Raw genomic sequence first — 57671 nt, forward strand, 5'->3', positions numbered from 1 at the left:
CGCAATGTCGGTGCGTTCACGTGCGAAGGTCGCATAGCCGGGATCCTCGGCGCGCACGAATGCGATCTCGGCGTCGGCATCCAGCGAATCGACGACGTAGCTTTCGCCCTGGTGCAGGTAAACCGCCCCCGGGTGAACCGCGGCGGACGCCTGAGCGGCGCCGACATGGCCCAAAAGCCTGCCGGTGTCCGTTTCCACGATCGCGATCTGGCCGCCCGTCGGGCCACGGATGTCCACCGCGGTGTGCGGCTCCAGGCCGGGTGCGGCGAAATACTTCCCGGACCGGCGTCGCAGCAACCCCTCGTCGACCAGCGTTGCGGCCACCTCCTGGGCGCCGAGTGCTTTGACTTCAGTTTCGGTGAGTGGCATTTCGGTTGCAGCGCATAACAACTGGGGACGCAGAAGGTACGGGTTAGCCGGGTCGATCACGGCGCGCTCGATCGGCTTGTCCAGCAGCGCGGCCGGGTGATGGACGAGGTAGGTGTCCAGCGGATCGTCACGCGCGATCAGCACGATCAGTGCCCCCCGGCCATCCCGTCCCGACCGGCCGGCCTGCTGCCAAAACGAGGTGATCGTTCCCGGGAATCCGGCGAGCACGACCGCGTCCAGGCCGGCGATGTCGACCCCCAACTCGAGCGCGCTGGTGGTGGCGAGTCCGCACAGCAGCCCGTCGGCCAGCGCGTGTTCCAGCGCACTGCGCTCTTCAGCCAGATACCCCGCGCGGTAGGAGGCCACCTTCCCGGCGAGCTCAGGGGCGATGTTCTCCAAGTGTGACCGGGCCGCCAGCGCGGTCAGTTCCGCGCCGCGACGGGTCCGGACAAATGTCAGGGTCCGGGCTCCCGCGGCGATCAGGCCGGCCATCACTCGAGCGGCTTCGGCGCCGGCGGATCGCCGCACCGGTGCGCCGTTCTCCCCGGTCAGATCGGTTCGCAGCGCAGGCTCCCACAGGGCCACGGTGCGCGGTCCCTGCGGTGCGCCGTCCTCGGTGATCTGCTCGACCGGTTGTCCGATGAGTTCGGCGGCCGCCGCAGCCGGCGAGGCCGTGGTGGCGCTGGCGAAGATGACGGTCGGCGCCGCCGAGTACCGGGCGCACAACCGCAACAGCCGGCGCAGCACCAGCGCGACATTCGAGCCGAAAACACCGCGATAGTAATGACATTCATCGACCACCAGGAAGCGAAGGCCGCGCAGGAAAACTGCCCATCGGCTGTGGTTGCGCAACATCGACAGATGAACCATGTCGGGGTTGGAAAACAGCCAGCGGGAGCGTTCGCGCGCGAAGCGGCGCACCTCGGCGGGACTGTCGCCGTCGTAGGCAGTGGGCGCGACGTCACCGAGCCGCGGGACCGCGGCGGTCAGCGCGTGCGCGCTGCGCAGCTGGTCGCGCCCCAGTGCTTTGGTCGGCGACAGGTACAACGCCCGCGCCCGCGGGTCGGTGGCGAGCACGTTGAGAATCGGCAGCTGGTAGGCCAGCGACTTGCCCGAGGCGGTGCCGGTGCTCACCACCACATGATGTCCGGCGTAGGCCAGTTCGGCGGCATCGTACTGATGCGACCACGGCGCGGCGATGCCGCGCTCGGTCAACGCGCGCACCACATCGGGCTCGGCCCATGCCGGCCAACTGCGTGCGCGGGCCGGCCGGGCCGGCAGCTCTGCCACATGGCGAAGCGGGTGCTCGCCCGGTTGGGTGCCGGCGAGGGCCGCAACAAGCAGCTCGCTGCCGAAACTCGCCATCGCTCGCCCCTTCCCGGCTCGTCCGGCCTTGTCGACGGTGTCAGTTGTCCAGCGTTTCGTCAGCGCCATCCACGTCGTAGCCGGTCTGCAATCGAATTGTTGACCGAAATCGATCATCCGAGGCTGTTGCCGGAACCGCAGACATGGTTGACTGATGACGGCCGCGGCTTCTGTGTTCGTGTCAAACTTTCGCAGGATCGACGTTGCGGCCGCGGTTCCTGCGAGGTTGGGTTCGGGTGAAGTTCCGGAGACTCCGCGAGGTATGGCGGTCACAGCAGGCCCGGTGCATCGAAAGGCGGTGCATCGCACCCAGTAGAGAAGGAAAGATCGAGAAATGCCACAGGGAACTGTGAAGTGGTTCAACGCGGAGAAGGGGTTTGGCTTCATCGCCCCGGAGGATGGTTCCGCAGACGTGTTCGTCCACTACACGGAGATCCAGGGAACAGGTTTCCGCACCCTAGAAGAAAACCAGAGGGTCGAGTTCGAGATCGGCCATAGCCCCAAGGGTCCGCAAGCCACCGGCGTCCGGTCCATTTAGACCAGCGGATTCCGACGAAACCCCCGGGCGGCCCACCACAGCGGGCCAACCGGGGGTCTTCATTATCGGCGTGATCAAGGGTGCAGCGGTCACCGGAATGTTCCTCAACTGGCTTTTTGTCGACTCCGGGCTCGGCTCCGCGCGGGGCTCGCCGTGGGGTGCATCGTGTCGAGCAGGCCTACTGTCAGTGACGTGAGCCAGCTGTCGTTCTTCTCGGCGGAGTCGGTTCCGCCGGCTGTCACCGACCTCACCGGGGTGCTCGCGGCCACTGGTCAGGTCGTGCTGGTCGGTGAAGGTGCCCGGCTGTCCGTTGTCGTGGATCAGCTGTGGCGGGCGTCCGCGCTGGCCGAGATGATTGACCAGGCTGGTTTGGTGGCTGAGATCGCCTACACCGATGAAAACAGTCCGCTGGTGCGCACTGGCGTGGATCCTCGGCTGCATGCTATCGCCGCGCAGTGGACTCGGGGGGCGGTCAAGACCGTGCCCCCGCTGTGGTTACCGGGCCCGCGCGAGCTGCGGGCGTGGACCCTGGCCGCGGGCAGCCGGGAAGCCGACCGTTATGTGCTCGGCCTGGACCCGCACGCACCACAGACACATTCGCCGCTGGCAGCGGCGCTGATGAGGGTCGGAATTGCGCCTACCCTCATCGGTACGCGCGGTGCTCGCCCGGCATTGCGGATCAGCGGCCGGCGCAGACTGGGGCGCCTGGTAGAAAATGTCGGGGAACCCCCGGGTGTCGCCGAGGCGTTAGCCCACTGGCCTCGCGTTTAGCAGGTGGGCGTTGCGGTGAGAAGGCAGGCGTCGCGGGGAGTCGGTTTGCGTCGGCCCGCCCGGGGTGCGAAATTGTCAAGTGCCCACAGGCCCGAGAGACACCGGTGCGCGTCGCCTGGGATCGCTCAACCTGCGGGGCAGGACAGAAGTGGAGCGTAGGCACAGTTGGCACGCGGTGACCGCGGCAGCGGTAGAAACGGCAACGCGCGGCGGCTCGTCATTGTCGAGTCGCCAACTAAAGCGCGCAAACTCGCCGGCTATTTAGGGTCCGGCTACATCGTCGAGTCCTCCCGGGGGCATATTCGGGATCTTCCCCGCGCCGCCGCGGATATTCCGGCAAAGTACAAATCGGAGCCGTGGGCGCGGCTGGGGGTCAACGTTGACGCCGACTTCGAACCGCTCTACATCATCACTCCGGACAAAAAGCGCACGGTCAACGAGCTGAAAAGCCTGCTCAAAGACGCCGACGAGCTGTATCTGGCCACCGACGGCGACCGCGAAGGCGAGGCCATCGCCTGGCATCTGCTGGAAACGCTGAAGCCGCGTATCCCGGTCAAGCGGATGGTGTTCCACGAAATCACCGAGCCGGCGATCCGGGCGGCGGCCGAGCACCCCCGCGATCTGGACAACGACCTGGTGGACGCCCAAGAAACCCGCCGGATCCTCGATCGGCTGTACGGCTACGAGGTCAGCCCGGTGCTGTGGAAGAAGGTCGCCCCCAAGCTGTCGGCGGGCCGGGTGCAGTCGGTGGCCACCCGCATCATCGTGCAACGCGAACGCGAGCGGATGGCGTTTCGGAGTGCGTCCTACTGGGATGTGGTCGCCGAACTGGATGCCAGCGTCTCCGACCCGCAGGCGTCGCCGCCGACCTTCACGGCCCGCCTGACCAGTGTCGACGGCCTGCGGGTGGCGACCGGTCGTGACTTCGACGCCCAGGGCGCGGTGCGCAAACCTGATGAGATCGTGGTGCTCGACGAAGCCCGTGCCGGCAGCCTGGCGGAGGGACTGCGCGGCGCACAGCTCACCGTGACCTCGGTGGAGGAAAAACCCTACACCCGCAGGCCCTATCCGCCGTTTATGACGTCGACGCTGCAGCAGGAGGCTGGCCGTAAGCTGCGGTTCTCCGCCGAGCGCACGATGAGCGTGGCTCAGCGCCTCTACGAGAACGGCTACATCACCTATATGCGCACCGACTCCACGACGCTGTCGGATTCGGCGATCAATGCTGCTCGCACTCAGGCGCGTCAGCTCTACGGTGCGGAGTTCGTCTCGGCGTCGCCGCGCCAGTACACCCGCAAGGTGAAAAACGCTCAAGAAGCCCACGAGGCCATCCGGCCCGCCGGAGAGACGTTCGCCACGCCGGATGCGGTGCGTCGCGAACTCGACGGCGACGACTTTCGCCTGTATGAGCTGATCTGGCAGCGCACTATCGCCTCACAAATGGCTGACGCTCGCGGCACCACGCTGAGCCTGCGAGTGGCCGGGGTGTCGGGAAGCCAGCAGGTGGTGTTCGCCGCGAGCGGGCGCACCATCATCTTCCCCGGGTTTCTGAAGGCCTATGTGGAAACTGTCGATGAGCTGGCCGGCGGTGAGGCTGATGACGCCGAGCGGCGGTTGCCGCGCCTGACCGAAGGCCAACGGCTGCGCACCGTCGAAGTCACCCCCGATCAGCACGCCACCAACCCGCCGCCCCGCTACACGGAGGCGTCACTGGTCAAGGCGCTCGAGGAGTTGGGCATCGGCCGTCCATCGACGTACTCATCGATCATCAAAACCATCCAGGACCGCGGCTATGTGCACAAGAAAGGCAGCGCCCTGGTGCCGTCGTGGGTTGCGTTCGCAGTGACCGGTCTGCTGGAACAGCATTTCAGCCGGCTCGTCGACTATGGGTTCACCGCGGCAATGGAAGACGAACTCGATGCGATCGCCGCCGGCCAAGAGCACCGCACCAACTGGCTCAACAACTTCTATTTCGGCGGCGACCACGGCGTGCCCGATTCGATTGCCCGCTCCGGGGGTCTCAAAAAGCTCGTCGGCGTCAATCTGGAGGGCATCGACGCTCGAGAAGTCAACTCCATCAAACTGTTCGACGATGCGCAGGGCCGTCCTATCTATGTGCGGGTCGGAAAGAACGGTGCTTATTTGGAGCGCATGGTCACCGGCGAGGACGGCCAGCTCATCCCGCAGCGAGCCAACCTCAACGGCGCCCTTACCCCTGACGAGTTGACGCTGGAAGTGGCCGAGGAGCTGTTCGCCACGCCACAGGAGGGACGACTGCTGGGCATCGACCCGGAGACCGGTCACGAAATCGTTGTCAAAGACGGCCGTTACGGCCCTTATGTGACCGAGATCCTGCCCGAGGAACCCGATGGCGGCGAGGCTGCGGTGCCGAAGGCCAAGAAACCACGCGGCCCCAAACCGCGCACCGCGTCGCTGCTGCGCAGCATGGATGTGCAGACGGTCACCCTTGAAGACGCTCTCAAGCTGCTGTCCTTGCCCCGGGTTGTCGGCGTCGATCCCGAGACGGGCGAGGAGATCACCGCACAAAACGGACGTTACGGCCCATATCTCAAGCGCGGCAATGATTCTCGTTCACTAGCAACGGAAGACCAATTATTCACCATTACTCTCGACGAGGCGCTGAAGCTCTACGCTGAGCCGAAACGTCGTGGCCGGCAGAGCGCGTCGGCGCCGCCGTTGCGAGAGCTCGGGACCGATCCGGTGTCCGGCAAGAAGATGGTCGTCAAAGATGGCCGCTTCGGGCCTTATGTCACCGACGGTGAGACCAACGCCAGCCTGCGCAAGGGTGATGACGTGTTCTCGATCACCGACGAACGTGCCGCCGAACTGCTCGCCGAGCGGCGCGCACGGGGTCCGGCAAAGCGGGCCGCGAAACAGACCACCCGCAAAACACCGAAGAAAGCGGTCAAACACAGCTAGTTGGCGGCTTGTCGCCGACTTGCAGCCCACGCTTGCTGCGGTGTCGCGCAAGCCGAGACACCTAGGTAATCTCGCTCGAGACTTCTTCGGGCGCTGCCAGATTCACAGGCCGGGCCAGCTGTGTGGGCACGGTGCGTCCGCGTAATTCGACCACCTCGCCGACGTCCCAGCAGAGGGCTTCCGCGTCCAGCGCACCGCTCACCGCAATCGCCGACGCCAGCACGTGGCCTTCTTCCAGTTTGGCCAGTTCGGTGAGCCGTGCGGCCTCATTGACGGGGTCACCGATCACCGTGTACTCAAACCGCGCCTTCGCCCCGATGTGGCCGGCGATGGCCCGTCCGGCCGATACCCCGATTCCAAACTCCGCCGAACCGATCACCGGGAGCAGTTCGTCGTGCAGTTCACGCGCGGCCGCCAGAGCCGCGCCGGACGCGTCAGGATGTTCAATGGGTGCCCCGAAAATCGCCAAGGCCGCATCGCCCTGAAACTTGTTGACGAACCCGCCGTGGCGGCCGACGGTGTCCACTACTACCCGGAAGAACTCGTTGAGCAAGTTGACGACTTCTGCGGGTGGCCGCGTGGCGGCGAGTTTGGTGGAGCCCACCAGGTCCACGAACAGCACCGCGACATACCGTTCTTGCCCTCCCAGCTCGGTGCCGCGCTCAAGAGCCCGGCGGGCCACGTCTTCGCCGACGTAACGACCGAACAGGTCACGCAGCCGTTGCCGCTCGGCGAGGTCGCGAACCATGTCGTTGAAACCGGCCTGCAGCATGCCTAATTCGCTGGCGTCGTAGATCTGCATGTGCGCGTTGTAGTTACCGCGTTGCACCTCACCGAGCGCCCAGCGCAGCTGACGCAGCGGGTCGGCGATCGACATGGCCACCAAAAGCGTGCTGATCAACCCGACGGTCAACGCGGCCAACGCCAGCATCAAGATGGGGGTGAACAGTTTTTCTGGCGAGGCATGCAGCAGGGACGCCTTGTCGGCCACCACCGCCAGCACAATCGCCAGCAGCGGGACGCCGGTGGACAGCGCCCATGTCAGCATCTGCCGCAAGATGACACCGGGAGCCCGCACAGTCTCCGGGACGCCGGCGCGGAGCGCGGCGACGGCCACCGGCCGCAGCACGCGCTCGGATTGCAGGTAGCCGATGATCGCGGTCGCGGTGGCACCCAACGCGGTGGCGACGGCGACAACGGGCGCGGCGTGCCGGGCTACCGGCCAGCTCGCGATAATGAACACCACCCCGCCCACGCCCCAGTAGCCCAGGCTGATCAGTGTGCGGTAGAAGGGCATCCGCAGCGCGCGGATGCGCGCGAGCTCGGTGGCGGCCGGATCAGTGTCGGCTCGCGGGCCGTCGCGGCGCTGCCACCGAAAAACCGGTATGAGTAATCGCACGCTCAGCGAAAATCCCGTGCTGAACAGCACGACAAGCACCAGCGCGAAGACCACGACATTGGTTCGCGGCAGATCCTGCAGCTCGATGCGGTCCTCGGGCGGCAGTCCGTAGCGCAGGAAGCCGAGCACGAACAGGGCGCCGATGATGTCGGCTTGCAACATGCTCAGCGTGAACACCGGCCAGGGAGTGCGCACCACCCAGCGGACGAACCCATTGATCCGCCCGCCGAGTGCCACTGTGCTGCTCACCAGATCACCGTATCGGTCGGCATGGACTCGGCGGGGCTCAAAAGACGCGCTGTCGAGCTGCTCATCGTCGTTCTGTCGGCAAAACGGTTTACTGTTGCCGGTGGATGTCCGGAGTGTTCACGCGTTTGATTGGCCAGGAACCAGTTGTATCCGAACTGGTCGCTGCTGCGCAGGCTGCGCGTCGTGATTCGGCTCACACCGCGGCGGCGGCCGGCGCTATGGCGCACGCCTGGCTGATCACCGGCCCGCCCGGCTCGGGACGCTCGGTGGCGGCGCTGTGCTTTGCGGCTGCGCTGCAATGCAGCGCTGACGGAGTGCCCGGCTGCGGACAGTGCCGGGCGTGCACCACCACCATGGCGGGCACCCACGCCGACGTACGACGGGTGATCCCGGAGGGCCTGTCAATCGGCGTGGACGAGATGCGGGCCATCGTGCAGATCGCCTCGCGACGGCCGAGCACCGGCCGCTGGCTGGTGGTGGTGATCGAAGACGCCGACCGGCTCACCGAAGGTGCAGCCAACGCCCTGCTGAAGGTGGTCGAAGAACCGCCGCCGTCGACAGTGTTTGTGCTGTGTGCGCCGTCGATCGACCCGGACGACATCGCGGTTACCCTGCGCTCCCGGTGTCGGCATGTCGCGCTGGTGACCCCGTCAGCCGCGGCGATCGCGCAGGTGCTGGTCGAGGAGGACGGCCTGCCCGCCGACACGGCGAACTGGGCGGCATCAGTCAGCGGAGGCCACGTGGGACGGGCGCGCCGGTTGGCCACTGATCCTGAGGCCCGGCAGCGACGCGAGCGCGCGCTGGCGCTGGTGCGTGACGCGGTCACACCTTCCCGGGCGTATGCGGCGGCTGAGGAGTTGGTGGCCGCAGCCGAGGCCGAGGCGTGCACGCTGACTGCGCAGCGCGACGAGGCCGAGACCGCGGAGCTGCGCACAGCGCTGGGGGCCGGTGGTACCGGTAAGGGCACCTCGGCGGCGGTCCGCGGTATGACCGCTGCGATCCGGGATCTCGAGCGACGGCAGAAGTCCCGCCAGACCCGGGCATCGCGCGACGCCCTCGACCGTGCCCTGATGGACCTGGCGACCTATTTCCGCGATGCGCTGCGGGTCGCGGCTCATGCCGGGCGGGTGCAGGCCAACCACCCCGATATGGCCGACCGGGCGGCTGCGCTGGCCGCCCACGCCCCACCCGAGCGGCTGCTGCGCTGCATCGAGGCCGTGCTGGACTGCCGTGCGGCGCTGGCCGTCAATGTCAAACCCAGGGTGGCTGTCGATGCTATGGTCGCCACCATCGGGCAGGCGCTGCGCGACTAGCAGTTGGGCGGGTTAGCCGGTCTGCCGTAGACTCGTGCCGCCCGGCAGGGCAGGCCACCTTAGCTCAGTCGGTAGAGCGGCTCACTCGTAATGAGCAGGTCAACGGTTCGATTCCGTTAGGTGGCTCCGGTTTTTCGGCGCGAGCGTGCGGGTCTGTCCGGCGACACGCCGGCGTGGCCGGGTTTCTGCGCACGCTCGCGGCCAACCCGGCGCTTCGCGGTCAACGCGGCGCGAGGAATCCGACCGGTCCTGGCGCGATACACAGCGACAGCGCGGCGGTGTTGGCGCGAACGTCGATCGTGTTCCCCGCGCCCGCGAGCCGCACATATACCCGGTTGAGCCCTGGATGCACCGGAACCTTCACCGCGCGGCCATCGGACAGCGACATCGTCATCGAGCCGTCGCTGTTGGCCAGATAGTTGATCTCGGCGGTCCAGTCGGCGGGCAGCAGGGGGCCGTCGAGAGCCATCCGGGTGGGCATATCCGGCTGGACGAAGTATCCGCACTGCGCCGCCGGCCCCGGCACGATCGTGCGCACCCAGGTCACCTGCGCGTCAGCCAGCCGGCCCGAGCTATCCAGCATCCGCAGTCGCGTTGTGGCCGAAGCGAACTCCGGTCGATCCCGCAGCAGCGCAAACATGTGGCTGGCCAGGTTCTCCGGCCAGGCCACCCGCTGCAACACCAGCGGATCGACTTCCTGGTCGAGCAGCGCAGCGTTCGACTGGGCACGGGCGGTGGCCAAAGCCGTGCGGGCATTGCGCAGGTACGGCTGCGCGGGATTGTCCTGCCACGACCGCAGAAACGTCGCCGTCGAATACAGGCTGCTGGCCAGGAACAACACCGCTAAACCCGTCGCCACCAGCGGGCGCAGGACAGCCGGCACCAGTGGGTGCGTGACCCGTCTGGCGGACGGACGGTCGGGCGCAGACAACCCAACCGCGGCCAGTAACGCCAGCACGACGACAAGGTCGGGAAAATAGCGCAGAGTCTGAGCCAGCTCCAAGGCGGTGTACTTCGACGACCGCATTAAATAGATCGGCACTTGGCAGGCCACGGTGTAGCCGGCCGCGGTCAGCCACACCACACCGATGCGCTGTTTGCGCCTCAGCGACACAGCCAGTGCCGCGGCCAGCATCAGCCAACCGAGCAGCATCACCACCGGTGACGGGGTGGCCCATGGTGAGGCGGGCGCCCAGCGATCCCAATGCCACGGCCCGCCGGCCAGACCGGGGATGATGCCGTGTGTCAGCGAACGACGCAGCAGATTCGCGGTCATCGCCAGATCCGCGCTCCACCGCTGCTGATCAACCACCAGCAGGTAGAGCACTGCCCAGGCGCCGGTCAGCGCGAGCGATACCGTCCACAACCGGACACCGTTTCGCCACACTGTCGCCACCGCGGCCGAATCGCCCTGCACATACCGCAGCAGCGCTGTGACCGCGAAGGCGACGAAGGGAACCACTGCGGCCTTCTCGAAGAACAGCAGGCCGGCGGAATAGACCAGCGCACCGCTCACCGCGTATCGCCGCTGACCGGTGCGCACCAGCACAATCGCGTCCGCGCAGACCCAGGCCAGGGCCGCCAGCATGGGCAGTGAGTTCAACGCCGCCGCCCACCACGCGAACCCCGGCACCCCCAGCGGGGTGAACAGCGCGAAGATCAGCGGAATGAGCAGCGGCGGACGCCAGCCCAGGATCACGTACAGGGTGCGCAATAGAGCCAGCGAGGCCAACCCTTGCAGCGCCACCAAACTCATGGCCGGTCCGATCCAGTCCAGCGGCGCCAGCCGAGTGATGGCACCGGCGACCAGGTAGGCGCCCGGCATGAGGTGACCATCGTGGTCATCGAACAGATACGAGGGGGTCAGCAGCCCATGGGTGCCGGCGCGCCCGACAAGGATCAGATCGTCCCAGTAGAAATAGCCCCCGAACGCCAGGACGGCACGAATGGCCAGCTGCACCGCGATCAGCGCCGCGGCAGCCTGAGCGACCCAGGGTAATCGGCTGGTCGCCGCAGCGGCCACGGTAACCCCCGGGAGGCGAGCCGCCGCGACACGCATACGTCCTTTCTTACCGGGCTTTCTTACCGGCGCAGGCTTCCGGCGGGCCGCCGGTATGGTGGGCCAGTGCGCGCACTGGTCACGGGGGCAGCCGGATTCATCGGGTCGACGCTCGTGGACTGCTTGATAGCCAACGGGAACACCGTGGTGGGCCTGGACAATTTCGCGACAGGCCGGGCGGTCAACCTCGAGCACCTGGCCGGCAATCCGCGGTTTGTTTTCGTCGAAGCCGACATTCTCACCGCCGACCTGGAGGCGATTTTGGACCAGCACCGCCCGGAGGTGGTGTTCCATTTGGCTGCGCAGATCGACGTGCGCCGCTCGGTGGCCGACCCGCAGTTCGACGCCTCGGTCAACGTCATCGGCACGATCCGGCTCGCTGAAGCGGCTTGGCGCACGCGTGTCCGCAAGATCGTGAACACGTCGTCAGGCGGATCCATTTATGGCACGGCGCCGACATATCCCACCAGCGAAAAGATAACTCCCAACCCGGTGTCGCCGTACGCGGCGGGCAAAGTGGCCGCGGAGATTTATCTGAACGCTTTTCGGCACCTGCACGGCTTGGAGTGCTCGCATATCGCGCCAGCGAATGTCTATGGCCCGCGGCAGGATCCACACGGCGAGGCGGGTGTGGTGGCGATCTTCGCCCAGGCGCTGCTCGCGGGTCAGCCCACCAAAATATTCGGTGACGGCTGCAACACCCGTGACTATGTGTATGTCGACGACGTGGTTGACGCCTTCGTCAAAGCGTCGGGCCCGATAGGCGGGGGACAGCGTTTCAACATCGGAACGGGTGTGGAAACATCTGACCGGCAACTACATTCAGTCGTCGCGGCGGCCGTCGGGGTCCCCGACGACCCGGAATTTCGGCCGCCACGGCCGGGTGACCTGCGTCGTTCCTGCCTGGATATTGGTTTGGCCGGCCAGGTTCTGGGGTGGCGACCCCGGGTCGAGCTGAGCGAGGGCGTACGACGCACGGTGGAGTACTTCCGCCGCACCGACCTCGGTTAGCGTTGCCCGCTGTCAAGCGGGTTTTGCGGAAAGCCACGTGGTTTTCCGGGGTTCGGGTTCGCCGGTGGCTACCTCTCGTCGGGTGCCCGCGCCCCGGCAAGCGCGACCGCACGCGCCAGCCGCGCGTAGCGCAACTCCAAGTCCTTGAACCGCAGGTAAGTGCTCAGGGTGGTGAAACTGAACGCCATGATCAGCCCGTAGAGCATCAGGTCGGTGCCGCGGCGCACCCCGAACCAGTTGGCGACCACGGTGGTGTCATCGGGCCGCAGCACCGCGTACACACCGGCCATCACGAACCCGACGTAGCCGACTTTGACCCACGCCCGCGACTGCGCGCTGCGCCGGGACCGGAGCAGGTAGACCAGTAGCGCGATAATCGAAAAGATCAGCAGCACCTGGATCCAGTTCATCGTGGCATCCTTCCTCGCAGGAACCCGTCGAAGATGATGTTGACGCCGTTGAGCAGCGGCTGGCCTTTGGACTTCGAGTAGTCGGTGTAGAGCACTTCGACCGGTTCTTCTGCGACGCGCCAGCCGTTTTCGTCGATCAACATGATGAATTCACTGGCGTGGCTCATCCCGCTCATGGTGATGTTCAGCGCGTCGGCGACCGTCTTATTGAATACCCGCAGCCCATTGTTGGTGTCGGTCAACCCCAGCCGGCGGCCCCGCGGGCTGACCCTGGCCGCAGTCTGCAGCACAACGCGCTTGAGCCACGGGGGTCTGGTGCCGCCGGGGCGGCCGAACCGGGTACCGATCACCACGTCGACATCGCCGGCTCGCGCCCGCTCGACCATCGCGATCAGATCCGTGACCCGGTGCTGGCCGTCCCCGTCGAAGGTGGCGAAGAATTGCGCACCAGGCTGGCCCCGGGCATACTCGACGCCGGTCTGGATGGCAGCGCCCTGACCCAGATTCACCGGATGGCGCACCAGGTGCGCTCCGGCACGCAGCGCGATCTCACCGCTGCCGTCGGTGCTGCCGTCATCGACACAGACCACGTGATCGAAGATCGCACGCACATCGGCGATGACCTGGCCGATGACCGCGGCTTCGTTGAAGGCTGGAACAACCACCCAGACGTCGGGATATGGCATTTCGAACCCACAAGCTACACGCTGTTCAGCGGCGTCGACGCGCAAGTGCGGCCAGATGCACGGCGATTCCCACCAGCGGACCGCACAGCAGCGCGATCACCGTGCGCGAAGCCAGTGAGAGCGGCAGCAACAGCAACAGCGTCGAGGCCAGCGTCGCGCTGACCCAGCCCAGTGCGTAGGCCCGATGCAGAGTGGCCGCGACGGCGCCGGCGCCGGTGAGCGTCAGCAGGGCGATCGCGAGCGCGGCTGCGGTCAGCCAGGCCAGCAGTGCGCTGCTGGCCCGGTAATCGGGCCCAAACGCGGCCCGCAGCAGCCACGGGCCGACCAGCCCTGCGGCCACCACTCCCACCACTCCGATCACGCCGATAAGCAACGCCGGCCCGATCAGTGCCCGCAGCCGGTGGGTGCGCTCGTCAACGAAGTGAGCAATGAGGTTGCCCTGCATTGCCGTCAACGGCACCAGCAGCGGCGCACGGGTCAGCGTGACCGCCAAGATGACGACCCCACCTTGCGCTCCCAACTGCTGTGATGTCGCCTTCAAAAGCACCGGGAACCCCATCACCAGAACCGCGCTGGCGCCGGCAGCGATGATCGAATGGGCGGCGCCGCGCAGGAATGTGGTGGTGCTCCCCGGGGTCCGCAGCTGCGCTGCTGCCCGGGCGGTGGGCGAGACGATCAGCATGATCAACCAGCCCACCGCGCCCGCGACGGTCGCCCACAAAAACCCGACCAGCCCCCAGCCGCTCACGTAGGCTGCCGCAGCGACAACCACCCGGATGACGGCGTCGGTGACCATCAGCGCCCCGTAGTGGGTCCAGTGATTGGCGCCGGCGAGCATGCCGAGCAGGGTCGTGTGCAGGCAAAACGCTGCCAGCCCAGCGCTGAGCAACCCCACCGATAGCCAGCGTGCGTTGGCGAATACCAGCGGGCTCCACAGGGGTGCGGTGCCCGCGATCGCCGCCGCCGCGACCAGACCGACCATCCCGGCCACCCGTAGCGGGTGAGTCCGGCGGTCCGGCACGATATCGGTGTATCGGGCCGAACGGACCTCACGAGTGGTTTCTTGCAGCAGACCGTTCGCGGCACCTGTGACCAACCCAAAAGCGCCCCAGAACACCCCGAACACCGAGAAGGCGACGGGCGCCAGGTCGCGCGCGGCCAGGGAGATGACCGCGTACCCGCAGCCAGCGGTCAGAACTGTCGCTGTGCCCACCCGGGCCACGCTGCTGCGCGTGATCGGCCCGGCGGCGGTAGTGCCTGCTACCTCGGTCACCGGCACAGCACTTCAGTCGGCCCGCAACCGACGTGTGGGCGCACAGGGTGACACCGCGATGAAGCAAAAGTTTCCTGCGGTGTCACAGCTTGAAAATACTAAGAGCCGGCTTGCGCCCTGAAAGGCGCCGGCGACTGCAACCTGCCACACTGTCCGCAGAGGGGAGTATTCCCGCGCCGCGGCGTCGTCATCTCGTCGTCCATCACCGGACGACCGTGCCGCGGGCCGTCTCGACGGTGGGAGAGACCTCTGGTGTCTTGCTGCGACCGGAGGTCTGTGGTGTATGTGCCCGCCGTGGAATGGGTTGTTACGTTGGGTGCGACAATCGCCGTCTTGCTGTCCGATGTGCTCATCATCGCGCACCGGCCCCGTGAGCCGACGATGCGCGGATGCGCGGCCGCATTGTCGGGCTATGTCGGGCTGGCGCTGGTCTTTGGAATCTGGGTCGCCTGCGCGCACGGCCACGAGTTCGGGTTGGAGTTTGTCGCAGGCTGGCTGACCGAGTACAGCCTGTCGGTTGACAACTTGTTTATTTTTGTGATCATTCTGGCGCGCTGTGACGTGCCTGCGGCGTATCGGCAGCACGCGCTGCTCGCCGGGATCGTCATCGCGCTGGTGTTCCGCGGTGTTTTCATCGTGGCGGGGGCGGCGGCGATTCAGCGGTTTTCGTGGATCTTTTACGTGTTCGGCGGATTCCTGGTCGGCACCGCAGTCAAACTTGCGCGCCATCCTGAGCGCAAGACCGAGGTGACCAACCGGGCCGCGAGCTTCGCGGACCAACACCTCAACACCACCGACCGCCGCGATGGTCCCAAGTTTCCGAGGGGTGGGTCAAAGCGGCTGGTTACGCCGGTGTCTCTGGTCATCCTGGCGCTCGCCGGAACTGACCTGATCTTCGCGTTGGATTCCATTCCGGCAATCTACGGTCTTACCCGCGAACCCTACTTGGTGGTCGCCGCCAACGTCTTCGCCTTGATGGGCTTGCGCCAGTTGTACTTCCTGCTGGGCGGTTTGTTGAACCGGCTGGTCTACCTCTCTCGGGGCCTGGCGGTGATCTTGTTGTTCATCGGGTTGAAGCTGGTGTTGCACGCACTGCGTGAAAACGACGTGCCGTTCATCAACGGCGGTGAGCACGTCGATGTGCCCGGCATACCGACGTTACTTGCTCTCGCGGTGATCGCGGCGACGTTGGCGGTCACCGTGATGGCCAGCTTGCGCGCAGCCCGCGTCGTGGACGCCGCTTAGGACAGCGCGCGAAAACGTTACTCGCCGACCGCTTTCGGGCCAGCGCCGCGTGGACCAATACTCGCTGCTCAGTGTCCGCTGGTCTGGAATCGTTCCCGCGATCGCAGCACTTCGGCTTCGGCTTCTGCGCGGCCGACCCAGTCGGCAGCCTTGACGAATTTGCCTGGCTCCAGGTCTTTGTAGTGCACGAAGAAGTGCTTGATGGCGTCCAACTCGAAGGTCGAGACATCACCGATGTCTTTGATGTGATCCCATCGGGGGTCGCCGGCCGGGACACACAGCACCTTGTCGTCGCCACCGGCTTCGTCGCTCATCCGGAACATTCCCACTGGCCGCGCTTTGACCAGCACCCCGGGAAACAGAGGTTCGGGTAGCAGCAGCATGGCGTCGAGCGGGTCACCGTCTTCGCCGAGGGTCTCGTCGATAAACCCGTAGTCCGTCGGGTATTCCATCGCCGTGAACAAGTAGCGGTCCAGGTAAACCCGCCCCGTCTGGTGGTCGACCTGGTATTTGTTTCGCTGCCCTTTGGGGATTTCGATGACTACGTCTAATTCCACGTGCTGGCTCCTTGCCTCAGTTGTCGGGACTCCACCTTAGTGGAGCGCTTTTGAACGGTTGTCGACCGCGTCGTCGGTCCCGGATCGGTTCGGCAAAATGGGAGCAAAGAGGCAGGAGAGTCATGTGTCCCAGGCGGTGGCGACGATCTACCCACGTCATCGGGGTAGCCGTGTCGGCGGTGGTCGCTGCCGCGGTGGTGGCAGCAGCCTTCCTCACCGCTGGTGACCACGGGACTAAGCACACGCGGATCGCGCCGGAGCCACATGCGGCCACCGCCGCCCCGGGAGTGGTGCCTGTCACAGCCACCGCCCCGGTACCGACCGAGGAGGGGCTGGCGACAACGCTGGCAGCTCACCTTGCTGATCCGAATCTGGGCAGGTTGGGGGGGCGGGTTAGCGACGCACTCACCGGCAAACAGCTCTGGCAGCAGCAATCCGATATGCCGATGCAGCCGGCGTCGACGAACAAGGTTCTCACCGCGGCCGCAGCGTTATTGACACTGGACCGCGAAGCCCGTGTCACCACCCGGGTCGTAGCCGCCGATCAGGCGCGCCAGCCGGGGGTCGTCGTGCTGGTCGGCGGCGGTGATCCGACGCTGTCGGCGGCGCCGCCGGATCAGGCCAGCTGGTATCCGGGTGCGGCGCGGATCAGTGACCTGGCCGACCAGGTTCGCCGAAGTGGGATTCGGCCGACGGCCGTTCAGGTGGATACCTCGGCATTTAGCGGCCCGACGATGGCGCCCGGCTGGGATCCGGCAGATATCGACGGCGGCGACGTCGCCCCAATCGAGTCGGTGATGCTCGACGGCGGGCGTATCCAGCCGGCGACCGTGGACTCGACCCGGTCGCACACTCCGGCATTGGACGCGGGCCGCGCCCTCGCCATCGCGCTTGGGGTCGACCCCGCGACGGTGCGCACTGGTGTCGCGCCAGCCGCGGCCCGCGAGCTGGCAGCGGTGCATTCGGCGCCGCTGATCGAGCGGTTGGGCCAGATGATGAGTGTGTCCGATAACGTGATGGCGGAATGCATCGGACGTGAGGTGGCAGCAGCTATGCATCGGCCGCGAAGCTTCGCCGGAGCGGTCGATGCGGTGATCAGCCGGTTGACCACCGCACACATCGACACCACCGGCGCCGCACTGGTAGATTCCAGCGGATTGTCGGTCGATAACCGCCTAACGGCAAAGACCCTTGATGAGGTTATGCAGGCGGCGGCTGGGCCGGGGCAGCCGGCGCTGCGGCCGCTGCTGGATCTGCTGCCGGTTGCGGGGGGCAGCGGCACGCTCTCGGACCGCTTCCTGGAGCCGGGGAGCAACGGTGATGCTGCAGGGTGGTTGCGCGCCAAGACTGGCTCGCTGACCGGGATCAACGCCTTGGCCGGGGTGGTGACCGACAGCAGCGGGCGGGTACTGACCTTTGCTTTTATCTCCAACGACGCCGGTCCGACCGGTCGCGCGGCGCTCGACGCCCTGGCCGCCCGGCTGCGGACATGCGGGTGCGTAGCATGACCGCGCCGGCCGAACTAACCATCGGACGCGCAGTTGATTGGCGCTTCGCCGCAACCGTCGGGGAACGGCTGGCCCGCCCAGGTCCGCCGGCCACTGAATACACCCGGCGCAAAGTCATCGACGACCTCACCAGCGCCGCCAAAGCGGCGGAGCCGCTGGTGCGCGAGGTGACTGGGCTGGATACCGGCGGTGACGCGCCGGAGGCACGTGTGGTTGACCGGCCGGAGTGGATCCGCTCTGCGGCCGAGTCGATGCGGGTGATGACCGGGGGGACCGAAAAGCCACGAGGATTTCTCACGGGCCGGGTGGCTGGTGCGCAGACCGGTGCGGTGTTGGCGTTCGTGGCGTCGGGCATCCTTGGCCAATATGACCCTTTCGGCGCCGGAGAACGAGGCTGCCTCCTACTGGTGTATCCCAATGTCATCGCCGTCGAACGTCAATTGCGGGTCGAGCCCTCTGACTTCCGGTTGTGGGTATGCCTTCATGAGGTGACCCACCGCGTGCAGTTCACCGCCAGTCCGTGGTTGTCCGGCTACATGTCGCAGGCGCTCGGTGTGCTGACCCACGACAGCGGCGAAGACATCATGCGGGTAGTCAGGCGGTTCGCCGATTTCGTCCGTGGCCGTGGCGAGTTCGGAAACTCACGAGACGACCCGAGCGCCAGCAGCTCCGGGATATTGGGTTTGCTGCGTGCTGTGCAATCCGAATCGCAGCGCGAAGCATTGGATCACCTGTTGGCGCTGGGCACGTTGCTGGAGGGTCATGCCGATTACGTGATGGACGCCGTGGGGCCGATGGTGGTGCCGTCGGTAGCGACCATCCGTCGCCGCTTCGACGACCGGCGTCACCGCAAGCAACCACCGCTGCAGCGGCTGCTGCGCGTCGTACTCGGTATTGACGCGAAGATCAGCCAGTACACCCGCGGCAAGGCATTCGTCGATTACGTGGTCAGCCGCGTCGGGATGGAGCGGTTCAACACCGTCTGGTCAGGCCCGGCGGCATTGCCGCTGCCCGCTGAGATCGCAGACCCGCAACGATGGATCGATCGGGTGCTGTAGCGCAGCTGCACGCGGCTGTCGACTCGTTCGCAAACGCGTATCTCGCCACCGCCGCGCGGTGGTGCGTCGCCCTGTCCGCGGGTCCGGACTCGTTGGCGCTCACGGCAGTTGCCGCGCCGCTGCGGCCCACCACCGCGCTCATCGTCGACCACGGGCTGCAAGCCGGCTCGGCCGAAGTCGCCGAAACCGCTCGGTTACAGGCTGTCGCGTTGGGATGTGTTGAGGCCCAGGTGCTTTGCGTTCAAGTTGGTGGGCGGGGTGGTGTGGAGGCGGCGGCGCGCGCAGCGCGCTATGCCGCGCTGGATGCGGCCCGCAACGACGCCCCGGTGCTGTTGGCCCACACACTCGACGACCAAGCCGAAACGGTGTTGCTGGGTCTGGGCCGCGGTTCGGGCGCCCGCTCGATCGCCGGTATGCGCCCGTATGATCCGCCGTGGTGCCGCCCGTTGCTGGGTGTGCGACGCAGCGTGACCCATGCCGCGTGCGAAGAATTGGGGTTGGTGCCATGGCGGGACCCGCACAACAGTGACCGCCGCTTCACCCGGGCCCGGCTGCGCCAGGAGGTCCTGCCGCTGCTGGAGGACGTGCTCGGCGGCGGGGTCGCCGAGGCGCTCGCGCGCACTGCGACGGCATTGCGCGAAGACACCGAACTGCTTGACACGCTCGCCGCCCAACAGCTGGAAGCGGCGATGACTGCCGAGGGGCTCAACGTCCGCGCGCTGGTGGAACTGCCCGCTCCGGTTCGCCGGCGGGTCATCCGAAGCTGGCTATTGGCCCGCGGCGCTACCGGGTTGACCGACAAGCAGATCCGGGGTGTGGACGCGCTGGTGACCGCCTGGCGCGGTCAAGGCGGGATAGCTGTCGGATCCCCGTTGCGGGGCCAGCGGCTGGTCGTGGGACGCCGTGACGGCGTGCTGAGTCTGCGCGCCGAGCCGGTTTGACCATTAACCGATGCCCTGCTTGGTCGTGGGACCGTTGGCATGGCACGCTGTGGTCGTGGCAGCACACTCGGGCGAGCTGTATCCCGGCGACATCAAATCGGTGCTGCTGACCGAGGAGCAGATCCAGGCGCGGGTCGGTGAACTTGGTGCGCACATCGGTATGGATTACCGCGGGATATCCGCGGCGGGCGGCCAGGATTTGCTGCTGATCACCGTGCTCAAGGGCGCGGTGATGTTCTGCACCGATCTCGCCCGCGCTATTCCGTTGCCCACCCAGTTTGAGTTCATGGCCGTCGCCTCCTACGGATCCTCGACGTCCTCGTCGGGCGTGGTGCGCATCCTCAAGGACCTCGACCGCGACATCAACGACCGCGATGCGCTGATCGTCGAAGACGTCGTCGACTCCGGGCTGACGCTGTCTTGGCTGTTGCGCAATCTGGCCACCCGGCGTCCGCGCTCGCTGCGAGTGTGCACGCTGCTGCGAAAGCCCGATGCGCTGCGCGCGAATGTCGACATTGCCTATGTGGGCTTTGACATTCCCAATGAGTTCGTCGTCGGTTACGGCCTGGACTACGATGAGCGCTACCGCGACCTTCCGTATATCGGCACCCTGGATCCACGCGTCTACCAGGACTAGGCGGGCCGCTCCGGCTCCCAGACCACGGTCGCCGGAGGAGTTTTCTGATCCGTTAGGGTTGCGCTGCAATACGTTTCCGAACCCGTGCGGAAGCCAGCGGGACCGGGAGCCTGGGGTGGTGCCCGCGCGCGCCGCGGTAGTGGCCAGGTGAGCTCGGGCGAGCCGGTCGAATCCCGCAATGGATCGATATTCGTCGATGCATATGGCAGAATCGGGGTTATGGAGGGCGGTCCGGCCACACTCAATCCGCTTGCCGCTGATCTTTCGGTGTGCTGCGGCACAATCACCGGTGGTGTCCTCGACAGCGCCGCCGCCGAGCGACTGGCCGGGATGCTCAAAGCGCTCGCGGAGCCGGCACGACTGCGGCTGTTGTCGTTGATTGCCGCGCATGCCAATGCTGAGGCCTGCGTCTGTGATCTGACCGCTCCCGTGGGGCTGTCCCAACCCACTGTGTCACACCACCTCAAGACCCTCGTCGACGCTGGCTTGATCGAACGTGAGCAGCGCGGCAAATGGGCCTACTACCGTCTTGTACCGGGAGCGTTGGACGCGTTGGCCGGCATCTTGACCAGCACCGCTCGCCGCCGCTGAGATCGCTTCACACACCGGGCGGGTCAGCAATGCGTGTGGTAAGAAGGCCTGAGACGCGCCAGGGGTGCCCGCTGTTAAGCAATGCGCTACATGTCGGTGGGCTGTTTCAGCGCACCACCGCTCGGGCGGGAGCACACCTGCGGCACCGAGCTTAGGGTGTGACCAAAATCTTGCAGTGCTGTTCGGGATCGGCCAGCGCGTCGAAGGCGGCGCCAATCTCGTCGAGGCCCACCTCGGCGGTGATGAGCGGGCCGACGTCGATGTCGCCTTCTGCGATCGCGCGCAGCGATTGAGCGAACTCGTCCGGAGAGTAGGCGAGTACGAACTGAACGGTGATTTCTTTGGCGATCGCGAAAAACGGGTGCACGGTATCGGGTTCCATGCACACCCCGACCACGACCAGACGCGTGCCCGGCCGGGCGCGGCGCAGCACGTCGTCGATGATGCCTGGTGTGCCCACCGCCTCGAACACCACGGCTGGGGTAACGGTGTCGAACGGTGAAGTGCGCGCGGGATCGACTGCTTGATGCGCACCCATTATGATCGCGAGATCACGGCGCTTCTGTGAAAAATCCGCTGCTACAATGGTTTCTACATTCCGTGTTTGCAGCGCTGCAATGATGGCCATACCGATTGGTCCACAGCCCAGTACCAGTGCCGCTTCACCCGGGCCGATACCCGACTTGTTGACCGCGTGCAGCCCCACCGCCATCGGTTCGGTCAAAGCCGCGTACCGCGGGTCCAATCCATCCGGAATCGGCAGTAGCAGCGGCGCGGAGAGCAGCATCCGTTCCGCGTAGCCGCCAACAGTGCTGTTGGAATAGACGATCGGTTCCACGCCTTTGTCCGACAGCAGTACCGGGATCGACGTCACGAGCGTGCCGGGCGGATGGGTCTGCGTGCCAGGCCCTGCATAAAGCACCTCGGCGCTGAACTCGTGACCCATGAACACATCCCGGTTTAGGTCGACACCCGTTCCGCCGGCGCCCATGCCGCCGAGCCCGCCCTCGGCGCTCAGCGCCAGCACTTCGCCTCCATGCTTGACGAAATGCAAGTCCGAGCCGCAGATTCCACAGGACCGCACTGCCACCAGCACCTGGCCCGGCCCGGGCACCGGCTCGGGCACATCGTCGCGATACACCATCTGCCCGGCACGCAACACCGCGGCGCGCATCAGCGCTGCTCGCTTTCCAGCTTCAGTTCGTCGGTGTGTTCACTGATGGCTTTCACCACCGCCTCACCGGCGCGACCCAGCAGTTGCTCGCGCATGCCCGCGGCCCATTCATGTGATGCTCGTGGCGCCTCCAGCTGTCCTTTGAAATGCGGTATCACCTTGCGGGCGAACAGCTCATAGCAGTGGTACGTGGCTGCCGGCGGTGCCCAGTCATGGCCGAGCATCAAGAACGTGCCGAACCCGCCTGACCGGTCGAGCAGATCCTGGATGTAGCCGATCGCGTCGTCGGGTGTACCGATGCAGCAATTGCCTTTGGCGGCATACTCTTCGACAAACTCTCGGGGCGACTGGGTGCCCTCAACGAGGTTGGCCAGCGGTACGAACCCGGCGGCACCGAAGTACTTGGCGAAGTCTTGCAGCCCGTAGGCGCAGTCATCGATGGCCTGCTCGCGGCTGTCGGCTAGATGGATGATCCCGAGCACGCGCCAACCGGCACGGTCGGGTTCGTCGTGGCCGGCCTTGGCGGCTTGCTCACAGACCACATCCCAGGCATTTTCCAGCGCCGCGTAGCCGCCGGGCACCGACATCGACAGCGACAACAGCGATGTGCCAAGTCGACCGGCCAGCCGTGGTCCTGACGGAGAAATCATTGCGGCCGTGGCTATTTCAGGATACGGCCAGGTGTAGGGCCGAATGTGCAACTGCGCGTCGCGCAGGGTGAACCAGTCGGAGTGGCGGTTGATCCGCTCGCCGGGCGCGGCGCGGAACAGCGCAAGGATTGCCTCCAGGGACTCTTGCATCATCCGGCGTTGCTCAACCGGGTCGATGCCCATCATGTAGGCATCCGACGGCAACGCGCCGGGACCGGTGCCGAACATCACCCGCCCGCGGGTCAGGTGATCCAGCAGTACCCAGCGGTCGGCGACCATCAGCGGGTGGTGATAGGGCAGCGAGACCACCCCGGTGCCCAGCCGGATGTGCTTGGTCCGCTCCGCCGCGGCCGCGATGAACACCTCCGGACAGGCGATCAGCTCGTAGCCGCCGGAGTGGTGTTCGCCGAACCATGCTTCGTCGAAGCCTAACCGGTCCAGCGCGACAACCCGCTCCAAGTCGTATTCCAGTGCCACTGTGGGAGATTGGCCGGTGGGATGAAACGGTGTGATGAACACGCCGAAACGCAGTGGTCCATTCATCGCAACTCCAATCCGTGGAGGAAATCCAGCAGGGCCGCGTTGACGTCGTCGGGCCTTTCTTGCTGCAGCCAGTGTCCGGCGCCCTCGATCATTACCTCGCGGTACGGGCCGGTGAGCACCTCACGCGCCCGGTCGCGACGCGTGAAAACCAGCACGGGGTCGGCTGTTCCCGCGACGAACAAAGCGGGCACCGCGGTGGTGGCACCGGCGAGGTGGGCGGTGGTCTCCCAGTTGCGGTCGAAATTGCGGTACCAGTTCAATCCGCCGGTGAACCCGGTGCGGGCGAACTCGGCAACGTAATAGTCAAGCTCGGCCTGGCTGATCCAGTCGGGCAGGGCGGCGGGTTCGGGGAGCCGGTCAAGAAAGCCCGCCGGGCCGGGGTCCAGCATCCGGGCCGCCGCGCCCTCGTCACCGGGTGGGCGCAGGCCGCCGATCATGCGCCGCATCGTGCGGGCCGGGTCACTGTCGAGCTCGGCGTCGGCAACACCGGGCTGCTGGAAATAGAGAACGTAGAAGAAGTTCTCGCCGAACGTCCGGCGGAAGGCCTGCGTCGGCGGCACGTGTGCACGTGGCAACGGCGGCACGCTCAACCCCGCCACCGCCGCGACCCGGTCGGGGTGCAGCAGCGGCGCGTTCCACGCCACGACGGCGCCCCAGTCATGGCCGACCCAGACCGCACGCCCAGCGCCGATATCATCGAGCAGGCCGACAATATCGGCGGTCAGTGCATGGATGTCGTATGCTTCGATGGCCTCCGGACGCGATGATCCGCCGTAGCCGCGCTGGTCGGGGGCCAGCACATGGTAGCCCGAGTCGGCGAGTGCGGGTATCTGATGTCTCCAGGAATAGGCCAGTTCCGGGAAGCCATGGGCCAGTACCACCACCGGAGCTCCCCGCTCGCCGGCCTCGAACACCCGCAGCCGCACACCGTTGGTGTCAACTAACCGCTGGGTCGATGCGTGCACCGTCTCACCAAAGCACAGCGGCGGCGGGCAGAGAAGGGGTTCATCCCGCGTATTCTCGCGTGTTCTCGGGTGCCCGATCGCCCTGTGCGCGAGCGTGCGCGGTTGGACACTGCCAGCGGCGTGTCGCCGCACAGACACGCACCCTCGCGGCTGGGGTGCCCCGGGCACGGCTGGGAACCGCCGTTCGTTGACCAAGCGGTAGCCTGAACTATTCCAGCAGCATGCAATCGGGGAAGGATATGGCCGGGCACGGCCGATAATGGATGAACCGGAAAAACGTGATCCGCACACTCACGGCGATTGCCGTCGTGTTGCTGCTCGGCTGGTCGTTCTTCTATTTCAGCGACGACACTCGCGGGTACAAGCCTGTTGACACCTCCGTGGCGGTGGCCCAGATCAAAAGTGACAACGTCAAAAGCGCACAGATCGACGACCGGGAACAACAGCTGCGGCTGACGCTGAAACAGGGGAACGCCGCTACTGACGGTTCCGATAAGGTCATCACCAAATATCCCAGCGGGTACGCCGTTCCCCTGTTCGATGCGCTGAGCAGCAAGAACGCCCAGGTCAGCACCGTCGTCAACCAGGGCAACATCCTGGGGTCGCTGCTCATCTACGTGCTGCCGCTGCTGCTGCTGGTCGGCCTGTTCTTCATGTTTTCCCGCATGCAGGGCGGAGCACGGATGGGTTTCGGCTTCGGCAAGTCACGCGCCAAACTGCTGTCCAAGGACATGCCGAAGACCACTTTCGCCGACGTTGCGGGTGTCGACGAGGCGGTCGAGGAGCTCTACGAGATCAAAGATTTCCTGTCCAACCCCGCCCGGTATCAGGCGCTGGGCGCCAAGATCCCCAAGGGTGTGCTGCTCTACGGCCCGCCCGGGACCGGTAAAACATTGCTGGCGCGGGCCGTCGCCGGTGAAGCGGGTGTGCCGTTTTTCACGATCTCGGGGTCGGACTTTGTCGAGATGTTCGTCGGCGTCGGCGCATCCCGGGTGCGTGACCTGTTTGAACAGGCCAAGCAGAACAGCCCCTGCATCATCTTCGTTGACGAGATCGACGCCGTGGGCCGGCAGCGCGGAGCCGGCCTGGGGGGTGGCCACGACGAGCGTGAGCAGACGCTCAACCAGCTGCTGGTCGAGATGGACGGGTTCGATCCGCGAGCCGGTGTCATCCTGATCGCGGCCACCAACCGGCCCGACATCCTCGATCCGGCGCTGCTTCGGCCCGGGCGGTTCGACCGCCAGATCCCCGTGTCCAACCCGGATCTCAATGGCCGCAAGGCGATCCTGCATGTGCACGCGAAGGGCAAGCCGATGGCCCCCGACGCCGATCTGGATGGCCTGGCCAAACGCACGGTCGGGATGTCGGGTGCCGACCTGGCCAACGTCATCAACGAGGCGGCGCTGCTGACCGCGCGGGAGAACGGCACTGTCATTACCGCCGCTGCTCTGGAAGAGGCTGTGGACCGGGTGATCGGCGGACCGCGCCGCAAGGGGCGGGTGATCAGCGAACTGGAAAAGAAAATCACCGCCTACCACGAGGGCGGCCACACGCTGGCGGCGTGGGCAATGCCAGATATCGAGCCGATCTACAAGGTGACGATCCTGGCGCGCGGGCGTACCGGCGGACACGCAGTGGCGGTCCCGGAAGAAGACAAGGGGCTGCGCACCCGGTCGGAGATGATCGCGCAGCTGGTCTTCGCAATGGGTGGGCGCGCTGCCGAGGAATTGGTGTTCCGTGAGCCGACCACCGGCGCGGTATCCGATATCGAGAAGGCCACCCAGGTCGCACGCGCGATGGTCACCGAGTTCGGGATGAGTTCCAAGCTCGGCGCCGTCAAATACGGGACCGAACACGGTGATCCGTTCCTGGGCCGGACGATGGGCACACAGCCGGACTACTCGCATGAGGTTGCGCGCGAAATCGACGAGGAGGTCCGAAAACTCATCGAGGCAGCGCACACCGAGGCCTGGGAGATTCTCACCGAATACCGAGACGTGCTCGACACCCTGGCCGCTGAGCTGCTCGAAAAAGAAACCTTGCACCGTCCCGAGCTGGAGTCGATTTTCGCCAACGTCGAGAAGCGGCCCCGACTGACCATGTTCGACGACTTCGGTGGTCGCATCCCGTCGGACAAACCGCCTATCAAGACGCCCGGCGAACTGGCAAAAGAACGTGGAGAGCCGTGGCCCCCGCCGGTGCCCGAGCCTGCGTTCAAGGCCGCGATCGCGCAGGCGAGCCGCGACGCCCAGGCGACGCAGACGGACCGTGACCGAGCTAACAGCGGCGCCAACGGTTCTCACCATGCTCCGGCCGCCCAGGGGTTCGGTGGGGGCGACGGTGTTCCGCCGCGGCACCCTACTCAGCCCGATTACGGCGCGCCGCCCGGTTGGCGTGCGCCCGGGTGGCCGCCGCAACAGCCGCCGACCTACTGGTATCCGCCGCCGCAGCCGCCGTATCGCCAACAGCCGGTGCACAACTATCCCGGTCAGTATCCCGGTCAGTATCCCGGTCACTATCCCGGCCAACAACCAGGCTCGCCGTATCCCTCGTATCCGCCGCCGCAACAGGCCGCATCCGAGGGCAAGTCACCTGGCCAGGAGGTATCCGGGCGGTGGGGTGAGGACCCGAATCGGCCCAACCCGCCGGCCCACGGTTGACGAACGGAGGCGTCATGGCGCAGCCGAATTCCCGTCCAGTCAAACTGCGTACACCGGTGTTCAATCAGGCGCGGTGTGAGGCGGCGATCCGCGAGTTGCTGTTGGCGATCGGTGAGGACCCAGACCGGCACGGCCTGGAAGACACCCCGGCTCGGGTCGCGCGCACATTCCGTGAGATGTTCGCCGGGCTCTACACCGATCCAGACACCGTGCTAGAAACCACATTCGACGAACAGCACGACGAGTTGGTGCTGGTCAAGGAGATCCCGCTGTACTCCACGTGTGAGCACCACCTGGTGTCGTTTCACGGTGTGGCCCACGTGGGCTACATTCCCGGCCATGACGGTCGGGTGACTGGGCTCTCGAAGATCGCGCGGCTGGTCGACCTGTACGCCAAGCGGCCACAGGTCCAGGAAAGGCTCACCGCGCAGATCGCCGACGCCCTCATGCGCAAACTTGATCCACGGGGGGTGATCGTCGTGATCGAGGCCGAACACCTGTGCATGTCAATGCGCGGTGTGCGAAAACCTGGGGCGGTGACCACGACATCAGCGGTGCGAGGTCTTTTCAAGACCAACCCGTCGTCTCGAGCCGAAGCGCTCGAACTTATTTTGCGCAAGTGAGCCCGACACGCGTTATCGGGGTGGTCAACGTCACCGACGACTCGTTCTCGGATGGCGGGCGGTATCTGGACGCTGACCGCGCTGTCGAACACGGCCTGGCATTGACCGCGGAAGGCGCAGCCATCATCGACGTCGGGGGTGCCTCAACCCGGCCCGGCGCCATCAGGGTGGACCCGCAAGTCGAAACAGCGCGGGTGATTCCGGTTGTCAAACAACTTGCAGCGCAAGGCGTTACCGTCAGTATTGACACCATGCACTCGAGTGTGGCGCGTGCGGCGCTGGAGAACGGCGCGCACATCGTCAACGACGTGTCGGGGGGACGTGCCGATCCGGGGATGGCACCGCTGCTGGCCGAGGCGGGTGTGCCGTGGGTGTTGATGCACTGGCGACCCCTCTCCGCCGACCAGCCACATCAGGTACCGCACTATCGCGATGTGGTGGCCGAGGTGCGCGCTGAGTTGCTTGCCAGTGTCGACGACGCGGTTACCGCAGGTGTCGATCCAGCAAAGCTGGTGATTGATCCAGGTCTGGGATTCGCCAAGACAGCACAGCATAACTGGGCGCTGCTGCACGCATTGCCCCGGTTGGTCTCAACCGGTGTACCGGTGCTCGTCGGCGCATCGCGAAAACGGTTCCTCGGTACGCTGCTGGCCGGGCCGCGAGGTGACGTACGGCCGCCCGATGAACGTGAGACCGCGACGGCGGTGATCTCCGCGTTAGCTGCCCTGCATGGGGTTTGGGGTGTGCGGGTGCACAACGTGCGGGCCTCGGTTGACGCGCTGAAGGTGGTCGACGCCTGGACACAAGCGGGAACAGGTGATGGCTGACCGGATCGAGTTGCGGGGCTTGGCGGTTCGTGGTTATCACGGAGCTTACGACCACGAGCGTGCCAGCGGGCAGGATTTCGTCGTGGACATCACCGTGTGGATGGACTTGGCCGGCGCCGCCGCGAGTGACAAGCTGTGTGACACGTATGACTATGGCGTGCTGGCCCAGCGGGCGGCCGATATTGTCGCCGGGCCGGCGCGCAACCTCATCGAAACTGTCGCCGCTGAGATCGCGGACGACGTGATGAACGATGAGCGGGTGGATGCGGTCGAAGTGGTGGTTCACAAACCACAGGCCCCGATCCGGCAGACCTTCTCCGATGTGGCGGTGGTGGTTCGGCGGTCACGCCGCGGTGGCCGCGGATCGGTGATCCCCGCGGGGGGAACACCATGACGCGGGTGGTGCTGTCCATCGGCTCCAACCTGGGTGATCGCCTCGCCCGTCTGCAGTCGGTGGTCGACGGGCTGGGCGGTACGGTCCAGGCAGCCTCGCCGGTCTATGAGACGGACCCGTGGGGTGGTATCGACCAGGGGCGTTTTCTCAACGCGGTGCTGATCGCCGACGACCCGGGGCTTGACGGGCTGGGCTGGTTGCGCAGGGTCCAGGCGCTAGAGCAGGTGGCGGACCGGGTGCGCGGCCAGCGCTGGGGCCCACGCACCCTGGACGTGGACCTGGTCACCTGCCACGACGGTGAGACCGAGTTGGTCTCTCGCGAGAACGGGCTGACGCTGCCGCACCCGTTGGCCCACCTTCGGGCCTTCGTGCTGGTCCCCTGGCTTGCCGTCGACCCGAGCGCCGAGCTGACCGCGGCCGGACAACGGCGCCCTGTCGCCGGGTGGCTCGCTGACCTGGAACCTGCCGACCGCGCCGGTGTGCGATGGACGGGGTTAGCGCTGAGCTTGCCGCGCCCGCCCCACACCGCGTCGATTCGACACCGGGAAGCCAATGGGACCGACCCGCAAGCGTGACCTGACGGCCGGCGTGGCCAGCGCCGCGGTGGTCGGTTATCTGCTTGTCGTGCTGTTATATCGCTGGTTTCCGCCGATCACGGTGTGGACGGGGTTGTCGCTGCTTGCGATCGCCGTTGCCGAAGCGGTGTGGGGGCGCTACGTGAGGGCGAAGATTCAGGCTGGTGAGATCGGCGACGGGCCGGGGTGGCTGCACCCGCTCGCAGTGGCGCGCAGCGTGATGGTCGCCAAGGCGTCAGCGTGGGTTGGTGCTGTGGTGCTGGGGTGGTGGGTGGGCGTTCTCGCCTTCTTGTTACCCCGCCGTTCAGCGATGCGGGTCGCCGGCGAAGACACCACCGGCACGATGGTCGCCGCCGCCAGCGCTTTGGCTCTGGTGATTGCGGCCCTGTGGCTCCAGCATTGCTGCAAATCGCCGTATGACCCGACCGAGCACCCTGAGGGCGGGGACAACTAGCCCCATCCGCTTCGAGCCGCACCCGTTGTGCCGGCCGCTGGACCGGCATCACCCGGCGACGATGCGCACCCGCCGTTGCGCGGACAATCCGGGGCCGCCAATCCCCGGCAATGATATCGGAACAGAGCCCGCGCCGGCGGATCGACGGGGCCGCGGGCAGTTAGCTGGGCCGGCCGGGTGTGCGGGCCGGGCAATGAGCGGAGGAGGTGACCGGCAATCGGCCGGAGCGAGAATCGCCGAACCGGGGCGACACGCACGGCGACCTCGGCCCGGTACAGTCGGGCCATGACCGTTCTGTCCCGCGGCGCTCGTGTCCGGCGCGGCGGCCGCAGGCCGGGTTGGCTGCTGTTGACGACGTTGCTGGTCCTTGCTATCGGGGCCAGTTCGGCGCTGGTTTTCACCAATCGGGTGGAACTTCTCAAACTCGCGGTGATCCTGGCTCTGTGGGCCGCCGTCGTCGCTGCGTTCGTGTCGGTGATCTATCGGCGGCAAAGTGAGGTGGATCAGGCGCGGGTGCGTGATCTGAAATTGGTGTACGACCTGCAATTGGACCGGGAGATCGCGGCGCGTCGCGAGTATGAGCTGACCGTGGAATCGCAGCTTCGCCGCGAACTGGCTTCTGAGCTGCGCGCCCAGGCCGCCGATGAGGTGGCGGCGCTGCGGGCCGAGCTGGCCGCATTACGAACCAACTTGGAAATTTTCTTCGACACCGAGCTGACGCACCGCCCGGCGCTGGAGACAGAGCGCACCGCGGTGTCCAGTTACGCCGACTGGACGCCCGAGGGCCAGACCAGATCGGGTGAGTGGGTCTCCAGCAATCGCGTCACGGTGGCGCCGACTGACGAGAGCACACGCCAAGCTGAGGAAAGCGCGATCATCGACGTACCCGAGGAGCCGCTGGCACCGCCTCGGCAAACCACGGCCGACACCGAGGTTTCAGCACATCGATATGGTGCTGAAGACATTCGCCCCGAAGCTTACCCAGCCGGTGGAACCTCGCGGTTTGCGAACGCCTCGTACGGAACCCACTGGCGGCAGGCCGAACACGGCAAACCGCATCCCGAGGAGTGGCGGCAGGGCGAGGACAGCAATTGGCGTGCGGAGGGACGCTATCAGCCGCAACAGCCTCGCAGGTCCCGGCACGAGGCGGCGCCACCACAACCCGAACCGCGTTTCGATGCGCGCCACCAGCCGCCCTATCCACAACCTGATCGCCAGCGCCCGTCGTGGTCCACCGGACTCGCCGAGACCCCACCGGCCCCGGAGCCCCGGCCCGGCGCGGCTGAAGGGCAGTGGGCCGCGCCCGGGACACCGGGCAGCAGTTGGGTTGCCACTCACGTCGACAATGTTGTCGGCACCGCCGACACGGCGAATGGGTCAACAGCCGTGAGCGGGCCTTCCTCTGCTGGTGCTCCACCCGAGCCGCAGCGCGGCCGGCACGCCAGCCTGGAAGAACCCGGCGTCACCCGAGCCCGCGAAGCCGAGCCCAGCTGGCAATACGGAGCCGCGGGTGGGCGTCCGCAGCCGCGTCATTCCACGGAATACGAGGGCGACCGCACCGGAATGGGAGTCCCCACCACGCCGGAGTGGGCGTCTTTTTCGTCACCGTCTGCGGCATCGACCGGGCCAGCGCCCGAGGCGGCTTCTCCGAGGACCGCAACCTCAGCGTCAGCGGCCCGCCACCGGAGTGCGGATTCGGTGGCGGAGGGCAATACGCACAGCGGAGGTCAATCGGTGGCGGAGCTGCTTGCGCGGCTGCAGGCTGAACCGAGTGCAGGTGGCCGGCGTCGCCGCCGCGACCCGTGAGCACCGGTATCCCGGTGCGGGGCGGGGTCGCCCGGCGAGGAGCGTCGTCGCCGGGGTAGAGTCGTGGCGACCGTCTGGTACCCGCAGCGCGGGACTGGAACGTGCGAGCTGACTTGTGAGGTCGTCTGCGATGCTGCAGTTCGACGGTTTGCGCCCGGCCAGGCTCAAAGTGGGGATCATCTCGGCTGGCCGGGTGGGTACCGCGTTGGGTGTTGCGTTGGAACGTGCCGACCATGTCGTGGTGGCATGCAGCGCCATCTCGGACACGTCGTTACGGCTTGCCCGGGACAGACTGCCCGACACGCCGATTTTGCCGGTAGCCGATGTCGCGCACAGCGCGGAGCTGTTGCTGCTCGCTGTTCCCGACACCGAACTTGCCGCACTGGCCTCTGGTCTGGCGGCCACGTCCGCGGTGCGGGCGGGGACGATCGTGGCGCATACGTCGGGTACCAATGGGATCAGCGTGCTTGCGCCGCTGGCCGGGCACGGGTGTGTCCCGCTGGCTCTCCACCCGGCGATGACATTCACCGGTTCCGACGAGGACATCACCCGGCTGCCGGACACCTGCTTCGGGATCACCGCCGCCGACGAGGTCGGCTACGCGATCGCGCAAGCGCTGGTTCTGGAGATAGGCGGGGAGCCATTCCGGGTCCGCGAGGAAGCCCGCATGCTCTACCACGCCGCATTGGCTCATGCGGGCAACCACATCGTCGCCGTGCTCGCCGACGCGCTGGAAGCGCTGCGCTCCGCTTGCGACGGAGAGTTTTTCGGTGACCTGCCGATCGGGCTCGCTGAACGTATCCTCGGGCCGTTGGCACGGGCGGCGCTGGAAAACACGCTCCGGCACGGACAGGACGCTCTGACCGGACCGGTCGCACGCGGTGACGCGGCGGCGGTCGCCGGGCATCTGGCTGCGCTGGCGAAGCTCGACCCGCAGCTGGCGCAGGCCTATCGGTCGAACGCGTTGCGGACCGCACAGCGCGCTCACGCACCCGACGAGATCTTCGAGGTGCTGGCCGGATGAGCGGCAAACCGCCTCCGGCATTTGCCGCCGGCGAACTCAACGTCTATTCGGCGCCGCGCGATGTTGCTGACGTCAGCCGGGCGCTGCGGCACACGGGACGCCGGGTGATGTTGGTGCCGACCATGGGCGCGCTGCACGACGGGCATCTGGCCCTGGTCCGTGCCGCCAAACGGGTGCCCGGGTCGGTGGTCGTGGTCTCGATATTCGTCAACCCGCTGCAATTCGGCGCCGACGAAGATCTCGACACCTATCCGCGCACTCTCGAGGATGATCTGGCCTTGCTGCGTGATGCGGGTGTCGAGATCGTGTTCACTCCCAGTGTCGCGGCGATGTATCCGGACGGTGTGCGCACCGCCGTGCACCCCGGTCCGCTCGCCTCCGAACTTGAGGGTGCTGCCCGGCCGACTCATTTCGCCGGCATGCTGACCGTCGTGCTCAAGCTGCTGCAGATCGTGCGGCCCGACCGGGTGTTCTTCGGCGAGAAGGACTATCAGCAGCTGGTCCTGGTCCGGCAGATGGTCGCCGACTTCAACATCGATGTGCAGGTCGTCGCGGTGCCGATCGTGCGGGATCCCGACGGGCTGGCCATGTCATCACGTAACCGCTACCTAGACGCGGCGCAGCGACAAGCCGCCTCGGCGCTGTCGGCGGCGTTATTGGCCGGCAGACGGGCGGCATCGGCTGGAGCCGATGCCGCCGTCGACGCGGCGCGTGCCGTACTCGACGCCGTGCCCGCGATCGAGGTCGACTATGTGCAGGTCCGTGACACCGCGCTGGGGCCTGCACCGGCCAACGGTCCTGCCCGGCTGCTGGTAGCAGCCAGGCTGGGAAACACCAGGCTTTTGGACAATGCCGCCATCGAAATCGGAATCCTCGCCGGCGCCGATGCGAAAACGCCGGTCGGCTCGGGTAAGCGGATCCATGAATCACCCTGGAGGAATTGATGTTACGGACGATGCTGAAATCAAAGATCCACCGTGCCACCGTCACCCAGGCCGATCTGCACTACGTCGGCTCGGTGACTATCGACGCCGACCTGATGGATGCTGCCGACCTGCTGGAGGGCGAGCAGGTGACTGTCGTCGACATCGACAACGGTGCCCGGCTTGTCACCTACGCGATCACCGGTGAGCGGGGCAGCGGAGTGATCGGGATCAACGGCGCTGCAGCGCATCTCGTCCACCCCGGTGATTTGGTGATCCTGCTCGCCTACGGGACCATGGAAGAGGCGGAGGCCCGCTCCCACCAACCGCGGATCGTGTTCGTCGACGCCCGCAACAAGCCGGTTGACCTGGGCCACGACCCGGCTTTGGCTCCCGCCGGCGCCGCCGAGCTGATCTCATCCCGGATGAGTGCGGGGTAACTGTGTTACTGGCGATCGACGTCCGCAACACCCACACTGTCGTGGGGCTGCTCGCCGGATCGAAAGAGCACGCAAAAGTCGTCCAGCAGTGGCGGATCCGCACCGAATCCGAGGTCACCGCCGACGAACTGGCGCTGACCATCGACGGGTTGATCGGGGAGGATTCCGAGCAGCTCACCGGCGCGGCGGCCCTGTCCACCGTTCCGTCGGTGCTGCACGAGGTGCGGATCATGCTCGACCAGTACTGGCCGTCGGTGCCGCGTGTGCTCATCGAACCCGGTGTGCGTACCGGCATCCCGCTGCTGGTTGATAACCCGAAAGAGGTTGGTGCCGACCGGATCGTCAACTGCCTGGCAGCTTTTCATAAATTCGGCACGGCCACCATCGTCGTCGACTTCGGTTCCTCGATCTGTGTCGACGTGGTGTCGGCCAAAGGGGAATTTCTCGGCGGCGCTATCGCGCCGGGAGTGCAGGTATCCTCCGACGCCGCCGCGGCCCGTTCGGCGGCGTTGCGGCGGGTGGAGCTGGCCCGGCCGCGTTCGGTGGTGGGCAAAAACACCGTCGAGTGCATGCAGGCGGGTGCGGTGTTCGGCTTCGCCGGACTGGTTGATGGCCTGGTGCAACGCATCCGGAACGATGTCGACGGATTCGCCGGCGACGATGTCACGGTAGTGGCCACCGGGCACACCGCGCCGCTGCTGCTGCCCGAACTGCACACCGTCGACCACTATGACCAGCATTTAACCCTGCACGGCCTGCGGCTGGTGTTCGAACGCAACCGCGACAGCCAGCGCGGCCGGCTCAAGACAGCTCGCTGACGATCCGCATTTCGGTGGTGTCGTTGCCAGCCGGAGATCTGCCCGGTTGCGTGCTGTCACAGGCTCGACGCAGAAGACGCAACTCGGGGCGTGCGCCGGCCGGGTAGGCGAGTGGCCGGGACATGATGCCGCGGCGGAAACACGACCGGAACCCTTGCGACACGCACCGAACCAGTATTAGATTGACCTAATGGTGTTAGGAGAACCGATTGGCGATCGGAGGCACCGGCGGCATCGGGCCACCAGGCAGGAGATCGTGGACGCGGCCTGGGATGCGGCACGGGAGAAAGGATTGGCCGGGCTCACCTTGAGTGACGTGGCGGCCCGGGTCGGGATGCGGGTGCCGTCGCTGTATTCGTACTTCGCCTGCAAAAACGAGATCTATGACGCGATGTTCGCCCAGGGCAACGAGGAATTCCTCGAGTTCATCACCCGACGACGTGCCCAGCTGCCGCGCCGTCCCCGCGACCTGGTCAGGGGAGCGTTTCGCATCTTCTTCGACTTCTGCACCGCCGACCCGGTGCGCTACCAGCTGCTGTTCCAGCGCACCATCCCGGGGTTCGTCCCGTCGGAGTCGTCCTACGCCAAGGCAATCGAGGTGTTCGACGTCTTTCGCCGCCAACTCGCCGACGCCGGGCTGACCGGCGACCAAGCCGACGAGGATCTGCTCACTGCGCTGAGCTCCGGGCTGGTCGACCAGCAGATCGCCAACGACCCGGGCGGCGAGCGGTGGGGCCGGCTGCTCGATGAGGCGGCCGACATGGCCTATGACCACCTGATCAGAAAACGGCGCAAACAACGGAGGTCATCATGACAAGTGCTCGCCGCGGGGAAGTGACACTGCATATGGACGCCCCACCCCAGAAGATCTGGGAGGTCTTGGCCGACGTCGAGCGGATGGGCGAATGGAGCCCGGAGTGTTACCGGGTGCGCTGGTTGGGCGGCGCCGGTTCGCCGGCGAAAGTGGGCGCCCGCTTCAAAGGGTCGAACCGATGGCGCTGGATGCGCTGGTCGATGACGTGTGAGGTGATGACGGCCGATCCCGGACGGGAACTGTCGTGGGTGACGATCCGAGGCGGGAAGCCGATCGTCCGCTGGACTTACCGGCTGCAGCCGGCCAACGGCGGCACCGACGTCACCGAGTCGTTCGAGGCGCTGCGCTGGCCACTCGATGTCCGGGTTGCCGAGGACTACCTCATGCGTGGCCGCAACGAACAGCGCGCCCGGGCGATGCGCACCACGCTTGAGCGCATCAGGGCGGCCGTGGAAAGCGCTTAAGCCTGTGGGAGGCGCACATGCCACAACGCGACGTCGACGTGGTGGTGGTCGGAGCCGGGATCGCGGGGCTGGTGGCTGCCCGCGACGTGATGCGCGGTGGTTTTGACGTCGTGGTTTTGGAGGCGCGTGAGCGCGTCGGTGGCCGGGTGCTCAACGCGGAGCTCCCCGACGGCGCCCCCATCGAGGTCGGCGGGGCCTGGGTGGGTCCGGGACAAACCGAGATCCTCGATCTGATCGCGGATTTGGGGCTCTCGCTGTCCCCAACCCACGCCGAGGGCCGAAAGGTGCTCGACTTCAATGGCCGGACGCTCAGGTATACCGGGCGCATCCCACGGTTGAATCCGGTGGTGCTGGCCGACATCGGCTACGGATCGTGGCGGCTGGGCCGCCTGACCCGCACCCTGCCGCCACCCGGGGGCATGGTCGACACTCGCGCCGCAGCGCTGGATGCGCAGACCTTTGCCGCCTGGCTTTACCGCCACCTGCGCACCCGCGGCGGGCGCGAGTTCCTGCGGTTCGTCACCAGGGCGGTCTTCACCACCGAACCCGAAGACCTCTCCGCGCTGTGGGCGTGTTCCTACCTCGGCGCCAACCAGGGGCTGGGGGCGTTCCTCACCATCGAGGGTGGGGTGCTGCAGAACCGCATCGTCGGCGGCTCGCAGCAGATCGCTCTGATCCTGGCGGCACAACTCGGCGACAGGGTCAGGTTGAACTGCCCGGTCACCGAGGTGGAGTGGGATGACGACAGCGCCAGGATCCGCCTGCCGGAATCGGCGACCCTCTCCGCGCGGCGGGCCATCATCGCGGTGCCGCCGATACTGAGCGGCCGAATCCGCTACGCGCCTCCGTTGCCCGCCGATCGCGACCAGCTGATCCAACGGATGCCCATGGGGCGGGTGATCAAGACCAACGTCATCTACGATGAGCCGTTCTGGCGCCGTGATGGTTTCAGCGGCCAGGCCAACAGCGACCGGCGGACCGCGGCCACCGTGCTGGACAACACGCCTGCCGCAGGAGCACCCGGCGTCCTGGCCGTCTTCACCGAGGGACGACGGGCGGACTTGGTGAGCCGGCTGCCGCAATCCGACCGCCGCCAGCAGGTGCTGACCGATCTGGCCGCCTACTTCGGGCCAGCAGCTAAAGATCCCATTGCCTATATCGAACTCGATTGGGCGGCAGAGCAATACACTCGTGGGTGCTACGGTGCGTTCACCACACCCTCGGCCCTGACCCGGTTCGGCCCGGCGCTGCGCGCGCCGGTCGGACCCCTGCATTGGGCAGGCAGTGAAACGGCGCGGCGCTGGACTTGCTCGATGAACGGCGCGGTCGAATCGGGTCACCGCGCCGCCCGGGAGGTCACCGAGGCGCTTAACGCGGCGCAGAAGCCCCCGACGACGCAGTCGGCGTAGGCGTCCCCTGTCCGGAGGAGAAAAATCCGACCCGCCGGATCGGACAACTCGCGTTCGCCGATGGCTCCTGCCGAGAAAACCGCGACCGGCCGGCCCGCGGCGAAACGGCAGAGCGGGGGGTCCGAACCGACCGGCCCGCTGCCGTATCGGCAGGTGCTCGCGCGGTTTGATTTAAGCTGGCACGTCGTGAGCGCGGCCGATGCAGACATCCCCGAGCAGTTCCGTATTCGCCGGGACAAGCGGGCTCGCCTGTTGGCCGAGGGACACGACCCTTACCCGGCTCACGTGCCCCGCACCCACACCCTGGCCGAGATCCGCGCCGCCTACCCGGACCTGCCGAGGGACTCCGCGACCGGGGACATCGTCGGCGTCGCGGGGCGGGTGATGTTTCTGCGTGACTCGGGCAAGTTGTGCTTTGCCACGCTCCAAGACGGCGACGGCACCCAGCTTCAGGTGATGATCAGCCTCGCGAAAGTGGGCCAGGAAGCGCTGGACGGGTGGAAAGCCGACGTCGATATCGGCGATATCGTCTACGCCCACGGTGAGGTGATCAGCTCACGCCGCGGAGAGCTATCGGTGCTTGCCGATTCCTGGCAGATGGCGTCGAAGTCGCTGCGGCCGTTGCCGGTCGCGCACAAGGAAATGAGCGAAGAGTCGCGGGTGCGGCAACGCTATGTCGACTTGATCGTGCGGCCCCAGGCGCGGGCAGTGGCCCGTCAGCGAATTGCCGTCGTGCATGCGATCCGAGCCGGTCTGGAGCGCCGCGGGTTTGTCGAGGTCGAGACGCCGATGTTGCAGACTCTGGCCGGCGGCGCCGCAGCACGACCGTTCATCACGTACTCTAATGCCCTCGATATCGATCTGTACCTGCGGATCGCCCCGGAACTGTTCTTGAAGCGCTGCGTGGTGGGCGGGTTCGACAAGGTCTTCGAACTTAATCGAGTGTTCCGAAACGAAGGAGCCGATTCCACACATTCTCCGGAATTTTCCATGCTGGAGACCTACCAGACGTATGCGACCTATGACGATTCGGCGGTCGTCATACGAGAGCTTATTCAAGAGGTGGCCGACGAGGCGTTCGGGACCAGACAACTGCAGCGGCCTGATGGCGGCGTCTATGACATCGACGGAGAATGGGGGTCGATACAAATGTATCCGTCGCTGTCGGCCGCGCTCGGTGAAGAGATCACGCCCGACACGACTGTTGAACACTTGCTTAACGTTGCCGACCGGCTCAATGTGGAGATTCCTGCGGAGCGCGGTCACGGACATGGCAAGCTCGTCGAAGAACTGTGGGAACATCTGGTCGGCAAGCACCTGTCAGCACCCACCTTCGTTCGGGATTTTCCCGTGGAGACAACCCCGCTGACCCGTCAGCATCGCCATATTCCCGGTGTCACCGAGAAGTGGGACCTGTATCTGGCAGGTGTCGAACTGGCCACTGGATACTCGGAATTGATCGACCCCGTGGTCCAGCGGGAGCGATTCGTTGCCCAGGCTCGCGCAGCTGCCGCCGGCGACGAGGAAGCAATGGTGCTTGACGAAGATTTTCTGGCAGCCCTGGAGTACGCGATGCCACCGTGCACCGGAACCGGAATGGGGATCGATCGCTTGTTGATGGCGTTGACTGGCCTGTCAATTAGGGAGACAGTTTTGTTCCCGATTGTTCGGCCGCTCAGCAACTGAACTGCTGCGGTAGTGACGGGCGGTGATGGGATTGAATATGCCGCGTTCTTATGGCAGGTTAGTTGATGGGGAATCAATCCAACTTGCACAGGAAGCAGCGTGAGGGTGAGCAAATGGCGAAGAAAGTGACCGTTACCCTGATCGATGATTTCGACGGTGAGGCCGCTGCCGATGAAACGGTGGAATTCGGCCTGGACGGGGTGACCTATGAGATTGATCTTTCCACCAAGAATGCCGCGAAACTGCGTAACGAGATGAGCAAATGGGTGGAAGCCGGGCGCCGGGTGGGCGGTCGGCGGCGAGGGCGGTCCGGCTCGGCCCGCAGCCGGGGGGCGATGGACCGCGAGCAGAGTGCGGCGATTAGGGAATGGGCTCGTCGTAACGGGCACAACGTGTCAACCCGCGGCCGGATACCCGCCGACATCATCGAGGCTTTCCACGCGGCGAACTAGTGGGGAGCCGGGCGTTGGGCCCGATCAACCGCTTCCTGCCGGATTCGATTGCCCGGCTCGGCCAGGGGTCTAACCGCCCGGCTCCCACCTGATTCATTGCCCGGCTCCCCTGCGTCGCTTCCAGGACACGTCTGCGGCATACCTGGCCGCCGGATGGTGCCGCGACGATGCGCGACGCCCTGGCGGGTGCCACTGTGCGGCGGCCGTATTAAGGGCAGGTTCAGCGCCTTTCGCTGGTGGCGAACTGATCAGCGGTTATTTGGGAAACATTCAGCATTTTCCGGCGTTGCATTTGTTGCGTCCGTGTTTCACCGGCGGAAGTGTGCGCCGGTATGGACCGCAAGGTTAGGAACCTCGGGCAGCGGCCGATTACAGTGGATAGCAGGTACGCGATGCCACCGCTGTACCGATGGTGAGGGAGAGCAGGTAACCACCGATGTTTGAGAGATTTACCGACCGTGCCCGCAGGGTCGTCGTCCTGGCGCAAGAAGAGGCCCGGATGCTCAACCACAACTACATCGGCACTGAGCACATCCTGCTGGGGTTGATTCACGAAGGCGAAGGCGTGGCCGCCAAGTCGCTGGAGTCGCTGGGCATCTCGCTGGAGGGGGTGCGCAGCCAGGTCGAGGAGATCATCGGCCAGGGCCAGCAGGCGCCGTCCGGGCACATTCCATTCACCCCGCGGGCGAAAAAGGTGCTCGAACTCTCCCTGCGTGAGGCGTTGCAGCTCGGCCACAACTACATCGGCACCGAGCACATCCTGCTCGGCCTGATCCGCGAGGGCGAGGGGGTCGCTGCGCAGGTGCTGGTCAAGCTGGGCGCGGAGCTGACCCGGGTGCGTCAGCAGGTGATCCAGCTGCTGAGTGGCTACCAGGGCAAAGAGACTGCCGAGGCCGGCACCGGGGGCCGCGGCGGCGAATCCGGCAGCCCCTCGACCTCGCTGGTGCTCGACCAGTTCGGCCGCAACCTGACGGCGGCCGCGATGGAGGGCAAGCTGGACCCGGTCATCGGCCGGGAGAAGGAAATCGAGCGGGTCATGCAGGTGCTGTCCCGGCGCACCAAGAACAACCCGGTGCTGATCGGCGAGCCCGGGGTCGGCAAGACCGCGGTCGTCGAGGGCCTGGCGCAGGCCATCGTGCACGGCCAGGTGCCCGAGACGCTGAAGGACAAGCAGCTCTACACCCTGGACCTGGGGTCGCTGGTGGCCGGCAGCCGCTACCGCGGTGATTTCGAGGAGCGCCTGAAAAAGGTGCTCAAGGAGATCAACACCCGCGGCGACATCATCTTGTTCATCGACGAGCTGCACACGCTGGTCGGCGCCGGCGCGGCCGAGGGCGCCATCGACGCGGCGTCGATCCTCAAGCCCAAACTGGCTCGTGGCGAGCTGCAGACGATCGGTGCCACCACGCTCGACGAGTACCGCAAGTACATCGAGAAGGACGCCGCGCTGGAACGCCGCTTCCAGCCGGTGCAGGTGGGCGAGCCGACGGTGGAGCACACCATTGAGATCCTCAAGGGTCTGCGCGATCGCTATGAGGCGCACCACCGGGTGTCGATCACCGATTCGGCGATGGTGGCCGCGGCCACATTAGCCGACCGCTACATTAACGACCGGTTCCTGCCGGATAAGGCGATCGACCTGATCGACGAGGCCGGGGCGCGGATGCGGATTCGCCGGATGACCGCGCCACCGGACCTGCGTGAGTTCGACGAGAAGATCGCCGAAGCGCGCCGGGAGAAGGAGTCCGCGATCGACGCGCAGGACTTCGAGAAGGCCGCCGCGCTGCGGGATCGGGAAAAGCAACTTGTCGCCCAGCGGGCTGAGCGGGAAAAGCAATGGCGCTCAGGTGATCTCGATGTTGTCGCTGAGGTCGATGACGAGCAGATCGCCGAGGTGTTGGGCAACTGGACCGGTATCCCGGTGTTCAAGCTGACCGAGGCCGAGACCACCCGGCTGCTGCGCATGGAAGAGGAGCTGCACAAGCGGATCATTGGCCAGGAGGACGCCGTCAAGGCAGTGTCCAAGGCGATCCGCCGCACCCGCGCCGGGTTAAAGGACCCCAAGCGTCCCTCCGGTTCGTTCATCTTCGCCGGCCCGTCCGGTGTCGGTAAGACTGAGCTGTCCAAGGCGCTGGCGGAGTTCCTGTTCGGCGATGACGACGCGCTCATCCAGATCGACATGGGCGAGTTCCACGATCGGTTCACCGCGTCACGGCTCTTCGGCGCCCCGCCGGGGTATGTCGGTTACGAGGAAGGCGGTCAGCTCACCGAGAAGGTGCGGCGCAAGCCGTTTTCGGTGGTGCTGTTCGACGAGATCGAGAAGGCGCACCAAGAGATCTACAACAGCCTGTTGCAGGTGCTCGAGGACGGTCGGCTCACCGACGGGCAGGGCCGCACAGTGGACTTTAAGAACACGGTCCTGATCTTCACGTCTAATCTCGGTACCGCGGACATCTCCAAGCCGGTTGGGCTGGGCTTCTCCCAGGGCGGCGGCGAGAACGACTACGAGCGGATGAAGCAGAAGGTCAACGACGAGCTGAAGAAACATTTCCGCCCGGAGTTCCTCAACCGCATCGACGACATCATCGTCTTCCACCAGCTGACCCAGGAAGAGATCATCCGGATGGTGGAGTTGATGATCAGCCGGGTGAGCGATCAGCTCAAGAGCAAGGACATGGCGCTGGAGTTGACCGACAAGGCCAAAGCGCTGCTGGCCAAGCGCGGATTTGACCCGGTGCTGGGTGCGCGCCCGCTGCGACGGACCATTCAGCGCGAAATCGAGGACGCTCTGAGTGAGAAGATCCTGTTCGAGGAGGTTGGACCGGGGCAAGTCGTCACCGTCGATGTGGAGAACTGGGACGGTGAGGGCGCTGGTGAAGACGCGGTATTCACATTCACCGGAACTCGCAAGCCGGCTGAGCCCGTCGAGCCGGACCTGGCCAATGTGGGAGTCCACAGCGCGGGCGGCCCCGCGCAGGCCGGCCAATAAACCTCTGCGAGGTGGCCAGTCACTGCAGGTATCGCGAAATCCGCTGTAGTGACTGGCCACTGGCCGTCTAACCTCTCAGCCACAATCCGGGTCCGGCTGCCAGCGGGCTTCGATGTTGGCCAGCTTCCAGTAAGCGACCGCTCCCACCCAGGTAAGCACGAAGAGTCCAACAATCACCAAACCGGCTGTGTTGAGGTCGATGACGCTGATCCAGTTGACGATGGGGTTGGCCCAGTGGAAATCGTCGTGCAAGATCGAAACCAGTTCGATCGACCCGATCAGTAACGCGACTGCGATCGAAAGCCCTGTCACCGCAAGGTTGTAGTAGATCTTGCGGATTGGCTGCACAAAAGCCCAGTCGTAGGCCACCGTCATCAGGACACCGTCAGCCGTGTCCATCAGACTCATGCCGGCCGCAAATAGCAACGGCAGCACCAGCACCGCATACCAGGGCAGACCGGCGGCGGCCCCGGTGCCCGCCAGCGCCAGCACGGCGACCTCGGTCGCGGTGTCGAACCCCAGCCCGAACAGCACACCAACCGGATAGATTTGTGCTGGGCGCTTGATGCGATTCATCACTGGATGCAGCAGGCGTGCTAAAAACCCCCGGTCATTGAGGGCTGCTTCGAGTTCGGCGTCGCAGTAGCATCCGCGACGGAGTTTGACGAACGCCCGGGAAATTCCCCTCAACGTGACGATGTTCGTGGCTGCGATGAGGTAGAGAAACAGCCCGGAGGCCAAGGTTCCAGCGAACCCGAGTGCGTGCCGGGCCGGTGAATTGCGGTCAACGAGCGCATCCACCGCATGGGCGCCGGCCACGACGAGCACGGCCATGACCAGCACGATGGTGGAATGACCCATCGCAAACCAGAACCCGACAGACGTCGGTTTGCCACGGTGGCCCGATTCGGTTGCGCGTGACCCGGCTCCTTCTCGCACCGCCGGACCGGCCGCATTGTCGCTGTCCGTCATCAGTTTGCGAGTTGTGTTGTCGATAGCAGCGATATGGTCCGCGTCGAAAGCATGCCGCAGACCGAACAGGTAGGCCGACAGGCCCAGGCCGACCCCGAAAATCCCGGAACCGACCTGGTAGTGCCGCGGCACGATGATCCACAGCAAAGTGGCGAAACCCACGACGTGCATGGCGGCAATCACCCCCAGCAGCAGCGCGACACCGGCACGGTCGCGACAATCCCACGTCGAGGTCAACCGGGAGAATTCAGCCCAACGGCCAACGGGATACCGGGCGGCTCGGCGTGCAGCCGCACGACGATACCCAGGGGAAAAATTCGATGATGCCCGAGAAGGCATGAACCAACCGCCTTTCAGGGATTGCGCGTCCCCATCTGCGAGGTGTGCCGGGGAGGTCTGGCTTCCAGCGCCGAAACACTGGTCACAGTGGCGCGACCGCACCGGAATTGCACCGGTTTCCCCGCCGTCACACGATTGCCCCGGCAGACGCTATCTGCTGCGCGGCACCTTGTCGAGCATCCTATTCGGACAGCGCTGCGCCGGTGGTGTTACTAATCTGAGCGACGCGGCTCACCCGCCGTTTTCAACAGCCGGCGGCTTGGGGCGGGGTAAATTAGCGCTGCACCGCAATCAGCGCGAACACCTGCTTCGCAATCTGTAACATCCACGCGGTCACGGTCGGGCCGTGGTCTCGCAACCAGGTCAGCTGAAAGCTGACCACCCAAGGCTGGCCGGTCTTGTCCACCGCATACCAGCTGAACGTCAAATCACCGGGAAGACCGCCAGCTTTCGCGCCAACATACGGCCACGTATCGCGGTTCAGATCGACACCGGGTACGGAGGCCAGAATCTGCTTGACGGGCGCGGCTTCGCCGGACGACACCGTTTGCAGAGCAGCATGGACCCGGCAGATGTCCTCGGCGCTGCCGTACCACTCTGCACCGTAGCTAGACGCCGGGGTATGGGCACGGGCTGGATCAGGTTGGTAAGGACGAGAATTCGCTTGCTGTAACAACTGGGCACGCAATTGCGGGGGAGCGTGACTCCACTGGGCGCGAAGATCCGGCTCACCCCAACCCACTGAGAAGAGCTCGTACATCGTGGGAAATGGCATCATACTGGCCGGATCGTGGTGACCGGCGGCGACTAGAGCCTTCTCGACAGCATGGGTGCCCACCTTCTCGATCAGCAGGTCAGTCGCCATGTTGTCACTGGTGGCGATCATCCTTTCGGCAGCTGTGCGAATCGAAACATGTTCTCCTACCGGAAGGTCCACACCTGACGACCCGACAGCTTTGCTTTTGGCGGTGACCGTGAGCTGGTCATCCCAAGACACCGTGCCGTTTTTTATCGCGTCAGCCACGGCGTAGAGCACATACAACTTGAAAATCGATGCCAGCGGCAGTGACTGAGCTGTATTGGTCCCTGCCAGCCGTTCGCAACGACCATCGTGGACCTTGGCGACTTGGTAGGAATAACGGGCACCGGTTTTGGCCAGTGTGGAGTCGACGTCATGCCATGAGGTGATCGTGGGCGGGCTGGTGGTGACGTCGAACCCGTCAACGAGCCGATCCTCGCCGGTGTGGATCCTGATGTCCTGCCGGGCGCCGTAGGAGGTGATCAGATGCAGCGTCGCCGCGCCGGCGGTGATGTCGATACTGTCGATGGTGAAAGGGCGGTCCCACCACAGGGCTTCCATCGCTCGTTGAACCGATTCGACCATCGCGGGCGCGGCCAGGGTCCGCACCCCCACCTCGCCGATCGGCCAGTCGGAATTAAGCATGTCCATGGTCTGCTGGGCGCGCAGACCGGGCGGGGTCCTGGTGTCGATCCGCACCCCGGCGCCCGCCGCATTCGCCGGCGTCGAAGGGGGTGAAGCACAACCTGCGAGCAAAGTGGCGACCGATGCGACGACTGCCGAAGCCACCGCACCGGCCGGCATCGGCCCGCGGCTACGCCGACGCGCCGGTGCCGGCAACGTCCAACACAACCTCGAATTCCAGCAGCGACGCCCCAGTCGCTACCGGGTTTGCCCGATGCCCGGCGTGGGCTTCGATGGCCGGCCCCGTTGCCCACGCTTGGAAGGCCTCGTCGGACTCCCATTGTGTCACCACGAAGTACCGGTCTTCGCCCTTGACGGGTCGCAACAACTGAAAGCCGAGGAAGCCCGGCGCGTTCTCGACGGCGTGTGCGCGATGGGCGAACCGTTTTTCCAGTTCAGGCCCAGCGCCGGGGGGTACCTCGATTGCGTTGATCTTCACGACTGGCATGGCGCTAGGCTACCGTGCGCCAACGGCTGCCCGCCGATGCATACCGCGAAGCTGGTCAGGGGGAGCCCGTTGCGCAAGATAGAACCATGCCCGCCAATCTGCTGACCTGCCGCGGTGGACAAGGCGAGCCCCTGGTACTGGTCCATGGGCTGATGGGACGCGGCAGCACCTGGTCGCGGCAGCTGCCCTGGCTGACCCGGCTGGGCACGGTGTACACCTACGACGCACCGTGGCACCGGGGCCGTGATGTTCTTGGCCCCTACCCGATCAGCACCGAACGTTTCGTCGCTGACTTGGCCGACGCGGTGATTGCGCTGGGCATGCCTGCCCGGTTGGTCGGGCATTCGATGGGTGCCCTGCACTCGTGGTGCCTGGCCGCCGAACGTCCCGACTTGGTTTCGGCATTGGTGATTGAAGATATGGCGCCGGACTTCCGGGGCCGCACCACCGGCCCGTGGGAGCCGTGGTTACATGCTCTGCCGGTGGAATTTGATTCTGCGGAAGCTATATTCGCAGAATTCGGGCCGGTCGCCGGCCGGTATTTTCTGGAATCGTTCGACCGCAGCGCTTCGGGGTGGCGGCTGCACGGTCATGTCGAACGCTGGATCGAGATTGCCGCTGAATGGGGCACCCGCGACTACTGGGCACAATGGGAGGCTGTGCGCTCGCCGGCGCTGCTCATCGAGGCCGGCAACTCCGTCACGCCGCCGGGACAGATGCGTCAGATGAAGGAAACAGGTTACTGCGCAAGGTATTTATATGTTCCCGAGGCTGGTCACCTGATCCATGATGAGGCGCCGCAGATATACCGGCAGGCAGTGCAATCCTTCTTGACGTCGCTCTAACCCTCTTCGCCGGCCAGTGCGAACTGCCCGCGTGCGGTGCGGGTAATCAAGCCATCGGCCAGCAGCGATTCCAGCGCCCGCTCGCGCTGGTCAGTATCAGCGAGCCACGCCATGTCCAGCTCCGCCTTTGTCACAGGAGAATCCCTGGTGCGCAGCACATCCAGTAGCCGACCGCGGACCTGCCGGTCGGTTCCCGCGTACCCCTGTACCCGACGCGCTGCCCCGCGCGCGGGAGGATAACCGGCGCTGCGCCAGCTGCAGTTGCTCAGCGGGCACAAGTCGCACCGCGGTGCCCGGGCAGCGCACACCGTCGCTCCGAGTTCCATCAGGGCGGCCGAAAACGTCGGCGCTGATTCGCCATCGGGCAGTAACGCTATAACGTCGGCATGGTCGCGAGCCGCCGATGGTGCTGCGGCGTCGGCTCTCCCGTGCACCGCGCGGGCGATCACCCTGCGCACATTGGTGTCGACGACCGGCACCGGCTTGCGGTAGGCGAAACAGGCCACCGCCCGTGCGGTATAGCTGCCGACACCGGGCAGCGTCATCAGGGTTTCCACGTCGTCGGGAACCACATCAGCGTAGTCGCGCGCGATCACGATCGCGCACTGGTGCAGGCGCTTGGCCCGCATCGGGTAGCCCAGTTTTCCCCACGCGCGCAGCACATCGGCCAGAGTGGCCGCTGCCGTTGCCGACGCGGTGGGCCAGCGCCGCACCCATTCCCGCCACACCGGAACCACCCGGGCCACCGGGGTCTGCTGCAACATGAACTCGCTGACGAGAATCTGCCATGCGCTTACCCCGGGATCCCGCCACGGCAGGTCCCGTCGTGCACGGCCGTACCAGTCCAGCAGTTCCTGCGGTGAAATGGTCATCGACCGGTGCGGCAGAATATGCGCCATGCCCGATACCAATGCGGTGAGCGTGTGGAAAGCACTCCACGAGGGTAACGAGCGCTTCGTTGCCGGCAAGCCATTACATCCCCGTCAAAGCGTCGAACACCGGGCCACTCTGGCCGGCGGGCAGCACCCAGCAGTGGCGGTTTTGGGTTGCGCCGATAGCCGGGTGGCCGCTGAGATGATCTTCGACCAGGGCCTGGGTGACATGTTCGTGGTGCGCACGGCGGGGCATGTCATCGATTCAGCGGTGCTGGGCTCGGTGGAGTATGCGGTGTCGGTGCTGAATGTCCCGTTGATCGTTGTCCTCGGCCACCAAAGCTGCGGTGCCGTCATGGCCACATTGACTGCGCTCGAAGACGGTACTGTGCCATCTGGTTATGTGCGTGACGTGGTGGAGCGGGTAGCGCCGTCGATCCTGTTGGGCCGCCGCGACGGGCTGACTCGCGTTGATGAGTTCGAGACGCGACACGTCCATGAGACGGCGGCGCAGCTGATGGCGCGGTCGAACGTGATCGCCGAGCGGGTGGCGTCGGGCATTCTGGCGATTGTGGGGGTCACCTATCGCCTTTCCGACGGCCGGGCGGTGTTAAGTCATGTCATCGGCGATATCGGCGAAGGTCCCTACTGATCTAGCCGTCGCAGCCGGTCAACGGTAACGACCCGCCCCGAGCTCGACGCGTCGTGCGCCGGGCTTGGCTCGCACCACCGTCGGCGCGACCGATGACAGCCGCGACACGCCGGGAACGGTCGGACATGTCGGCGTGACCTGGGCTTACGGTGTGAACGTGCTGGATCTGGAACCGCATGGCCCGCTGCCGCCAGAAATCTACTGGCGGCGCAGGGGACTGGCGCTGGGCATCACGGTAGTTGTCATCGGAATCGTGGTCGCAGCGGTTGTCGCGCTGGTACACGGCAGTGCAGGTGCTAATACCAGTAATGCCGCCGCCAAGCCGGCCGCGTCGCCGGCTCCTCAGGGGGCGCCCCCGGCCCCCAAGCCGGAGGCTAAAACACCGGTAGTGCCGTCGGCGGGTCAAGGCTCGGCCTCCGCCGAAACGCCGACAGCTGCGGTGCAGCCGCCGCCGGTGCTCAAAGAGGGCGATGACTGTCCCGACTCGACGCTGGCTGTCAAGGGGTTAACCAACCAACCCCAATACGTCATCGGTGACCAGCCGAAATTCACGATGGTCGTCACCAACATCGGGCTGGTGGCGTGCAAACGCGATGTCGGAGCTGCCGTGCTCGCGGCCTACGTCTACTCGTTGGACAACAAGCGGTTGTGGTCCAATCTGGATTGCGCGCCATCGAATGAGACTCTGGTGAAGACGTTCGCGCCAGGTGAGCAGGTGACGACGGCGGTCACCTGGACTGGAATGGGATCGGCACCGGGCTGTCCGCTTCCGCGCCCGCAGATCGGCCCCGGCACCTACAACCTGGTTGTGCAACTGGGAAACCTGCGTTCGGCGCCGGTGCCGTTCATCCTGTCGGCACCGCCGCCGCCGGGATCCGCGCCGATGGGAGGAGCGCCGCCGGGCCCCGCGCCGGCAGGAGTCCCGCCGCAGGGCGCGCCGTCGCCAGGGGCGCCGGCGGGTGCACCAGCACCGCCAGGGGTGCCACCGATGGCGCCACCCCCTGGTGCGGTACCCCCGCCCATGGGTGGTTGATTACCCCTCCGGCGACTTCGCTTCGGCTAGCGAGGTGCGGAGAAGCCGGCGATCCGCTCAGGTGAGCGGATCAGCGATAGTCGACTCCGCTAACTGGGCGAGACCCTCTCTGATATGGCGTGCCCACACAGCACCGATTCCGTCCACCGCCTGCAGGTCAGTGGCACTGGCCGCCAACAGATTCTGCAGAGTGCCGAACGCCCGGACCAGTAGGTCGATATGGGCGAACTGCAGGCGCGGGATAGCGGTCAGTGCGCGGTAACCGCGCGGGCTGAGCGCTGAGTCTTGTGCGTCGGACGTCGACGGATAACCGAAAACCTTTGCTAGAGTAGTAAAGTCGAGGAGCTCGTTGTCCGACAGCGAATCCAGCTCAGCAAGAGTGGCGGCTACTTGCTCCTCGGATAGCGGCTCAGGGCTGGCGTGGTAGTCACGCACGATGAGTTGGCGGGCCGTGTCGTTGCCGCCCAGCAACTCCTCTAACTGAAGCCGCAGCTGGCGACCGTCGGTACCCAATTCGACGACGTCGTTGTCGATCACCAGACCGATCCGGCGGACCAGCTCGAGTCGCTGGACCACCGTCATCGCGTCGCGCAGGGTGACGAAATCCTCGATCTCAGCTCTCGACAGTTGCCGGCTGACCTCGTCGAGCCGGGTCTTATAGCGTTCCAGGGTGGCGATGGCCTGATTGGCCCGCGACAAGATGGTCGCCGAGTCGGTGAGCACATGGCGCTCCCCGCCCAGGTACACCGTGACGATATTCATGGAGTGGCTGACCGAGATCACCGGATACCCGGTCTGGATGGCGGCCCGCTCCGCCGAACGGTGGCGGGTTCCCGATTCGTCGGTGGGTATCGACGGATCGGGGACCAGTTGCACGTTGGCCCGCAGAATGCGGTTGCCGTCGGTGGACAGCACCACCGCTCCGTCCATCTTTGACAGCTCCCGCAGCCGTGTCGGCGCATACCGCACGTCGAGGGAGAAGCCGCCGTCACAGATCGCTTCCACACTTTCGTCGTAGCCGAGCACGATCAGCGCGCCGGTACGGCCCCGCAGGATGCGTTCCAAGCCGTCGCGGAGCGCGGTGCCGGGTGCCAGACGGGCGATAGCCTCGCGCAGTGTGGGTCGGGTCGTCACTCCGTTCATCGTGTTGGCCGCGTCCATCGCTCCTCATTGTGCCCCGGCGGCGAGCCGGCCAATCGATTGCGGCGCCGACGGGCTGCTGTGGTGTTCGGCGATGTCCAGCAGGTGCTGCAGGGCCGCGACGATCGTGGCTGCACGCAATATCCGCAAACCTGGCGGTGCTGTCCCGCATCCGGCGGGGATCAGCGCGGTGGTGAAGCCTCGCCGAACCGCTTCGGTGAGCCGCCGCTCCATCCCAGTGACGCGCCGCAAGTCGCCAGCCAGCCCGACCTCGCCGATCATCACCGCGCTGGTTGGCACCGCCAGGTTCGCGTAGGCCGAGGCCAGCGCGACTGCGACGGCAAGGTCTGAGGACGAATCGGTCAGTCGCATGCCGCCCACAGTGGACAGATAGACATCGCTGACAGCAATGCTCAGTCGTGCGTGCTTTTCCAGCACTGCGGTGATCATCGCGGCCCGGGCGTGGTCGATGCCGCTGACCGCGCGCCGCGGCGATCCACCCGATGGTGTCGCCAGCAAGGCCTGGACTTCGCCGACGAGCGGTCGTTTTCCGTCCAACGTCACCGTGATCGCGGTTCCCGGGACGGGTGCGACGCGCTGTTCCAGGAAAAGACCCGAGGGATCGGTGACACCATCAATCCCGCCGGCGTGTAGCCGAAAACAACCGACCTCATCAGATGCACCGAACCGGTTTTTGATCCCGCGAACCATCCGCAGCGGATTGTTGCGGTCACCCTCGAAATGCAGCACCACATCGACGAGGTGTTCCAGAGCGCGCGGCCCGGCGATGGCTCCGTCCTTGGTGACATGGCCGACGAGAATCAACGCCACACCCGCGGTCTTTGCGGCAGCGGTCAACGCGGTGGTCACCGCACGCACCTGCGTGACTCCACCGATGACTCCGTCGACGTCGATGCTGGAGATGGCTTGCACCGAGTCCACAATGACCAGCTCGGGCCGTATCGACGCGATATGGTCCACCACCGCGTGCAGGTCGGTTTCGGCGGCCAAGTAGACCTCGTCGTGGCTGCAGCCGGTCCGGTCGGCGCGCATCCTGATCTGGCCGGCGGATTCCTCGCCGGAGATATATAAGGCACGACGCCCGGCCCGCGCGCAGCTGTACGCGACTTTAAGCAGCAGCGTCGACTTGCCCACCCCGGGATCGCCGGCCAACAACGTCACCGAGCCGGGCACCACCCCGCCCCCGAGGACCCGGTCGAGTTCGTCCACACCGGTGGGGTAGTGCCGAGCCCGCTGGGGCTCGATGAAACTGATCGGAACGGCCTGTGACAGCGGGTTTCGGTGCCGCCGTGCCGTGGCGCCGACCGCGCGCACACCGGCCACTTGGTTGACGGTGCCCCAGGTGGCGCATCCCGGGCAGCGGCCCACCCACTTGGCAGTGACATGGTGGCATTCCGAACAGCGGTACTGAACACGCGGCTTGGTCACGCCACGACCGTATCCCCCGGGGGTGACAACCCGGGCTACGGTCTGACCAGCCCCGATAGTTGTTCATGCGGGGACGCTGTCGGCGCGGAGACAGGCACCATCACCTCAGCCCGCCCGGCCTTCTCGAAATCGAAGGTGAAGGGGTAGATGAGGCCATTGGCGATGGGCGTGGTGAGGAGCACGCTGGCCGCGACGGCATTCGTGGGCTGCCCGACAGTGTTCAGTGCTTTGACATTGTGGCCGTCAGGGGTGCCGACGAACAACGTTCCACCGGCCGGCAGCCGGGCATCGCCGGTCACCGTCACGGCGCCGATCGTGCTGCTGATGCCCACCAGCCGATCTGCCATATCGGGTGATTGGTTGACTGCCACCAGCACCAAGTCCACTAGCCGCCCTGGTCGCAGGAAATCAGCCGTCTGCACAGCCTGAATGCGGATATCGCGCAGCGCCACATTCCTGACGGTAACCGTGGCGCCGTTGACGGCCGGCTTTTGGGCCGCGGTCTGCGAGAGCTGGCCGGTACCGCAGCCGGTGAGCCCACCCATCAGGCTGACCGCTGTCAGCCCCAGGACCGCTGCGGAGACGCGGACCCGGAGGCGGATGTTGCAGCAGTTCACTTTATGCCTCCTGCTCGGCCTGATGACACGGCCGCGACGGTTTGCCGACCGCCGCGCTCACCGACTATGCACAGTAGTAGAAACGGTTTTGTGGACGGTAATCGGACGCCCCCACCCAGCACAACCACCTGGCGGGACGTCGGCGAAAGGCCCGCCGCAGATTCCGGAGCACGGATTCGGCTGTTTGTCAACCCCCTTTCTGCCCGTGTGGTGCCCCTGACCTGCACCGTTGTTCTACCCTCGTCGCGGCCCCGTGTTAGCATGAAGTAACGAAAGGGGCTCGAATCAGATGATTTTTAAGGTCGGAGACACCGTCGTCTACCCACACCACGGTGCTGCGTTGATCGAGGCGATCGAAACCCGGACCATCAAGGGGGAACAGAAGGAATACCTCGTCTTGAAGGTGGCGCAGGGAGACCTCACCGTTCGAGTGCCCGCCGAGAACGCCGAATACGTTGGTGTTCGTGATGTGGTTGGGCAGGAAGGCCTCGACAAGGTTTTCCAGGTCTTGCGTGCTCCGCATACCGAGGAGCCGACCAACTGGTCACGCCGCTACAAGGCCAACTTGGAGAAGCTCGCCTCCGGTGACGTCAACAAGGTGGCCGAGGTAGTGCGTGATCTGTGGCGGCGCGACCAGGAGCGGGGTTTGTCGGCCGGGGAGAAGCGCATGCTCGCCAAAGCCCGCCAGATTCTGGTGGGTGAGTTGGCGCTGGCCGAAAGCACCGACGACGCCAAGGCTGAGACTATCCTTGACGAGGTGCTCGCCGCTGCGTCCTGAGAACCCCTGAGGCTGGCGGTGGTCGGGCAAAGGGGCACGGTCGCAGCGGTAGTCCCGGCCGCAGGGTCAGGTGCGCGGTTAGCCGCCGGTGTTCCCAAGGCTTTCTTCCACCTCGATGGCTGCACGCTGGTGGAGCGGGCGGTTGCTGGCCTGCTGGAGTCCGGGGTTGTGCAGCGCGTTGTGGTGGCGGTGCCGCCGGACCGCACCGACCAGGCCAAACTCATCCTGGGGCACCAGGTCACCGTCGTGCCCGGCGGGGCCAACCGCAGCGAATCGGTGAACCGGGCGCTGGCGGACTTGTCAGAACCCGAAGGACCGGATTTCGTCCTGGTGCACGACGCCGCACGGGCGCTAGCGCCACCGAGTTTGGTAACCCGGGTGGTCGAGGCGTTGCGGGCCGGCCATGCCGCCGTTGTCCCGGCCCTGCCGGTGCCGGACACCATCAAAGCGGTCGACGCCAACGGGGTGGTGTTGGGCACGCCCGAGCGAGCCGGACTGCGCGCGGTGCAAACTCCGCAAGGTTTCGCGACCGGACTATTGTTGCGCGCCTATCAGCATGCCGGCTCTGCTGACGTCACCGATGATGCGTCGCTGGTCGAGCAGGTCGGCGCTCAGGTCCACGTCATCGACGGCGATCCGCTGGCGTTCAAGATCACCACACCGCTGGACCTGCTGCTGGCCCAAGCGATTCTGAGCCAGTGAAATCGCTGCCGCGTATCGGGCTGGGCACCGATGTGCATCCCATCGAGCGGGGACGGCCGTGCTGGTTGCTCGGCCTGCTTTTCCCGGATGCGGACGGCTGCGCCGGACACTCCGACGGTGATGTTGCCGTGCATGCGCTGTGCGATGCGGTGTTATCGGCTGCCGGGCTGGGCGATATCGGCGAGGTGTTTGGCGTCGCCGATCCCCGCTGGCGGGACGCCCGCGGGGCCGATATGCTGCGCCACGTCGCCGGCCTGATCGAGCGGCACGGCTACCGGGTTGGCAACGCCGCGGTGCAGGTAATCGGCAACCGGCCTCAAGTCGGCCCGCGCCGCCTGGAGGCCCAAGATGTGCTTTCGCGCTTGCTGGGTGCGCCAGTGTCGGTGTCGGCCACCACCACCGACGGGTTGGGGCTCACCGGCCGCGGCGAAGGCTTGGCCGCTATCGCTACGGCATTGCTCGTGGCCGTTGTCCGCCCTGGCGACGACGCATACCGCGATACGAGGTGGTGAGTACTCGGGCAGGCCAGTGTCCGGAGCCGCCGGGCACGCGGATTCAGCCGGTAAGCTGGCACGTCGTGACCAATCGCGCCCATTTGCGGCTCCACGATACGGCAACCGGTGCCGTGCGTGACTTCGTTCCGCTGCGGGCCGGCCACGTCTCGATCTACCTGTGCGGCGCCACCGTTCAAGGTCTGCCGCATATCGGACACGTCCGCAGCGCGGTGGCGTTTGACATCTTGCGCCGCTGGTTGATGGCGCGAGGTTATGACGTTGCGTTTATCCGCAACGTCACCGATATCGACGACAAAATTCTGAACAAGGCCGCCGCGGCAGGCCGACCATGGTGGGAATGGGCGGCCACCTACGAGCGCGAGTTCACCGCTGCCTACAACGCCCTGGGCGTGTTGCCGCCGTCGGCTGAGCCACGGGCCACTGGGCACATCACCCAGATGGTCGAGCTGATCGAGCGGTTGATCACCAGCGGTCACGCCTACACCGGCAACGGGGATGTGTATTTCGACGTGTTGAGCTACCCCGAGTACGGGCAGCTGTCCGGGCACAAAATCGACGATGTCCATCAGGGTGAGGGCGTCGCGGCCGGCAAACGTGACCAGCGGGATTTCACCTTGTGGAAGGGCGCCAAACCCGGCGAGCCGTCGTGGCCCACCCCCTGGGGCCGTGGACGTCCCGGCTGGCATTTGGAATGCTCGGCGATGGCCTGCACCTACCTCGGCCCAGAGTTCGACATCCATTGCGGTGGAATGGATTTAGTGTTCCCCCACCATGAGAACGAGATCGCCCAGAGCCGCGCTGCCGGTGACCGGTTCGCCCGGTACTGGTTGCACAACGGCTGGGTGACCATGGGCGGGGAAAAGATGAGCAAATCGCTGGGCAATGTGCTGTCCATACCTGCGCTTCTGCAGCGGGTGAGGCCCGCCGAATTGCGTTATTACCTTGGCAGCGCGCACTACCGCTCGATGCTGGAGTTCTCCGAGACCGCACTGCAGGACGCGGTCAGGGCATACATCGGCATCGAAGATTTTCTGCATCGCGTGCGCACTCGGGTCGGCGCTGTCGTGCCCGGCCAGTGGACACCACGATTCGCCGCAGCGCTCGATGACGACCTGGCTGTCCCAGTGGCACTGGCCGAAGTGCACCGCGCACGCGCGGAGGGCAACCGGGCGCTCGACGCCGGCGACCACGACGGCGCTCTCACCAACGCCGAGGCTATCCGCGCAATGATGGGCATCCTCGGTTGCGACCCGCTCGACGAAAGGTGGGAGTCCCGCGATCAGACGTCGGCTGTGCGGGCAGCGCTCGACGTGCTGGTGCAAGCTGAACTCCAGCGCCGGGAAAAGGCTCGCCAGCAACGTGATTGGACGCTGGCTGACGAGATTCGCGATCGGCTGAAAAAGGCCGGTATCGAGGTCACCGATACCGCAGATGGGCCGCAATGGTCGCTGTTAGACGGGGATTTCACGTAGATGGCGGGTAACTCGCGGCGCCGCGGCGCGGTGCGCAAACCGGGTACCAAAAAAGGTGCCACAGTCGGTTCGGGCGGTCAGCGCCGTCGTGGGCTCAAGGGCCGCGGGCCCACGCCCCCCGCGCATCTGCGCCCGTACCATCCGGCGGCCAAGCGCGCCGTTAAGCAGCAACCGCGACGACCGGCGAAGCGCGGCGCAGACACCGAGGTTGTGCTCGGCCGCAATCCGGTGCTGGAATGCTTGCGGGCCGGGGTTCCAGCGACGGCGTTGTATGTTGCGATGGGGACCGAAGCCGACGAGCGGCTCACCGAATCCGTCACCCGGGCGGCCGCGTCGGGCATCGCAATCCTTGAGGTACCGCGTGCCAATCTGGACCGGATCACCGGCAATGGCCTGCATCAGGGGATCGCACTGCAGGTGCCGCCGTATAACTATGCCCACCCCGACGATTTGCTTGCGGCAGCTCTCGATTCACCGCCGGCGCTACTCGTCGCGCTGGACAACATTTCCGATCCGCGCAACCTGGGGGCAATCGTGCGTTCGGTGGCGGCGTTCGCCGGCCACGGGGTGCTGATCCCGCAGCGACGTTCAGTCTCGGTGACAGCAGTCGCGTGGCGTGCCAGCGCCGGCGCTGCAGCACGGGTTCCAGTGGCGCGAGCCACCAATCTTAATCGCACACTGAGGAATTGGGCCGACCGCGGGTTGCGGGTGATCGGATTGGACGTCCGTGGAGAGACCATACTCGACGACCTCGCCGGAACGGACCCGCTAGTGGTGGTTGTCGGCTCTGAAGGCAAGGGGCTCTCACGGCTAGTGCGGGAGAATTGTGACGAGGTGGTTTCGGTTCCGATGTCCGGCCCGGCCGAATCGCTCAACGCCGCGGTTGCCGCCGGTGTGGTGCTCGCCGAAATCGCCCGTCAGCGCAGGCGTTAGAGTGCCGGCAGGCGTTCGTGCTCTGGTGGCAGTATTCGCGGCTATCGCGGCGCTGCAGGTTCCGGCAGCAGCACAACCCGCAACGTTCGACGTGGTCGCGCATCAAGGCGGCCAGGGTCAGGCAACCGGGGAATCGCTGCGAGCATTTGCCAAATCACTCGAACTCGGCGTCAGCACAATTGAATTCGACATCAATATCACGAAGGATCATCAGCCCGTGGTGTGGCACGACCAGGTGATCGGGTCAGACAAGTGCACCGACACCGCAGCTGCCTTTGCCGGTGATCCACTATATCCGTATGTCGGAAAACTCGTCCACGAGCTCACCTTGCAGCAGATCCGAACACTCGATTGCGGCAAACCGGTTCCCCAGTTCGCCCGGGCCGAAGTGGTGCAGGGAAACAAGATAGCGACCTTGCCGGAAGTCTTTGCGCTGACCGACTCGTATCGCGCCGATATCCGCTACGACATCGAAACCAAAGTCGACGCCGAGCACCCTGAGGACTCCGCGGATCCGCAGGAGTTTGCCGACGTGGTGTTAGCCGCGGTGCGGCTTGCGGGTAAGGACGATCGCGTTGAAATCGAGAGTTTTGACTGGCGAACACTGTCGTTGGTGCACCAGGCAAATCCTTCGATCCCGGTGGCGGCCTTATGGAACGAGAAGACCTGGGTGCCGGATTCACCGTGGCTGGCCGGGATCAACCCCAAGGTGGTGAGTGACCCCATCGTCGCTGCTGCACTGGTCGGCGCCAGCATCGTTTCGCCGGCCTACTCGGTGCCCTACGGCCAGACACCCAAGGATGCTGACGTG

Annotated in this window: 53 protein-coding genes, 1 tRNA gene, 1 pseudogene and 1 riboswitch (2 of these 56 running past the window's edge); of the genes and pseudogenes, 38 read left to right on the top strand and 17 right to left on the bottom strand. The window is 65.8% G+C overall.

Annotated elements, in window-relative coordinates; genetic code table 11:
• Window positions 1–1734: the 5' portion of a DEAD/DEAH box helicase gene (locus tag G6N08_RS07465; protein ID WP_163755698.1), read on the bottom strand. Its footprint begins 591 nt before the window's first position; only the first 1734 of its 2325 coding nucleotides appear in the window; it begins with the start codon at window positions 1732–1734; its stop codon lies beyond the left edge, outside the window.
• Window positions 1735–2068: 334 nt separating this feature from the next.
• Here G6N08_RS07465 and cspA point away from each other — a divergent pair, with 334 nt between their 5' ends.
• The 3 genes from cspA (at window position 2069) to topA (ending at window position 5983) form a co-directional block, all read left to right on the top strand.
• Window positions 2069–2272: a cold shock protein CspA gene (gene cspA, locus G6N08_RS07470; RefSeq protein WP_163755699.1), complete on the top strand. Its 204-nt coding sequence runs from the start codon at window positions 2069–2071 to the stop codon at window positions 2270–2272.
• 192 nt (window positions 2273–2464) lie between these two features.
• Window positions 2465–3043: a hypothetical protein gene (locus tag G6N08_RS07475; RefSeq protein ID WP_163755700.1), complete on the top strand. Its 579-nt coding sequence runs from the start codon at window positions 2465–2467 to the stop codon at window positions 3041–3043.
• Window positions 3044–3208: 165 nt separating this feature from the next.
• Entirely contained in the window at window positions 3209–5983 is a 2775-nt protein-coding gene (gene topA / locus G6N08_RS07480) for a type I DNA topoisomerase (protein WP_163755702.1), read from the top strand.
• 61 nt (window positions 5984–6044) lie between these two features.
• Here the strand turns inward: topA and G6N08_RS07485 are convergent, their stop codons facing one another.
• Window positions 6045–7631 carry an adenylate/guanylate cyclase domain-containing protein gene (locus G6N08_RS07485; RefSeq protein WP_163755704.1) on the bottom strand — a complete coding sequence of 529 codons (1587 nt, stop codon included), beginning with the start codon at window positions 7629–7631 and terminating at the stop codon, window positions 6045–6047.
• A gap of 104 nt (window positions 7632–7735) precedes the next feature.
• Here G6N08_RS07485 and G6N08_RS07490 point away from each other — a divergent pair, with 104 nt between their 5' ends.
• Both G6N08_RS07490 and G6N08_RS07495 read left to right on the top strand, forming a co-directional pair.
• Entirely contained in the window at window positions 7736–8944 is a 1209-nt protein-coding gene (locus tag G6N08_RS07490; protein WP_163755706.1) for a DNA polymerase III subunit delta', read from the top strand.
• Between the two features lie 53 nt (window positions 8945–8997).
• Window positions 8998–9070: transfer RNA gene (locus G6N08_RS07495), tRNA-Thr, on the top strand.
• Between the two features lie 94 nt (window positions 9071–9164).
• Here G6N08_RS07495 and G6N08_RS07500 read toward each other — a convergent pair.
• Window positions 9165–11003, bottom strand: coding sequence for a hypothetical protein (locus tag G6N08_RS07500; protein ID WP_174813264.1), 1839 nt, complete (start codon window positions 11001–11003; stop codon window positions 9165–9167).
• Between the two features lie 66 nt (window positions 11004–11069).
• Here G6N08_RS07500 and G6N08_RS07505 point away from each other — a divergent pair, with 66 nt between their 5' ends.
• Complete coding sequence (locus G6N08_RS07505; protein ID WP_163755707.1) at window positions 11070–12014, top strand: NAD-dependent epimerase/dehydratase family protein; 945 nt, start codon at window positions 11070–11072, stop codon at window positions 12012–12014.
• 68 nt (window positions 12015–12082) lie between these two features.
• Here G6N08_RS07505 and G6N08_RS07510 read toward each other — a convergent pair whose 3' ends face one another.
• From G6N08_RS07510 to G6N08_RS07520, 3 genes are read right to left on the bottom strand one after another with little or no spacing between them, the layout of a single operon-like run.
• Complete coding sequence (locus G6N08_RS07510; protein ID WP_163755709.1) at window positions 12083–12424, bottom strand: DUF2304 domain-containing protein; 342 nt, start codon at window positions 12422–12424, stop codon at window positions 12083–12085.
• Window positions 12421–13110: a polyprenyl-phospho-N-acetylgalactosaminyl synthase PpgS gene (gene ppgS / locus G6N08_RS07515; protein WP_163755711.1), complete on the bottom strand. Its 690-nt coding sequence runs from the start codon at window positions 13108–13110 to the stop codon at window positions 12421–12423. The genes G6N08_RS07510 and ppgS overlap by 4 nt, the downstream gene beginning before the upstream one ends.
• A gap of 25 nt (window positions 13111–13135) precedes the next feature.
• Window positions 13136–14389, bottom strand: a complete 1254-nt coding sequence (locus G6N08_RS07520) for a hypothetical protein (protein ID WP_371868968.1) — start codon at window positions 14387–14389, stop codon at window positions 13136–13138.
• Between the two features lie 273 nt (window positions 14390–14662).
• On the opposite strand from G6N08_RS07520, the gene G6N08_RS07525 reads away from it, so the two are divergent.
• Window positions 14663–15628 (top strand): TerC/Alx family metal homeostasis membrane protein, encoded by a 966-nt coding sequence (locus G6N08_RS07525; protein WP_163755720.1) that lies wholly within the window; start codon window positions 14663–14665, stop codon window positions 15626–15628.
• 68 nt (window positions 15629–15696) lie between these two features.
• Here G6N08_RS07525 and G6N08_RS07530 read toward each other — a convergent pair whose 3' ends face one another.
• Window positions 15697–16185 (bottom strand): inorganic diphosphatase, encoded by a 489-nt coding sequence (locus tag G6N08_RS07530; RefSeq protein WP_163755721.1) that lies wholly within the window; start codon window positions 16183–16185, stop codon window positions 15697–15699.
• Between the two features lie 122 nt (window positions 16186–16307).
• On the opposite strand from G6N08_RS07530, the gene dacB reads away from it, so the two are divergent.
• The 5 genes from dacB (at window position 16308) to G6N08_RS07555 (ending at window position 20920) form a co-directional block, all read left to right on the top strand.
• Window positions 16308–17693: a D-alanyl-D-alanine carboxypeptidase/D-alanyl-D-alanine endopeptidase gene (dacB, locus tag G6N08_RS07535; RefSeq protein WP_163755722.1), complete on the top strand. Its 1386-nt coding sequence runs from the start codon at window positions 16308–16310 to the stop codon at window positions 17691–17693.
• Complete coding sequence (locus tag G6N08_RS07540; protein WP_163755724.1) at window positions 17690–18751, top strand: Rv3626c family coenzyme F420 biosynthesis-associated protein; 1062 nt, start codon at window positions 17690–17692, stop codon at window positions 18749–18751. The genes dacB and G6N08_RS07540 overlap by 4 nt, the downstream gene beginning before the upstream one ends.
• Window positions 18730–19692, top strand: a complete 963-nt coding sequence (tilS, locus tag G6N08_RS07545; RefSeq protein ID WP_163755727.1) for a tRNA lysidine(34) synthetase TilS — start codon at window positions 18730–18732, stop codon at window positions 19690–19692. The genes G6N08_RS07540 and tilS overlap by 22 nt, the downstream gene beginning before the upstream one ends.
• A gap of 10 nt (window positions 19693–19702) precedes the next feature.
• Complete coding sequence (gene hpt, locus G6N08_RS07550) at window positions 19703–20329, top strand: hypoxanthine phosphoribosyltransferase (RefSeq protein WP_163755729.1); 627 nt, start codon at window positions 19703–19705, stop codon at window positions 20327–20329.
• A gap of 219 nt (window positions 20330–20548) precedes the next feature.
• Window positions 20549–20920: an ArsR/SmtB family transcription factor gene (locus G6N08_RS07555; protein ID WP_163755731.1), complete on the top strand. Its 372-nt coding sequence runs from the start codon at window positions 20549–20551 to the stop codon at window positions 20918–20920.
• A gap of 151 nt (window positions 20921–21071) precedes the next feature.
• Here G6N08_RS07555 and G6N08_RS07560 read toward each other — a convergent pair whose 3' ends face one another.
• Genes G6N08_RS07560 through G6N08_RS07570 form a run of 3 tightly spaced genes read right to left on the bottom strand, consistent with a single transcriptional unit; the run spans window position 21072 to window position 24252 of the window.
• Window positions 21072–22094, bottom strand: coding sequence for a zinc-binding dehydrogenase (locus G6N08_RS07560; RefSeq protein ID WP_163755733.1), 1023 nt, complete (start codon window positions 22092–22094; stop codon window positions 21072–21074).
• Window positions 22094–23287 carry an LLM class flavin-dependent oxidoreductase gene (locus G6N08_RS07565; protein ID WP_163755735.1) on the bottom strand — a complete coding sequence of 398 codons (1194 nt, stop codon included), beginning with the start codon at window positions 23285–23287 and terminating at the stop codon, window positions 22094–22096. The genes G6N08_RS07560 and G6N08_RS07565 overlap by 1 nt, the downstream gene beginning before the upstream one ends.
• Complete coding sequence (locus G6N08_RS07570; RefSeq protein WP_163755737.1) at window positions 23284–24252, bottom strand: alpha/beta fold hydrolase; 969 nt, start codon at window positions 24250–24252, stop codon at window positions 23284–23286. Before G6N08_RS07570 ends, G6N08_RS07565 begins: the two co-directional genes overlap by 4 nt.
• 263 nt (window positions 24253–24515) lie before the next feature.
• Between G6N08_RS07570 and ftsH the strand changes: the two genes are divergently transcribed.
• From ftsH to clpC1, 17 genes are all read left to right on the top strand, one after another.
• Window positions 24516–26912, top strand: a complete 2397-nt coding sequence (gene ftsH / locus G6N08_RS07575; protein WP_163755739.1) for an ATP-dependent zinc metalloprotease FtsH — start codon at window positions 24516–24518, stop codon at window positions 26910–26912.
• 14 nt (window positions 26913–26926) lie between these two features.
• On the top strand, window positions 26927–27535 hold the full coding sequence (gene folE, locus G6N08_RS07580) for a GTP cyclohydrolase I FolE (protein WP_163755741.1): 609 nt from the start codon (window positions 26927–26929) through the stop codon (window positions 27533–27535).
• On the top strand, window positions 27532–28362 hold the full coding sequence (folP, locus tag G6N08_RS07585; protein ID WP_163755743.1) for a dihydropteroate synthase: 831 nt from the start codon (window positions 27532–27534) through the stop codon (window positions 28360–28362). Before folE ends, folP begins: the two co-directional genes overlap by 4 nt.
• Window positions 28355–28756: a dihydroneopterin aldolase gene (gene folB / locus G6N08_RS07590; RefSeq protein WP_163755745.1), complete on the top strand. Its 402-nt coding sequence runs from the start codon at window positions 28355–28357 to the stop codon at window positions 28754–28756. Before folP ends, folB begins: the two co-directional genes overlap by 8 nt.
• Complete coding sequence (gene folK, locus G6N08_RS07595; protein WP_163755748.1) at window positions 28753–29331, top strand: 2-amino-4-hydroxy-6-hydroxymethyldihydropteridine diphosphokinase; 579 nt, start codon at window positions 28753–28755, stop codon at window positions 29329–29331. Before folB ends, folK begins: the two co-directional genes overlap by 4 nt.
• On the top strand, window positions 29309–29785 hold the full coding sequence (locus G6N08_RS07600) for a DUF3180 domain-containing protein (RefSeq protein WP_163755750.1): 477 nt from the start codon (window positions 29309–29311) through the stop codon (window positions 29783–29785). Before folK ends, G6N08_RS07600 begins: the two co-directional genes overlap by 23 nt.
• 285 nt (window positions 29786–30070) lie before the next feature.
• Window positions 30071–31591: a DUF6779 domain-containing protein gene (locus G6N08_RS07605; RefSeq protein WP_163755752.1), complete on the top strand. Its 1521-nt coding sequence runs from the start codon at window positions 30071–30073 to the stop codon at window positions 31589–31591.
• Window positions 31592–31721: 130 nt separating this feature from the next.
• Window positions 31722–32615: a Rossmann-like and DUF2520 domain-containing protein gene (locus tag G6N08_RS07610; RefSeq protein WP_163755754.1), complete on the top strand. Its 894-nt coding sequence runs from the start codon at window positions 31722–31724 to the stop codon at window positions 32613–32615.
• Window positions 32612–33559, top strand: coding sequence for a pantoate--beta-alanine ligase (panC, locus tag G6N08_RS07615; RefSeq protein WP_163755756.1), 948 nt, complete (start codon window positions 32612–32614; stop codon window positions 33557–33559). The genes G6N08_RS07610 and panC overlap by 4 nt, the downstream gene beginning before the upstream one ends.
• Window positions 33559–33978, top strand: coding sequence for an aspartate 1-decarboxylase (gene panD, locus G6N08_RS07620; RefSeq protein ID WP_163755758.1), 420 nt, complete (start codon window positions 33559–33561; stop codon window positions 33976–33978). Before panC ends, panD begins: the two co-directional genes overlap by 1 nt.
• 2 nt (window positions 33979–33980) lie before the next feature.
• On the top strand, window positions 33981–34796 hold the full coding sequence (locus tag G6N08_RS07625) for a type III pantothenate kinase (RefSeq protein WP_163755760.1): 816 nt from the start codon (window positions 33981–33983) through the stop codon (window positions 34794–34796).
• Between the two features lie 190 nt (window positions 34797–34986).
• Window positions 34987–35610 carry a TetR/AcrR family transcriptional regulator gene (locus tag G6N08_RS07630; protein ID WP_163755762.1) on the top strand — a complete coding sequence of 208 codons (624 nt, stop codon included), beginning with the start codon at window positions 34987–34989 and terminating at the stop codon, window positions 35608–35610.
• Entirely contained in the window at window positions 35607–36074 is a 468-nt protein-coding gene (locus G6N08_RS07635; RefSeq protein WP_163755764.1) for an SRPBCC family protein, read from the top strand. The genes G6N08_RS07630 and G6N08_RS07635 overlap by 4 nt, the downstream gene beginning before the upstream one ends.
• A 17-nt stretch (window positions 36075–36091) precedes the next feature.
• A complete protein-coding gene (locus G6N08_RS07640) occupies window positions 36092–37483 on the top strand; it encodes a flavin monoamine oxidase family protein (RefSeq protein ID WP_163755766.1) in 1392 nt (463 codons plus the stop codon).
• 186 nt (window positions 37484–37669) lie between these two features.
• Window positions 37670–39169, top strand: coding sequence for a lysine--tRNA ligase (gene lysS, locus G6N08_RS07645; protein ID WP_163755768.1), 1500 nt, complete (start codon window positions 37670–37672; stop codon window positions 39167–39169).
• A gap of 113 nt (window positions 39170–39282) precedes the next feature.
• Window positions 39283–39621: a histone-like nucleoid-structuring protein Lsr2 gene (lsr2, locus tag G6N08_RS07650; protein ID WP_163755771.1), complete on the top strand. Its 339-nt coding sequence runs from the start codon at window positions 39283–39285 to the stop codon at window positions 39619–39621.
• A 436-nt stretch (window positions 39622–40057) separates the two neighbouring features.
• Window positions 40058–42610 carry an ATP-dependent protease ATP-binding subunit ClpC gene (gene clpC1 / locus G6N08_RS07655; protein ID WP_163755773.1) on the top strand — a complete coding sequence of 851 codons (2553 nt, stop codon included), beginning with the start codon at window positions 40058–40060 and terminating at the stop codon, window positions 42608–42610.
• Window positions 42611–42685: 75 nt separating this feature from the next.
• On the opposite strand, the gene nicT is transcribed toward clpC1, so the two are convergent.
• From nicT to mhuD, 3 genes are all read right to left on the bottom strand, one after another.
• Window positions 42686–43819, bottom strand: a complete 1134-nt coding sequence (gene nicT / locus G6N08_RS07660; RefSeq protein ID WP_246216638.1) for a Nickel transporter NicT — start codon at window positions 43817–43819, stop codon at window positions 42686–42688.
• A 135-nt stretch (window positions 43820–43954) separates the two neighbouring features.
• A riboswitch (cobalamin riboswitch) is annotated at window positions 43955–44080 on the bottom strand.
• Window positions 44081–44195: 115 nt separating this feature from the next.
• The gene (locus G6N08_RS07665) at window positions 44196–45524 is read right to left on the bottom strand and encodes a serine hydrolase (RefSeq protein ID WP_163755777.1); all 1329 of its coding nucleotides are present in this window, start codon (window positions 45522–45524) and stop codon (window positions 44196–44198) included.
• A 10-nt stretch (window positions 45525–45534) separates the two neighbouring features.
• Complete coding sequence (gene mhuD, locus G6N08_RS07670) at window positions 45535–45852, bottom strand: mycobilin-forming heme oxygenase MhuD (protein ID WP_163755779.1); 318 nt, start codon at window positions 45850–45852, stop codon at window positions 45535–45537.
• Window positions 45853–45938: 86 nt separating this feature from the next.
• Between mhuD and G6N08_RS07675 the strand changes: the two genes are divergently transcribed.
• Window positions 45939–46697 (top strand): alpha/beta fold hydrolase, encoded by a 759-nt coding sequence (locus tag G6N08_RS07675; protein WP_163755782.1) that lies wholly within the window; start codon window positions 45939–45941, stop codon window positions 46695–46697.
• Here G6N08_RS07675 and G6N08_RS07680 read toward each other — a convergent pair.
• Window positions 46694–47596 carry an HhH-GPD family protein gene (locus G6N08_RS07680; RefSeq protein ID WP_163755783.1) on the bottom strand — a complete coding sequence of 301 codons (903 nt, stop codon included), beginning with the start codon at window positions 47594–47596 and terminating at the stop codon, window positions 46694–46696. The genes G6N08_RS07675 and G6N08_RS07680 overlap by 4 nt on opposite strands.
• On the opposite strand from G6N08_RS07680, the gene G6N08_RS07685 reads away from it, so the two are divergent.
• Window positions 47595–48221 (top strand): carbonic anhydrase, encoded by a 627-nt coding sequence (locus G6N08_RS07685; protein ID WP_163755785.1) that lies wholly within the window; start codon window positions 47595–47597, stop codon window positions 48219–48221. The two genes, G6N08_RS07680 and G6N08_RS07685, sit on opposite strands and share 2 nt — an antisense overlap.
• Before the next feature lie 157 nt (window positions 48222–48378).
• Window positions 48379–49170, top strand: a pseudogene (locus G6N08_RS07690) (hypothetical protein); the annotation flags it as partial.
• A gap of 141 nt (window positions 49171–49311) precedes the next feature.
• Here the strand turns inward: G6N08_RS07690 and disA are convergent.
• The 3 genes from disA to G6N08_RS07705 are packed head-to-tail and all read right to left on the bottom strand — an operon-like array spanning window position 49312 to window position 52460.
• Entirely contained in the window at window positions 49312–50397 is a 1086-nt protein-coding gene (gene disA / locus G6N08_RS07695; RefSeq protein ID WP_163756838.1) for a DNA integrity scanning diadenylate cyclase DisA, read from the bottom strand.
• Between the two features lie 24 nt (window positions 50398–50421).
• Window positions 50422–51843 (bottom strand): DNA repair protein RadA, encoded by a 1422-nt coding sequence (gene radA, locus G6N08_RS07700; RefSeq protein WP_163755787.1) that lies wholly within the window; start codon window positions 51841–51843, stop codon window positions 50422–50424.
• A gap of 35 nt (window positions 51844–51878) precedes the next feature.
• The gene (locus G6N08_RS07705) at window positions 51879–52460 is read right to left on the bottom strand and encodes a copper chaperone PCu(A)C domain-containing protein (RefSeq protein WP_163755789.1); all 582 of its coding nucleotides are present in this window, start codon (window positions 52458–52460) and stop codon (window positions 51879–51881) included.
• A gap of 289 nt (window positions 52461–52749) precedes the next feature.
• Between G6N08_RS07705 and carD the strand changes: the two genes are divergently transcribed.
• The 6 genes from carD to G6N08_RS07735 form a co-directional block, all read left to right on the top strand.
• Window positions 52750–53238 carry an RNA polymerase-binding transcription factor CarD gene (carD, locus tag G6N08_RS07710; protein ID WP_045382876.1) on the top strand — a complete coding sequence of 163 codons (489 nt, stop codon included), beginning with the start codon at window positions 52750–52752 and terminating at the stop codon, window positions 53236–53238.
• 18 nt (window positions 53239–53256) lie between these two features.
• The gene (gene ispD, locus G6N08_RS07715) at window positions 53257–53940 is read left to right on the top strand and encodes a 2-C-methyl-D-erythritol 4-phosphate cytidylyltransferase (RefSeq protein ID WP_163755791.1); all 684 of its coding nucleotides are present in this window, start codon (window positions 53257–53259) and stop codon (window positions 53938–53940) included.
• Entirely contained in the window at window positions 53937–54452 is a 516-nt protein-coding gene (gene ispF, locus G6N08_RS07720) for a 2-C-methyl-D-erythritol 2,4-cyclodiphosphate synthase (protein WP_163755793.1), read from the top strand. Before ispD ends, ispF begins: the two co-directional genes overlap by 4 nt.
• Before the next feature lie 65 nt (window positions 54453–54517).
• On the top strand, window positions 54518–55927 hold the full coding sequence (gene cysS, locus G6N08_RS07725) for a cysteine--tRNA ligase (protein WP_163755796.1): 1410 nt from the start codon (window positions 54518–54520) through the stop codon (window positions 55925–55927).
• Window positions 55928–56860, top strand: coding sequence for a 23S rRNA (guanosine(2251)-2'-O)-methyltransferase RlmB (gene rlmB / locus G6N08_RS07730; RefSeq protein WP_163755798.1), 933 nt, complete (start codon window positions 55928–55930; stop codon window positions 56858–56860). It abuts the gene before it with no gap.
• 22 nt (window positions 56861–56882) lie between these two features.
• Window positions 56883–57671: the 5' portion of a glycerophosphodiester phosphodiesterase family protein gene (locus G6N08_RS07735; RefSeq protein WP_163756840.1), read on the top strand. The gene runs 204 nt beyond the window's last position; 789 of the gene's 993 nt are visible here — the first part of the coding sequence; its start codon is at window positions 56883–56885; the stop codon falls past the right edge of the window.

Origin of the sequence: Mycobacterium botniense (assembly GCF_010723305.1) — a bacterium.
In the GTDB taxonomy this organism is placed as follows: Bacteria; Actinomycetota; Actinomycetes; order Mycobacteriales; family Mycobacteriaceae; genus Mycobacterium; species Mycobacterium botniense.

Coding starts and splice junctions, on each gene's coding strand:
- G6N08_RS07560 (WP_163755733.1), bottom strand. CDS start 22,094: ATGCGCGCCGCGGTGTTGCGTGCCGGGCAGATGGTGTATCGCGACGAT.
- G6N08_RS07675 (WP_163755782.1), top strand. CDS start 45,939: ATGCCCGCCAATCTGCTGACCTGCCGCGGTGGACAAGGCGAGCCCCTG.
- clpC1 (WP_163755773.1), top strand. CDS start 40,058: ATGTTTGAGAGATTTACCGACCGTGCCCGCAGGGTCGTCGTCCTGGCG.
- carD (WP_045382876.1), top strand. CDS start 52,750: ATGATTTTTAAGGTCGGAGACACCGTCGTCTACCCACACCACGGTGCT.
- disA (WP_163756838.1), bottom strand. CDS start 50,397: ATGAACGGAGTGACGACCCGACCCACACTGCGCGAGGCTATCGCCCGT.
- hpt (WP_163755729.1), top strand. CDS start 19,703: ATGCCCTGCTTGGTCGTGGGACCGTTGGCATGGCACGCTGTGGTCGTG.
- G6N08_RS07640 (WP_163755766.1), top strand. CDS start 36,092: ATGCCACAACGCGACGTCGACGTGGTGGTGGTCGGAGCCGGGATCGCG.
- mhuD (WP_163755779.1), bottom strand. CDS start 45,852: ATGCCAGTCGTGAAGATCAACGCAATCGAGGTACCCCCCGGCGCTGGG.
- folK (WP_163755748.1), top strand. CDS start 28,753: ATGACGCGGGTGGTGCTGTCCATCGGCTCCAACCTGGGTGATCGCCTC.
- G6N08_RS07635 (WP_163755764.1), top strand. CDS start 35,607: ATGACAAGTGCTCGCCGCGGGGAAGTGACACTGCATATGGACGCCCCA.
- G6N08_RS07685 (WP_163755785.1), top strand. CDS start 47,595: ATGCCCGATACCAATGCGGTGAGCGTGTGGAAAGCACTCCACGAGGGT.
- G6N08_RS07510 (WP_163755709.1), bottom strand. CDS start 12,424: ATGAACTGGATCCAGGTGCTGCTGATCTTTTCGATTATCGCGCTACTG.
- G6N08_RS07680 (WP_163755783.1), bottom strand. CDS start 47,596: ATGGCGCATATTCTGCCGCACCGGTCGATGACCATTTCACCGCAGGAA.
- G6N08_RS07630 (WP_163755762.1), top strand. CDS start 34,987: ATGGTGTTAGGAGAACCGATTGGCGATCGGAGGCACCGGCGGCATCGG.
- panD (WP_163755758.1), top strand. CDS start 33,559: ATGTTACGGACGATGCTGAAATCAAAGATCCACCGTGCCACCGTCACC.
- rlmB (WP_163755798.1), top strand. CDS start 55,928: ATGGCGGGTAACTCGCGGCGCCGCGGCGCGGTGCGCAAACCGGGTACC.
- G6N08_RS07610 (WP_163755754.1), top strand. CDS start 31,722: ATGCTGCAGTTCGACGGTTTGCGCCCGGCCAGGCTCAAAGTGGGGATC.
- G6N08_RS07500 (WP_174813264.1), bottom strand. CDS start 11,003: ATGCGTGTCGCGGCGGCTCGCCTCCCGGGGGTTACCGTGGCCGCTGCG.
- G6N08_RS07565 (WP_163755735.1), bottom strand. CDS start 23,287: ATGAATGGACCACTGCGTTTCGGCGTGTTCATCACACCGTTTCATCCC.
- tilS (WP_163755727.1), top strand. CDS start 18,730: ATGGATCGATCGGGTGCTGTAGCGCAGCTGCACGCGGCTGTCGACTCG.
- cspA (WP_163755699.1), top strand. CDS start 2,069: ATGCCACAGGGAACTGTGAAGTGGTTCAACGCGGAGAAGGGGTTTGGC.
- G6N08_RS07540 (WP_163755724.1), top strand. CDS start 17,690: ATGACCGCGCCGGCCGAACTAACCATCGGACGCGCAGTTGATTGGCGC.
- G6N08_RS07555 (WP_163755731.1), top strand. CDS start 20,549: ATGGAGGGCGGTCCGGCCACACTCAATCCGCTTGCCGCTGATCTTTCG.
- panC (WP_163755756.1), top strand. CDS start 32,612: ATGAGCGGCAAACCGCCTCCGGCATTTGCCGCCGGCGAACTCAACGTC.
- lsr2 (WP_163755771.1), top strand. CDS start 39,283: ATGGCGAAGAAAGTGACCGTTACCCTGATCGATGATTTCGACGGTGAG.
- dacB (WP_163755722.1), top strand. CDS start 16,308: ATGTGTCCCAGGCGGTGGCGACGATCTACCCACGTCATCGGGGTAGCC.
- ftsH (WP_163755739.1), top strand. CDS start 24,516: ATGAACCGGAAAAACGTGATCCGCACACTCACGGCGATTGCCGTCGTG.
- G6N08_RS07600 (WP_163755750.1), top strand. CDS start 29,309: ATGGGACCGACCCGCAAGCGTGACCTGACGGCCGGCGTGGCCAGCGCC.
- folB (WP_163755745.1), top strand. CDS start 28,355: ATGGCTGACCGGATCGAGTTGCGGGGCTTGGCGGTTCGTGGTTATCAC.
- G6N08_RS07605 (WP_163755752.1), top strand. CDS start 30,071: ATGACCGTTCTGTCCCGCGGCGCTCGTGTCCGGCGCGGCGGCCGCAGG.
- folE (WP_163755741.1), top strand. CDS start 26,927: ATGGCGCAGCCGAATTCCCGTCCAGTCAAACTGCGTACACCGGTGTTC.
- ppgS (WP_163755711.1), bottom strand. CDS start 13,110: ATGCCATATCCCGACGTCTGGGTGGTTGTTCCAGCCTTCAACGAAGCC.
- G6N08_RS07665 (WP_163755777.1), bottom strand. CDS start 45,524: ATGCCGGCCGGTGCGGTGGCTTCGGCAGTCGTCGCATCGGTCGCCACT.
- G6N08_RS07490 (WP_163755706.1), top strand. CDS start 7,736: ATGTCCGGAGTGTTCACGCGTTTGATTGGCCAGGAACCAGTTGTATCC.